46 protein-coding genes are annotated in these 56,226 nt (G+C 60.1%); 22 read left to right on the top strand and 24 right to left on the bottom strand.

Annotation, left to right across the window (positions count from 1 at the left end; translation table 11 throughout):
* The first annotated feature begins 163 nt into the window (after positions 1 to 163).
* Entirely contained in the window at positions 164 to 1,048 is an 885-nt protein-coding gene (locus PMI18_RS01035; protein WP_007907577.1) for an acyltransferase, read from the top strand.
* A gap of 1 nt (position 1,049) precedes the next feature.
* Here the strand turns inward: PMI18_RS01035 and PMI18_RS01040 are convergent, their stop codons facing one another.
* From PMI18_RS01040 to PMI18_RS01080, 9 genes are all read right to left on the bottom strand, one after another.
* Positions 1,050 to 1,667, bottom strand: coding sequence for a DUF2780 domain-containing protein (locus PMI18_RS01040; protein WP_007907575.1), 618 nt, complete (start codon positions 1,665 to 1,667; stop codon positions 1,050 to 1,052).
* A 240-nt stretch (positions 1,668 to 1,907) separates the two neighbouring features.
* Positions 1,908 to 3,107 carry a formaldehyde dehydrogenase, glutathione-independent gene (fdhA, locus tag PMI18_RS01045; RefSeq protein ID WP_007907573.1) on the bottom strand — a complete coding sequence of 400 codons (1,200 nt, stop codon included), beginning with the start codon at positions 3,105 to 3,107 and terminating at the stop codon, positions 1,908 to 1,910.
* Positions 3,108 to 3,285: 178 nt separating this feature from the next.
* Positions 3,286 to 4,143, bottom strand: a complete 858-nt coding sequence (gene purU, locus PMI18_RS01050; RefSeq protein ID WP_007907570.1) for a formyltetrahydrofolate deformylase — start codon at positions 4,141 to 4,143, stop codon at positions 3,286 to 3,288.
* A gap of 180 nt (positions 4,144 to 4,323) precedes the next feature.
* Positions 4,324 to 4,956 carry a sarcosine oxidase subunit gamma gene (locus tag PMI18_RS01055; RefSeq protein WP_007907568.1) on the bottom strand — a complete coding sequence of 211 codons (633 nt, stop codon included), beginning with the start codon at positions 4,954 to 4,956 and terminating at the stop codon, positions 4,324 to 4,326.
* Between the two features lie 129 nt (positions 4,957 to 5,085).
* Positions 5,086 to 8,103: a sarcosine oxidase subunit alpha gene (locus PMI18_RS01060; protein ID WP_007907566.1), complete on the bottom strand. Its 3,018-nt coding sequence runs from the start codon at positions 8,101 to 8,103 to the stop codon at positions 5,086 to 5,088.
* Positions 8,100 to 8,429 carry a sarcosine oxidase subunit delta gene (locus tag PMI18_RS01065; RefSeq protein ID WP_007907563.1) on the bottom strand — a complete coding sequence of 110 codons (330 nt, stop codon included), beginning with the start codon at positions 8,427 to 8,429 and terminating at the stop codon, positions 8,100 to 8,102. The genes PMI18_RS01060 and PMI18_RS01065 overlap by 4 nt, the downstream gene beginning before the upstream one ends.
* A 14-nt stretch (positions 8,430 to 8,443) precedes the next feature.
* Positions 8,444 to 9,694, bottom strand: a complete 1,251-nt coding sequence (locus PMI18_RS01070) for a sarcosine oxidase subunit beta (protein ID WP_007907561.1) — start codon at positions 9,692 to 9,694, stop codon at positions 8,444 to 8,446.
* Positions 9,695 to 9,717: 23 nt separating this feature from the next.
* On the bottom strand, positions 9,718 to 10,971 hold the full coding sequence (gene glyA / locus PMI18_RS01075; RefSeq protein WP_007907559.1) for a serine hydroxymethyltransferase: 1,254 nt from the start codon (positions 10,969 to 10,971) through the stop codon (positions 9,718 to 9,720).
* A gap of 304 nt (positions 10,972 to 11,275) precedes the next feature.
* On the bottom strand, positions 11,276 to 11,992 hold the full coding sequence (locus PMI18_RS01080; RefSeq protein WP_007907558.1) for a TraX family protein: 717 nt from the start codon (positions 11,990 to 11,992) through the stop codon (positions 11,276 to 11,278).
* A 131-nt stretch (positions 11,993 to 12,123) separates the two neighbouring features.
* Here PMI18_RS01080 and PMI18_RS01085 point away from each other — a divergent pair, with 131 nt between their 5' ends.
* The 3 genes from PMI18_RS01085 (at position 12,124) to PMI18_RS01095 (ending at position 15,015) form a co-directional block, all read left to right on the top strand.
* Positions 12,124 to 13,164, top strand: a complete 1,041-nt coding sequence (locus tag PMI18_RS01085; RefSeq protein ID WP_007907557.1) for a threonine aldolase family protein — start codon at positions 12,124 to 12,126, stop codon at positions 13,162 to 13,164.
* Positions 13,165 to 13,409: 245 nt separating this feature from the next.
* Entirely contained in the window at positions 13,410 to 13,943 is a 534-nt protein-coding gene (locus PMI18_RS01090) for an REP-associated tyrosine transposase (protein ID WP_007907556.1), read from the top strand.
* A 247-nt stretch (positions 13,944 to 14,190) separates the two neighbouring features.
* Positions 14,191 to 15,015: an SDR family oxidoreductase gene (locus PMI18_RS01095; protein WP_007907555.1), complete on the top strand. Its 825-nt coding sequence runs from the start codon at positions 14,191 to 14,193 to the stop codon at positions 15,013 to 15,015.
* Positions 15,016 to 15,120: 105 nt separating this feature from the next.
* Here PMI18_RS01095 and gbcB read toward each other — a convergent pair whose 3' ends face one another.
* Positions 15,121 to 16,221 carry a glycine-betaine demethylase subunit GbcB gene (gbcB, locus tag PMI18_RS01100; RefSeq protein ID WP_007907554.1) on the bottom strand — a complete coding sequence of 367 codons (1,101 nt, stop codon included), beginning with the start codon at positions 16,219 to 16,221 and terminating at the stop codon, positions 15,121 to 15,123.
* Between the two features lie 281 nt (positions 16,222 to 16,502).
* Between gbcB and gbcA the strand changes: the two genes are divergently transcribed.
* Positions 16,503 to 17,798 (top strand): glycine-betaine demethylase subunit GbcA, encoded by a 1,296-nt coding sequence (gbcA, locus tag PMI18_RS01105; protein ID WP_007907553.1) that lies wholly within the window; start codon positions 16,503 to 16,505, stop codon positions 17,796 to 17,798.
* A gap of 108 nt (positions 17,799 to 17,906) precedes the next feature.
* Here gbcA and PMI18_RS01110 read toward each other — a convergent pair whose 3' ends face one another.
* The 3 genes from PMI18_RS01110 to PMI18_RS01120 all read right to left on the bottom strand — a co-directional run bounded on the left by PMI18_RS01110 (position 17,907) and on the right by PMI18_RS01120 (position 24,703).
* The gene (locus PMI18_RS01110) at positions 17,907 to 19,157 is read right to left on the bottom strand and encodes a metallophosphoesterase family protein (RefSeq protein ID WP_007907552.1); all 1,251 of its coding nucleotides are present in this window, start codon (positions 19,155 to 19,157) and stop codon (positions 17,907 to 17,909) included.
* Positions 19,158 to 19,183: 26 nt separating this feature from the next.
* Positions 19,184 to 21,052 (bottom strand): hypothetical protein, encoded by a 1,869-nt coding sequence (locus tag PMI18_RS01115; RefSeq protein ID WP_007907551.1) that lies wholly within the window; start codon positions 21,050 to 21,052, stop codon positions 19,184 to 19,186.
* 192 nt (positions 21,053 to 21,244) lie between these two features.
* Positions 21,245 to 24,703, bottom strand: coding sequence for a GMC oxidoreductase (locus PMI18_RS01120; protein WP_007907550.1), 3,459 nt, complete (start codon positions 24,701 to 24,703; stop codon positions 21,245 to 21,247).
* A 501-nt stretch (positions 24,704 to 25,204) separates the two neighbouring features.
* On the opposite strand from PMI18_RS01120, the gene PMI18_RS31150 reads away from it, so the two are divergent.
* The gene (locus PMI18_RS31150; protein ID WP_157221692.1) at positions 25,205 to 25,435 is read left to right on the top strand and encodes a hypothetical protein; all 231 of its coding nucleotides are present in this window, start codon (positions 25,205 to 25,207) and stop codon (positions 25,433 to 25,435) included.
* A gap of 334 nt (positions 25,436 to 25,769) precedes the next feature.
* Here the strand turns inward: PMI18_RS31150 and PMI18_RS01125 are convergent, their stop codons facing one another.
* From PMI18_RS01125 to PMI18_RS01155, 7 genes are all read right to left on the bottom strand, one after another.
* A complete protein-coding gene (locus PMI18_RS01125; RefSeq protein ID WP_007907549.1) occupies positions 25,770 to 26,336 on the bottom strand; it encodes a GNAT family N-acetyltransferase in 567 nt (188 codons plus the stop codon).
* 99 nt (positions 26,337 to 26,435) lie between these two features.
* A complete protein-coding gene (gene etfB / locus PMI18_RS01130; RefSeq protein WP_007907548.1) occupies positions 26,436 to 27,212 on the bottom strand; it encodes an electron transfer flavoprotein subunit beta in 777 nt (258 codons plus the stop codon).
* 15 nt (positions 27,213 to 27,227) lie between these two features.
* A complete protein-coding gene (etfA, locus tag PMI18_RS01135; protein ID WP_007907547.1) occupies positions 27,228 to 28,448 on the bottom strand; it encodes an electron transfer flavoprotein subunit alpha in 1,221 nt (406 codons plus the stop codon).
* On the bottom strand, positions 28,448 to 30,397 hold the full coding sequence (dgcB, locus tag PMI18_RS01140; RefSeq protein WP_007907546.1) for a dimethylglycine demethylation protein DgcB: 1,950 nt from the start codon (positions 30,395 to 30,397) through the stop codon (positions 28,448 to 28,450). The genes etfA and dgcB overlap by 1 nt, the downstream gene beginning before the upstream one ends.
* Before the next feature lie 172 nt (positions 30,398 to 30,569).
* Positions 30,570 to 32,630: a dimethylglycine demethylation protein DgcA gene (gene dgcA, locus PMI18_RS01145; protein ID WP_007907545.1), complete on the bottom strand. Its 2,061-nt coding sequence runs from the start codon at positions 32,628 to 32,630 to the stop codon at positions 30,570 to 30,572.
* Between the two features lie 15 nt (positions 32,631 to 32,645).
* Positions 32,646 to 33,176 (bottom strand): DUF5943 domain-containing protein, encoded by a 531-nt coding sequence (locus PMI18_RS01150; RefSeq protein ID WP_007907543.1) that lies wholly within the window; start codon positions 33,174 to 33,176, stop codon positions 32,646 to 32,648.
* 78 nt (positions 33,177 to 33,254) lie between these two features.
* A complete protein-coding gene (locus PMI18_RS01155; RefSeq protein WP_007907542.1) occupies positions 33,255 to 34,232 on the bottom strand; it encodes a dipeptidase in 978 nt (325 codons plus the stop codon).
* 236 nt (positions 34,233 to 34,468) lie between these two features.
* Here PMI18_RS01155 and PMI18_RS01160 point away from each other — a divergent pair, with 236 nt between their 5' ends.
* The 4 genes from PMI18_RS01160 (at position 34,469) to PMI18_RS01175 (ending at position 36,093) form a co-directional block, all read left to right on the top strand.
* Positions 34,469 to 34,870 carry a lysozyme inhibitor LprI family protein gene (locus PMI18_RS01160; protein ID WP_007907541.1) on the top strand — a complete coding sequence of 134 codons (402 nt, stop codon included), beginning with the start codon at positions 34,469 to 34,471 and terminating at the stop codon, positions 34,868 to 34,870.
* Between the two features lie 212 nt (positions 34,871 to 35,082).
* The gene (locus PMI18_RS01165) at positions 35,083 to 35,337 is read left to right on the top strand and encodes a type II toxin-antitoxin system RelE family toxin (RefSeq protein ID WP_007907540.1); all 255 of its coding nucleotides are present in this window, start codon (positions 35,083 to 35,085) and stop codon (positions 35,335 to 35,337) included.
* A complete protein-coding gene (locus tag PMI18_RS01170) occupies positions 35,321 to 35,644 on the top strand; it encodes a helix-turn-helix domain-containing protein (RefSeq protein ID WP_007907539.1) in 324 nt (107 codons plus the stop codon). Before PMI18_RS01165 ends, PMI18_RS01170 begins: the two co-directional genes overlap by 17 nt.
* A 32-nt stretch (positions 35,645 to 35,676) precedes the next feature.
* Positions 35,677 to 36,093 (top strand): DUF3010 family protein, encoded by a 417-nt coding sequence (locus PMI18_RS01175; protein WP_007907538.1) that lies wholly within the window; start codon positions 35,677 to 35,679, stop codon positions 36,091 to 36,093.
* A gap of 118 nt (positions 36,094 to 36,211) precedes the next feature.
* On the opposite strand, the gene PMI18_RS01180 is transcribed toward PMI18_RS01175, so the two are convergent.
* Positions 36,212 to 37,159, bottom strand: a complete 948-nt coding sequence (locus PMI18_RS01180) for a GlxA family transcriptional regulator (RefSeq protein WP_007907537.1) — start codon at positions 37,157 to 37,159, stop codon at positions 36,212 to 36,214.
* 223 nt (positions 37,160 to 37,382) lie between these two features.
* On the opposite strand from PMI18_RS01180, the gene PMI18_RS01185 reads away from it, so the two are divergent.
* The 6 genes from PMI18_RS01185 (at position 37,383) to PMI18_RS01210 (ending at position 42,843) form a co-directional block, all read left to right on the top strand.
* A complete protein-coding gene (locus PMI18_RS01185; protein WP_007907536.1) occupies positions 37,383 to 38,327 on the top strand; it encodes a choline ABC transporter substrate-binding protein in 945 nt (314 codons plus the stop codon).
* Between the two features lie 99 nt (positions 38,328 to 38,426).
* Positions 38,427 to 39,314 carry a 3-keto-5-aminohexanoate cleavage protein gene (locus PMI18_RS01190; protein WP_007907535.1) on the top strand — a complete coding sequence of 296 codons (888 nt, stop codon included), beginning with the start codon at positions 38,427 to 38,429 and terminating at the stop codon, positions 39,312 to 39,314.
* Positions 39,315 to 39,456: 142 nt separating this feature from the next.
* A complete protein-coding gene (locus tag PMI18_RS01195; RefSeq protein WP_007907534.1) occupies positions 39,457 to 40,422 on the top strand; it encodes an L-carnitine dehydrogenase in 966 nt (321 codons plus the stop codon).
* Between the two features lie 129 nt (positions 40,423 to 40,551).
* Positions 40,552 to 41,028: a thioesterase family protein gene (locus PMI18_RS01200; RefSeq protein WP_007907533.1), complete on the top strand. Its 477-nt coding sequence runs from the start codon at positions 40,552 to 40,554 to the stop codon at positions 41,026 to 41,028.
* 13 nt (positions 41,029 to 41,041) lie between these two features.
* A complete protein-coding gene (locus PMI18_RS01205) occupies positions 41,042 to 42,205 on the top strand; it encodes a gamma-butyrobetaine dioxygenase (RefSeq protein ID WP_007907530.1) in 1,164 nt (387 codons plus the stop codon).
* A 374-nt stretch (positions 42,206 to 42,579) separates the two neighbouring features.
* A complete protein-coding gene (locus PMI18_RS01210; RefSeq protein ID WP_007907528.1) occupies positions 42,580 to 42,843 on the top strand; it encodes a hypothetical protein in 264 nt (87 codons plus the stop codon).
* A gap of 169 nt (positions 42,844 to 43,012) precedes the next feature.
* Here PMI18_RS01210 and PMI18_RS01215 read toward each other — a convergent pair whose 3' ends face one another.
* Complete coding sequence (locus tag PMI18_RS01215; protein WP_007907526.1) at positions 43,013 to 44,116, bottom strand: GlxA family transcriptional regulator; 1,104 nt, start codon at positions 44,114 to 44,116, stop codon at positions 43,013 to 43,015.
* A gap of 526 nt (positions 44,117 to 44,642) precedes the next feature.
* A complete protein-coding gene (locus PMI18_RS01220) occupies positions 44,643 to 46,019 on the bottom strand; it encodes an L-serine ammonia-lyase (protein WP_007907524.1) in 1,377 nt (458 codons plus the stop codon).
* 437 nt (positions 46,020 to 46,456) lie between these two features.
* Here PMI18_RS01220 and PMI18_RS01225 point away from each other — a divergent pair, with 437 nt between their 5' ends.
* The 3 genes from PMI18_RS01225 to choV all read left to right on the top strand — a co-directional run bounded on the left by PMI18_RS01225 (position 46,457) and on the right by choV (position 49,505).
* Positions 46,457 to 47,407, top strand: a complete 951-nt coding sequence (locus tag PMI18_RS01225) for a choline ABC transporter substrate-binding protein (RefSeq protein WP_007907523.1) — start codon at positions 46,457 to 46,459, stop codon at positions 47,405 to 47,407.
* Between the two features lie 77 nt (positions 47,408 to 47,484).
* Positions 47,485 to 48,330, top strand: a complete 846-nt coding sequence (choW, locus tag PMI18_RS01230) for a choline ABC transporter permease subunit (RefSeq protein WP_007907521.1) — start codon at positions 47,485 to 47,487, stop codon at positions 48,328 to 48,330.
* A complete protein-coding gene (choV, locus tag PMI18_RS01235; protein ID WP_007907519.1) occupies positions 48,327 to 49,505 on the top strand; it encodes a choline ABC transporter ATP-binding protein in 1,179 nt (392 codons plus the stop codon). Before choW ends, choV begins: the two co-directional genes overlap by 4 nt.
* A 254-nt stretch (positions 49,506 to 49,759) precedes the next feature.
* On the opposite strand, the gene PMI18_RS01240 is transcribed toward choV, so the two are convergent.
* On the bottom strand, positions 49,760 to 51,709 hold the full coding sequence (locus tag PMI18_RS01240) for a BCCT family transporter (protein WP_229768770.1): 1,950 nt from the start codon (positions 51,707 to 51,709) through the stop codon (positions 49,760 to 49,762).
* A gap of 380 nt (positions 51,710 to 52,089) precedes the next feature.
* Here PMI18_RS01240 and betI point away from each other — a divergent pair, with 380 nt between their 5' ends.
* The 3 genes from betI (at position 52,090) to betA (ending at position 56,184) form a co-directional block, all read left to right on the top strand.
* Positions 52,090 to 52,683: a transcriptional regulator BetI gene (betI, locus tag PMI18_RS01245; protein ID WP_007907514.1), complete on the top strand. Its 594-nt coding sequence runs from the start codon at positions 52,090 to 52,092 to the stop codon at positions 52,681 to 52,683.
* Positions 52,684 to 52,790: 107 nt separating this feature from the next.
* Positions 52,791 to 54,263 carry a betaine-aldehyde dehydrogenase gene (betB, locus tag PMI18_RS01250; protein WP_007907492.1) on the top strand — a complete coding sequence of 491 codons (1,473 nt, stop codon included), beginning with the start codon at positions 52,791 to 52,793 and terminating at the stop codon, positions 54,261 to 54,263.
* A 217-nt stretch (positions 54,264 to 54,480) separates the two neighbouring features.
* Positions 54,481 to 56,184: a choline dehydrogenase gene (gene betA, locus PMI18_RS01255; RefSeq protein ID WP_007907490.1), complete on the top strand. Its 1,704-nt coding sequence runs from the start codon at positions 54,481 to 54,483 to the stop codon at positions 56,182 to 56,184.
* Positions 56,185 to 56,226 lie beyond the last annotated feature (42 nt).

Raw genomic sequence — 56,226 nt, 5'->3', positions numbered from 1 at the left:
GGGACGCGGAGCGTCCCGGGCTGCATTCCCACGCGGAGCGTGGGAACGATCGCTATGTCAGTCCAACATACCGCCGCAAACGTGAAACATTCGTCACCATCGATTTGGCCTGCCGTACGAAGCTGCTTATCATGGCGCGCCCAAACGCTTTCAAGAGTTACTTATGCGCCGCCTGCTCACCGGCTGTTTCGTTACCCTGCTGTTGTTGCTTAACACTCTGGTGCTGTTCGGGCCTTTGATGGTGTTCGCCCTGCTGAAACTGCTTTTGCCCGGGCGCTTTCGCGATGATGCCTCGGCCGCGGTGATGTGGATTGCTGAAACCTGGGCCGAAATCGACAAACTGATCTTCAGACTGTGCATCCCCACCCGATGGGACATCCGCGGTGGTGATGATTTGCGCCGCGACACCTCGTATCTGGTGATCGGTAACCATCAATCCTGGGTCGACATCCCGGCGCTGATCCAGACGCTTAACCGGCGCACGCCGTTCTTCAAGTTTTTCCTCAAGAAAGAACTGATCTGGGTGCCGTTCCTGGGCCTGGCCTGGTGGGCGTTGGACTATCCGTTCATGAAGCGCTACACCAAGGCGTTTCTGGCAAAGAACCCGGAGCTGGCCGGCAAGGACCTGGAAATCACCAAAGAGGCCTGCGAGTTGTACAAGCGCCAACCGGTGACAGTGGTCAATTATCTGGAAGGCACTCGATACACCACAACGAAAAGCGCCCAGCAGCAGTCACCCTTCACCCACCTGCTCAAGCCCAAGGCTGGCGGCGTGGCTTTTGTGCTGGCGGCGATGGGCGAGCAGCTGGATGCCGTTCTCGATGTGACAGTGGTGTACCCGCAGCAGAAGATTCCGGGGTTCTGGGATTTGATCAGCGGCAACGTGCCCAGGGTCATCATCGACATCCAGACCCGCGAACTGGACCCGGCGCTGTGGCAAGGCGATTACGAAAATGATCCGGTGTTTCGCGAACACGTCCAGAACTGGGTCAACCAGCTCTGGATCGAGAAGGACCGGCGCATCAAGGCCCTGCGCGCCGAGGGCTGACTCAGCTACCTATGCCGGTGCCGATGCCGGTGCCCCAGATTCCGCCAAGGTTTTGCAGCAGCGAACCGGCGACGCCTTGCTGACCGAGGTATTGCAGGATCACCGGGGCAAACAGTCCGATCATGCCGGTGTCCATGCCCAGGGCACTGAACGCGTTGTTCAGGTCCTTGGTGTCCTTGACGTTACCCAGCAAACCATTGAGCAAAGGGTTCTTGTCGACACCACCGCCGAGCAGCCCACCCAATCCGCTCAAGCCACTGAGGGCGCTGTTGCCGGCGATCTGATCGAGGCCCGGCACATTTTTGCTCAGTTCGGTGAAGTCCTGGCCGCTGAGTTGGTTCCTGGCCAGCCCCAGCATCGCACCGGCACCACCCATGGCCTGTTCCGGCGTGACATTGAGCTGAGACCCCAGGGAAGTGAGCAAACCGGCAGCCTTGGGTAGCGCCGCCACGGCGTCGTCATTCTCGTCGCTCTCATCGTCCTCGTTACCCTGCATCGCCGTAACCGCATTGGCCGCATCGCTGAGGCTGAACTGTGCAAAGGCCGGGCTCGCGGCCAGCGTCGTCAACGAAGCAACAGCCATGAGCGATGCCAGCGCAAAACCGCGTGAAACGTTCATCCAGACATCCTCTTGTGCCATGAGAACCACCCGGCAGGGCAGCAAAACTGCCGATTTGACCGGGCATCTGCTGGCATGTTCCCCCCCGGTCGTGGAACCCCGAATCCATACGATGAATGGCACGCCCGCTCCCGCCGAACAGGCTGTGAACAACCCGGCAGAACCTGAAAGCGCAGGCTGCGGTGCTCCATAAAAAAGGGCGACATCACTGTCGCCCCTTTTTCCGTCTTGCTCCCAGCCTTACGCCGCGCTGAACATCTTGTGCGGATCGATCACAAACTTCTTCGGCACGCCCGCATCGAACTCGCCATAACCACGTGGCGCGTCATCCAGGCTGATGACTTCAACACCCACGATGTCAGCAATCTTGATGCGGTCCCACATGATCGCCTGCATCAGTTGGCGGTTGTACTTCATCACTGGCGTCTGGCCGGTGTGGAAGCTGTGGGATTTGGCCCAGCCCAGACCGAAGCGAATGCTCAGGCTGCCCATTTTCGCGGCGGCATCCACCGCACCCGGGTCTTCAGTGACGTAGAGACCGGGGATACCGATTTTGCCCGCCACGCGAACCACGCCCATCAGCGAGTTGAGCACGGTGGCCGGAGCCTCGTGCTTCACGCCGGCATGGCCGTGACCGCGAGCTTCGAAGCCTACGGCATCGACGGCGCAGTCCACTTCCGGCTCGCCCAACAGTGCAGCGATTTGTTCATGCAGTGGGGTGTCTGTCGACAGGTCGGCGATTTCGAAACCCTGAGCCTTGGCATGGGCCAGGCGGATCGGGTTGACGTCACCGATGATCACCACCGCAGCACCCAGCAGACGAGCGGAAGCGGCAGCTGCCAGGCCAACCGGACCGGCGCCGGCGATGTACACGGTGCTGCCAGGGCCAACGCCGGCAGTCACTGCGCCGTGGTAACCAGTGGGCAGGATGTCGGAGAGACAGGTCAGGTCACGGATTTTTTCCATGGCCCGGTCGCGATCTGGAAGTTTCAGCAGGTTGAAGTCGGCATACGGCACAAACGCGTATTCGGCTTGGCCACCGGTCCAGTCACCCATGTCGACGTAACCATAGGCACCGCCCGGACGCGCCGGGTTAACGCTCAGGCAGACGCCAGTATGTTGCTCTTTGCACGAACGGCAACGGCCACAGGCAACGTTGAAAGGAACCGACACCAAGTCGCCGATCTGCAGGTTTTCGACACCGCTGCCCTTCTCGATCACTTCACCCGTGATCTCGTGGCCCAGCACCAGACCGGTCTGAGCGGTGGTACGCCCGCGCACCATGTGCTGATCGGAACCACAGATGTTGGTGGACACTACGCGCAGGATGACGCCGTGCTCGATCTTCCTGCCGCGCGGGTCCTGCATTTTGGGATAGTCGATTTTCTGTACTTCGACCTTGCCAGCGCCGAGATACACCACACCACGATTACCAGACATGCTTTCACCTCGCTGTTGTTTTTATGTAGCGGTCGCGTCGCCATGGATCGGCGGCGCGTTGATTGCTCGGGTACAGACGCCAATTGTTGTGTTGCCTGTAATGGCCCTATCGCTAGCAGGCTAGCTCCCACAAGGGTACGCATTTCAATGTGGGAGCTAGCCTGCTAGCGATGGCGATCTACAGAACGACGGTGCGATTGGCGTTCAAAAACACTCGCCTTTCAATGTGATAACCAACCGCCCGGGCCAGGGTCAGCCCTTCAATATCCCGCCCCTTGGCGATCAAATCTTCCGGGTAATGACTGTGGTCCACGGCCTCCACGCCCTGGGCGATGATCGGGCCTTCGTCCAGGTCGTTGTTGATGTAATGCGCCGTGGCGCCGACCAGTTTCACGCCCTTGTTGTAGGCCTGGTGATAGGGCTTGGCGCCCTTGAAACCCGGCAGCAGGGAGTGGTGGATATTGATCGCCTTGCCATCGAGTTTGCGGCACAGCTCTGGCGACAGAACCTGCATGTAGCGCGCAAGAATCACCAACTCGGCGCCAGACTCTTCGACCACCTGCCAGACCTGACGCTCCTGGGACGGTTTGTCGTTCGGGTCCAGGGGAAAGTGGTAGTACGGAATCTGGTGCCAGTCGGCCAACGGCTTGAGGTCCGGGTGGTTGGAAACCACGGCGACCACGTCCATCGACAACTGGCCGATGCGCTGGCGATAGAGCAAGTCGTTGAGGCAGTGATCGGCCTTGGACACCATGATCACCACTTTCGGCCGGTGATGCGGCGGGGTCAGTTCGAAGACCATCCCGAAGGCGTCACCCCGTTCCGCCAGACCTGCGCGAAAGGCTTGTTCGTCGAAGCCGTCGGGCTGACGGAATTCCACGCGAATGAAGAAACGGCCCGAGAGCCGGTCATCAAAGGAATGGTGCTCGGTGACGTAGCAGCCCTGCTCGAACAGAAAGCGGGTCACCGCATCCACGGTGCCGAGGACGCTGGGGCAGTCGGCGGTCAGAATCCATGTGTCTGGTGCGCGGCTCATAGTGCGGTGACTCCTGTTCGAAAATACCTACGCGACTGCGAAGACCTGTGGCGAGGGAGCTTGCTCCCGCTGGGTTGCGAAGCAACCCCTTTTTCAGCAACTGCATTCCTGCAGAAGGAACGCGGACTCAGGTTTTACGACTGCTGCGCAGCCGAGCGGGAGCAAGCTCCCTCGCCACAATTACGCCTGGACGCTAAGGCCGTATTCGGCGGCAGCATCCTGTAACCACAACCACCAGTAATCCGAGAAGCTGCGACGAATCAGCAGTTCCCAGGTGTCTTCGGCGGTGTGGCGGATCATCAATTGCGACTTGGCGAACACCGTGCCGACAGCCTTGCCCACCGGGAAGCTGTTGGGGTGCACGTCGTAGCTGGTGGATTTCATCAGCACCTGACGTACGTTCGGGCCGCTGAGCTCGAGGATCTGCTGGCCGCCGCTGACGTTGACGATCTGGATGTGCAGGTCGCCCAGTGCTTCACGCAGCTTTTTCTCGGCAGCGAATTCTTCACCGGTCGGCACGATCAGCAGCCATTCATCCGGCCCCATCCATTGCAGGCTGGTTTCGCCTTTGATCACCACGGTCAGCGCGGCGGGCAGTTCCAGGCCGAGGGCCTTGTGCACGCCGGCGGCGAACGCGGCATCGTGACCATCGCCACGGATGGTCAGGTGACCGAGGAGTTTTTTCTCACGCACGATCACGCCGGCGTTCTTGCGACCCTTGCCCACCAGGCTGGCGAGGTCGGCATGATGCAGCGACGACTCGGCCTTGGCCCCGGTGGTTGGGCGTTGTTGGTAAACATTGGCTGCGGTCATAAAGCACCTTTCTTTTGTTGATCGTTCCCACGCTCTGCGTGGGAATGCCGCCATGGACGCTCTGCGTCCGCTCTTGGGACGCGGAGCGTCCCGGGATGCATTCCCACGCAGAGCGTGGGAACGATCGACTTACACGTTCTGGCGATCGCCTTTCGGATCGAAGAACACCGAAGAAACGATTTCCGCCTCGATCACGCTGCCGTCGGCCAGCGGGGCGAACACCCGCTCACCCATGCGCTTCAAGCCGCCCTTGACCACACCCATGGCAAACGAATAGCCCAGGGAGTTGTGCAGGTAACTGGAAGTCACGTGACCGACCATGGTCATCGGGATGGTTTGCTTGGTGTTGAACACCAGTTGCGCCCCTTCCGGCAGCCACTTGGTCGGATCGATCGGCTTCAGACCGACCAATTGCTTGCGCTGATCACGCACGCAGTCTTCGCGGTTCATGCCACGCCAGCCGATCCACGAGAACGGTTTGGTGCGACCGACACACCAGCCCATGTTCAGGTCGTCCGGGGTCATCGAGCTGTCAGTGTCCTGACCGACGATGATGAAGCCCTTCTCTGCCCGCAGAACGTGCATGGTTTCGGTGCCGTACGGGGTCAGGTTGTACTGCTTGCCGGCCTCGACGATTTTTTCCAGCACGCCCATGGCGTAGTCGGCCTGCACGTTGACTTCGTACGACAGCTCACCGGTAAACGAAATCCGGAACACCCGCGCCGGCACACCACCGACCAGACCTTCTTTCCAGGTCATGAACGGGAAGGCTTCGTTGCTCAGGTCGATGTCGGTGACTTCGCTGAGCAGCTTGCGGCTGTTCGGCCCCGACAGGGTCATGGTCGCCCAGTGGTCAGTGACCGAAGTGAAGTACACCTTCAGCTCTGGCCATTCGGTCTGGTGGTAGATTTCCAGCCATTGCAGCACGCGTGCAGCGCCGCCGGTGGTGGTGGTCATCACGAAATGGTTGTCGGCCAGGCATGCAGTCACGCCGTCGTCGAACACCATGCCGTCTTCTTTACACATCAGGCCGTAACGGGCCTTGCCCACGTCGAGCTTGGTCCAGGCGTTGGTGTAGATGCGGTTGAGGAACTCACGCGAATCCGGGCCCTGGATGTCGATTTTGCCCAGGGTCGAAGCGTCCAGCAGGCCGACGCTGTCGCGCACCGCTTTGCATTCGCGTTTTACCGCGGCGTGCAGGTCTTCACCGTTTTTCGGGAAGTACCATGGACGTTTCCACTGACCGACGTCTTCGAATTCAGCACCGTTCTTCACATGCCAGTGATGCAGCGCGGTGAAACGAACCGGCTCGAAGATGTGCCCACAGTGACGACCGGCCACGGCGCCGAAAGTCACCGGCGTGTAGTTCGGGCGGAACATGGTGGTGCCCATCTGCGGGATGGTCACGTTCAGCGAACGGGCAGCAATGGCCAGACCGTTGACGTTGCCGAGCTTGCCCTGATCGGTGCCGAAGCCCAGTGCGGTGTAACGCTTGACGTGCTCGACCGACTCGAAGCCTTCGCGGGTCGCCAGTTCGATGGCGGCAGCGGTGACGTCGTTCTGCAGGTCGACGAATTGCTTCGGCGCACGGGCAGTGGCTTTTTCATGAGGCACCTGGAACAGCGCCAAAGTCGGCTCTTCCAGACGGCTCAGGGCTTTAGGCAGTACGCCTTCGACCTTGCCGAAACCGGCTTCGCTGGCAGCGCGAGCACCGCCTTCAAAACCATCGGCCAACGAATCGCCGAGGCTGTAGACGCCATTGATGCCACCGACGCACACGCGTTTCTGCGGTGCTTCGCCCGGTACGAAACCGAGGATGTCTTCACGCCAGATCGGCTTGCCACCCAAGTGCGACGCCAAGTGAACCACCGGGCTATAACCGCCGGAACTGGCAACCAGGTCGCAATCGAGCCACTCGCCCGGGCTGGTCACGGTGTGTGCTTTTACATCAATCGCGGCAACGCGAGCGGCGGTGACGTGCTTACTGCCACGGGCCTCGATCACGGCGCTGCCGGTCAGGATGCGGATGCCTTTGGCGCGAGCCTCTTCCACCAGCGCACCACGCGGGTTGCTGCGGGCGTCGGCGATCGCGACCACTTGCAGGCTGGCGTCGAGCCAATCCAGCGCTACGCGGTAAGCGTGGTCGTTGTTGGTCGACAGCACGAGTTTTTTGCCCGGTGCTACGCCGTAACGACGAACATAAGTCGACACAGCACCGGCGAGCATGTTGCCCGGCACGTCGTTGTTGCCATAAACCAGTGGACGCTCGTGAGTACCGGTCGCCAGCACTACACGCTTGGCGCGAACCCGGTGGATGCGCTGACGCACCTGGCCAATCGGGGCACGGTCGCCGAGGTGATCGGTGAGGCGCTCGTGAATGGTCAGGAAGTTATGGTCGTGGTAACCGTTGACTGTGGCGCGCGGCAACAGCAGCACGTCCGGGGTGTTTTTCAGTTCCGCGATGACGCTGGCGACCCACTCGGTGGCAGGCTTGCCGTCGAGGCTTTCGCGAGAATCAAGCAGGCTGCCGCCGAACTCTTCCTGCTCATCGGCCAGGATCACGCGCGCACCGCTGCGGGCAGCCGCCAGTGCAGCCGCCAGACCCGCAGGGCCAGCGCCAACGATCAGCACGTCGCAGTGCTGGTTCATGTAGTCGTAGGTGTCCGGATCGTTCTCGGTCGGCGAGCGGCCGAGGCCGGCAGCCTTACGAATGTACTTCTCGTAGGTCATCCAGAACGATTGCGGGTACATGAAGGTTTTGTAGTAGAAGCCCGGCGGCATCAGCTTGCCGCCGACCTTGCCGAGAATCCCCATCATGTCGTTGTTCACGCTCGGCCAGCCGTTGGTGCTGGTGGCGACCAGGCCTTGATACAGCGCTTGTTGCGTGGCGCGTACGTTCGGGATCTGCGTGGCTTCGGTTGCACCGATCTGCAGCACGGCGTTCGGCTCTTCGGCACCGGCGGCGAAGATGCCGCGTGGACGCGAGTACTTGAAGCTGCGGCCGATGATGTCGACACCGTTGGCCAGCAGGGCTGCAGCCAGGGAATCGCCTTCAAAGCCTTTGTAGACCTGGCCGTTGAAGGTGAAGCTCAGCACTTTGTTGCGGTCGATGCGTCCGCCGTTGGACAGGCGATTGATCTGGCTCATACCTTCTCTCCCAGAGCCGTGGCGGCCGCTTTCGGGCTGTCGGTCTTGTCGGTGAACTGCGGCTTGGTGCCGATCTTGTAGGTTTCGAGAATCTCGTAGGTCACGGTGTCACGGGTGACGTTGAAGTACTGACGGCAACCGGCGACGTGATCCCACAGTTCGTGGTGCAGACCGCGAGGGTTGTCGCGGAAGAACATGTAGTCGCCCCACTCCTCGTCGGTGCAGCTGTTCGGGTCCAGTGGACGCGGGATGTGCGCCTGGCCGGATGCATGGAATTCCTCTTCGGAGCGCAGTTCGCCACAGTGAGGACAGAAGATATGCAACATAGGGATTTCTCCTGTTAGTGGGCGACTGCTGCAGCGCCGTGTTCGTCGATCAACGCACCGCTATGGAAACGGTCGATGGAGAAAGGTGCAGCCAATGGGTGCATTTCACCCTTGGCCAGACTCGCGGCAAACACGTTGCCCGAGCCAGGTGTTGCCTTGAAGCCACCGGTGCCCCAACCGCAGTTGAAGAACATGTTCGGTACCGGGGTTTTCGAGATGATCGGGCACGCGTCCGGCGTGGTGTCGACGATGCCGCCCCACTGACGGTTCATGCGTACGCGCGACAGCACCGGGAACATCTCGACGATGGCCTGAATGGTGTGCTCGATCACCGGGTACGAACCACGCTGGCCGTAGCCGTTGTAGCCGTCGATACCGGCGCCGATCACCAGGTCGCCCTTGTCGGACTGGCTGATGTAACCGTGTACGGCGTTGGACATGATCACGCTGTCGATAATCGGCTTGATCGGCTCGGACACCAGCGCTTGCAGCGGGTGCGATTCGATCGGCAGACGGAAACCGGCGAGTTTGGCCATGTGCCCGGAGTTACCGGCAGTCACCACACCGACGCGTTTGGCGCCGATGAAGCCCTTGTTGGTTTCAACACCGATGCACACGCCGTTTTCCTTGCGGAAACCGATCACTTCGGTCTGCTGGATCAGGTCCACGCCCAAGGCGTCGGCGGCACGGGCAAAGCCCCAGGCCACGGCATCGTGACGGGCCACGCCGCCGCGACGCTGGACGGTTGCGCCCATCACCGGGTAGCGAGTGTTCTTGGAGCAGTCGAGGTACGGAATCTCGTCGGCTACCTGTTTGGCATCGAGCAGTTCGCCGTCCACGCCGTTGAGGCGGTTGGCGCTGACCCGACGCTCGGAATCACGAATGTCTTGAAGCGTGTGGCACAGGTTGTAAACGCCACGCTGGGAGAACATCACGTTGTAGTTCAGGTCCTGGGACAGGCCTTCCCACAATTTCATCGCGTGTTCGTACAGGTGCGCCGACTCGTCCCACAGGTAGTTGGAGCGAACGATGGTGGTGTTGCGCGCGGTGTTACCGCCGCCCAGCCAGCCTTTCTCGACCACGGCCACGTTGGTGATGCCGTGCTCCTTGGCCAAGTAGTAGGCGGTCGCCAGACCATGCCCGCCACCGCCGACGATGACCACGTCATAGACCTTTTTCGGGGTCGGCGTGCGCCACATCTTCTGCCAGTTTTCATGATGGCTGAGGGAGTGTTTGAAGAGGCCGAAGCCCGAATAGCGTTGCATAGTCATTTACTCCAAAACCGCGCTCAGCGATAAACCGGGAAGTCCGCGCACAGGGCTGCCACTTGCTGCGCAACATTGGCCTCGACATCGGCGTCGCCGAGGTTGTCGAGGATGTCGCAGATCCAGCCGGCCAGTTCAACGCACTGGGTAACCTTGAAGCCGCGAGTGGTCACCGCCGGGGTGCCGATACGCAGGCCGGAGGTCACGAACGGCGACTGTGGATCGTTCGGGACAGCGTTCTTGTTAACAGTGATATGGGCGCGACCGAGTGCTGCGTCCGCCTCTTTACCGGTGAGGCCCTGACGGATCAGGCTGACCAGGAACAGGTGGTTATCGGTACCGCCGGACACTACATCGTAGCCGCGTTTGATAAATACGCCGGCCATGGCCTGGGCGTTGTCGATCACTTGTTGCTGGTAAGCCTTGAAGCCAGGCTCCAGCGCTTCCTTGAAGCACACGGCTTTACCGGCGATGACGTGCATCAGCGGGCCGCCCTGAGCGCCGGGGAACACGGCAGCGTTGAGCTTCTTCTCGATTTCTTCGTTGGACTTGGCCAGGATCAGGCCACCACGCGGACCGCGCAGGGTCTTGTGGGTGGTGGTGGTGACCACGTCAGCGTACGGCAGAGGGTTGGGGTACAGGCCGGCAGCGACCAGACCGGCAACGTGAGCCATGTCGACGAACAGCAGCGCACCGACCTTGTCGGCAATCTGCCGGAAGCGCGGGAAGTCCAGGGTCTTGGAGTAGGCAGAAAAGCCGGCGACGATCATCTTCGGCTTGCACTCGACGGCCAGGCGCTCGACTTCGTCGTAATCGATCAGGCCGGTCTTGGTGTCGATGCCGTACTGCACGGCGTTGTACAGCTTGCCCGAGGACGACACTTTGGCGCCGTGAGTCAGGTGGCCGCCGTGGGCCAGGCTCATGCCCAGGATGGTGTCGCCGGCTTGCAGCAGAGCCAGGTACACGGCGCTGTTGGCCGAAGAGCCGGAGTGCGGCTGAACGTTGGCATAGTCGGCACCAAACAATTGCTTGGCGCGCTCGATGGCCAAGGCTTCGACCTTGTCGACGTGCTCGCAGCCACCGTAGTAGCGCTTGCCCGGATAGCCTTCAGCGTATTTGTTGGTCAGGCCGCTGCCTTGCGCTTCCATCACGCGCTTGCTGGTGTAGTTCTCGGACGCGATCAGCTCGATGTGATCTTCCTGGCGTTGCTCCTCGGCATTCATCGCCGCCAGCAGTGCATCGTCGTAACCTTTGATCTGGTCTTGCTTGCTGAACATCGCGTCTCTCCCAGCGGCATCTATGCGCCATTCGTCTCGGTAAGGCACTGGCGTTACGGCAGTGCCCTTTGGAAGCGATGGTATGACCGGCGCAGACAGGTCAAATGCCTATGGACGCCACGCAAAGGTGCGTTTACGACATGGCGAGAAATGGCATGCCGAACACAATCCTTGAAGCAGCCAGGATCCCCTGTGGGAGCGGGCTTGCTCGCGAATGCGGTTTGTCATCCGACACTGATGTTGACTGGCCCGGCGCATTCGCGAGCAAGCCCGCTCCCACAAGGTTTTGCGAGAAGCTCAGGGGTCAGGCGATGAGTTGGCGCAAGGCCAGAAGCAAGAGGAAATGCGCGGGATAGAGCGCATACGCCCAACGGCGCATCGGCGGTGGCTGGATGCCTTGGGCATGTCGCAATAGCAGCAGGCCCAACAGTGGCGCAATCAGACAAGCGGCAATGCCGAGGATGGCTGCACTGCTGTGAAGTCGCGCGGCGTAATACAGCACTTGCCATTGATTGGCCGCCAGGCAGACCAGCCCCGGCAGCAGACTGAGATACCAGGGGCGGTTAATCACCAGCAACATCGCCAGCGGCAACAGCACGCCGAAGAATCCGAACATCAGTCGTTCCGGGAACAGCGCCGCCAGCAACAAGGCACCCGCCGCCAATAGCCGCGGCTGAAGCAGCCTGTGCTGCCAGCCACGGGCGACCAACAAACCCAGAACCAACGTGGGCAACACGTTTAAGGTGTTGTGATCAGGAATGTACATACGGTAGGGGATTTCGCTTACAGCGCTAAACAGCAACAACCAACCCAGGTAACGCCACTGGCCATCGGTGGTTACTGCGCGAGCCCGCGACAGGTTTGCCGCCATCGCCAGACAAAACCACGGGAACGCCAATCTACCCGGGACATACAGAATATCGACGGAATAACCGACATATCGCAGGTGATCGAGCACCATGCTCAGCAGCGCCAGCCACTTGAGCAGATCCAGCGCCCCATCCCGTTGAGTCATGTGCATAATTGCCCGTCAACCGTGTATTTTTCTGACAGCAACATCCCGTGTGCTCCCCGGACGATCTTCGGTAAAGTGCGCACCATCATTGACCACGATGCTCTTCACCATAAGAGCCTCGACCACGGAAGCCGGCCATGACCGATAAGAGCCAACAATTCGCCAGCGACAACTATTCCGGTATCTGCCCTGAAGCCTGGGCTGCCATGGAACAGGCCAACCACGGCCACCAGCGCGCTTATGGCGACGATGAGTGGACCGCACGCGCATCTGATCAATTCCGCAAACTGTTCGAAACCGACTGCGAAGTGTTCTTCGCCTTCAACGGCACCGCCGCCAACTCGCTGGCCCTGTCGTCGCTGTGCCAGAGTTACCACAGCGTGATCTGCTCGGAAACCGCCCACGTCGAAACCGACGAATGCGGCGCGCCGGAGTTTTTCTCCAACGGTTCCAAGCTGCTCATCGCCCGCACCGAAAACGGCAAGCTGACGCCGGAGTCGATCCGCGAAATCGCCCTCAAGCGCCAGGACATCCACTACCCCAAACCCCGCGTAGTGACCCTGACCCAGGCCACCGAAGTCGGCAGCGTGTACACCCCGCAAGAAATCCGCGCCATCAGCGTCACCTGCAAAGAGCTGGGCCTGAACCTGCACATGGACGGCGCACGCTTCTCCAATGCTTGCGCATTTCTTGGCTGCTCACCGGCAGACCTGACCTGGAAGGCCGGGGTCGATGTCTTGTGCTTCGGCGGCACGAAAAACGGCATGGCGGTGGGCGAAGCGATCCTGTTCTTCAACCACAAACTGGCCGAAGATTTCGACTACCGCTGCAAACAGGCCGGGCAACTGGCGTCGAAGATGCGCTTCCTCTCGGCGCCGTGGGTCGGGATCCTGGAAAACGACGCCTGGCTCAAATACGCCCGCCACGCCAACCACTGCGCGCAGCTGCTGGCCGAACTGGTGAGCGATATTCCTGGCGTGGAACTGATGTTCCCGGTGCAGGCCAACGGCGTGTTCCTGCAACTGTCGGAACCGGCAATCGCCGCGCTGACCGCCAAGGGCTGGCGCTTCTACACCTTCATCGGCAACGGCGGCGCACGCTTCATGTGCTCGTGGGACACCGAAGAAGAGCGTGTGCGCGAATTGGCGGCGGATATTCGACACGTGATGTCGGCCTGATTGTACTGATCGTTCCCACGCTCTGCGTGGGAATGCCTCTTGGGACGCTCCGCGTTCCTGCCTCAACGCCGACGCAATGCCCAATACCGCAGTGACGCAGAGCGTCACGGGCTGCATTCCCACGCAGAGCGTGGGAACGATCACGGTGGCGCATCGCAATTTCTTACTCACTGCGCGGCGCTGTCCTCTAGCCCCCTCACGCAACCCCGCTCACCCTAGTCATTCCCCCGCAAAGGAATGCATCCATGGGCCGAAGCCGCTACACCATCACCGAACCTGACAAACCCCATTTCCTGACCTGCACAATCATGGAATGGCTCCCACTGTTTATCCGCCCCTACATTATCGATCACCTGCTCAATTGCTGGCGCTATCAACAAACCTACCAAGGTCTAAAGCTGTATGGTTACGTCGTCCTGGAAAACCATTTGCATTTCGTTGCCGAAGCTCCAGACCTGAGCAAATGCCTCCGCCAGTTCAAATCCTTCACCGCCCGCCAAATCATCGACGATCTGCAAAACAAAGGCGCAGAGCGCGCGTTGCAGCGCCTGCGTTTCAGCAAATGCGCCCATAAGAAAGATCGGGTTTATCAGTTGTGGCAGGAAGGTTCACACGCAGAGATGGTGTACAGCGAAACGGTGATGCGCCAAAAGCTGGATTACATCCACTACAACCCGGTTAAGCGTGGGTACGTAGATCTGCCGGAGCATTGGCGCTACTCCAGTGCGAGGAATTATGCAGGGATGGAGGGGCTGATCGAGATACAGCGTTGGTATTGAGGCTCATAGCACCCCCAACCTGATCGTTCCCACGCTCCGCGTGGGAATGCAGCCCGTGACGCTCTGCGTCACAACAGTGCTCGGCATTGCATCGGCGCTGAGACAGGAACGCGGAGCGTCCCGAGAGGCATTCCCACGCGGAGCGTGGGAACGATCGCCGTGAGTGCGAGGAACAAGTGTCTTTTGGTCTACATTGACTGGCGAGCTGTTTCGATCCGCTCAGATAACAACAATCAGGAGCGTACGCATGTCACTACAAGGCAAAACCCTGTTCATCACCGGCGCCAGCCGTGGCATTGGGCGTGAGATTGCGCTGCGGGCAGCAAAGGACGGGGCCAACATCGTGATTGCCGCCAAAAGCGCCACCCCTCACCCCAAACTGCCAGGCACCATCTTCAGCGTGGCGGCGGAAGTCGAAGCCGCGGGCGGCAAGGCGCTGGCCTTGCAGGTGGATGTGCGCGATGAAGTTGCCGTGCGCCAGGCCATGGCCGACGCCAGCGCACATTTCGGCGGCATCGATGCGCTGATCAACAATGCCGGAGCGATCAAGCTGACCGGGGTGCAACACATCGAACTCAAGCGCTTCGACCTGATGCACCAGATCAACACCCGCGCCGTGCTGCTGTGCAGTCAGGCTGCCCTGCCCTATCTGAAAAAAACTGGCGGCCACATCCTCAACCTGTCACCACCGCTGAACCTGGCCACCAGGTGGTTCGCCCAGTACAGCCCGTACACGGTGACCAAGTACGGCATGAGTATGCTGACCCTGGGCATGAGCGAGGAATTCGCCTCCTACGGCATCAGCGTCAATTCTCTGTGGCCGCAGACCATGATCGCCACTGCCGCCATCGAGTTTCAGCTGGGGTCGCGCGAGTCGTTCAAACATGCGCGCACGCCTGCGATTATGGCGGATGCGGCTTACGCGATTCTGAGCAGCAGTGGTCGCAGCATCACCGGGCGGTTGCTGATTGATGAGGAGATTTTGCGGGAGCATGGCGTGACCGAATTCGATCATTACCGCTTTGAGCCCGGCACCAAAGACAAGCTGATGCCAGACCTGTTTGTGGACTGAAATACCAACCATTGTGGGAGCGGGCTTGCTCGCGAAAGCGGTGTGTCAGGCAACATCAATGTTGACTGTGCCGCCGCCTTCGCGAGCAAGCCCGCTCCCACAGGTTCAAAACTCGATCCGCACGTCGCCCTTCGGCACGCTGCAGCACGACAGGATGAACCCTTCGGCCTCGTCTTCCTCGGTAATCCCGCCGTTGTGGTCCATTTCGACCTCGCCCCCCAGCTTCATCACCTTGCAGGTCCCGCAAATCCCCATCCCGCAGGCTTTCGGGATCAGCAAGCCAAGCTTGGCCGCCGCCGCATGCACGGTCTCCCCTGGCGCAACGCGAATGCTCTTGCCGGAAGCGGTGAATTCCACCTGATGCAGATCCGCCGCGTCGACTTCCGGAGCGTCCGCCGCTTGTTCGGCTTGCTCCACCGCGTCGGCACGGGCTTCCGGCGGCGTCGCGCCGAAGGATTCCTCGTGATAACGCTTCATGTCGAAACCCGCCGTCTCAAGCATGCGCTTGACCGCGTTCATGTACGGGGTCGGACCGCAGCAGAAGACTTCACGGTCGAGGAAGTCCGGCGCCATCAATTCGAGCATCTTGTGGTTCAGGTAACCGCGATAACCGGCCCACGGCTCGCCCAGACCGTGCTTCTCGCAAATCAGGTGCAGGCTGAAGTTGTCGATCCGCGACGCCATGTGTTCCAGCTCGCGGTGGTAAATGATGTCTTTGGGCGAACGGGCGCTGTGGATAAACACCATGTCGACATTGCCGTTGGTGTCATAGAACCAACGAGCCATGGACATGCACGGTGTAATACCGACGCCGCCGCTGAGGTAGAGCACTTTCGGCGCGGGGAAGTCCATGGCGTTGAACAACCCGACCGGCCCGTGCACCGCCAGCTCCTGGCCTTCATGCAGGGTGTCGTGCAGCCAGTTGGACACCTTGCCGCCCGGCACGCGCTTGATGGTCACCGAAAAGCTGTACGGCACCGACGGCGAGCTGGAAATGGTGTAGGAGCGCATGATCGGCACGCCGTCGATTTCCAGCTCCAGGGTGACGAACTGCCCGGGCTTGAAGAAGAACAGGATCGGCTGGTCGGCCATAAAGCAGAAGGTGCGCACATCCCAGGTTTCCTGGATGACTTTGACGCAACGGACAATGTGTCGACCATTGGCCCAGGTCTGGGTGGTTACCGGATTCAGGAAGCTGTTGGACATGCTGTTCTCCACCGCCGATGGTCGGCCTTATGTTGGCGATTCTGCGTAACGTGCGAACCACCCATTTACCTATCTGCGACATTCACATACTTATCGCGACCAGCCCGCATCTACCGGGGGTTGCGCGTCGGGAACAGATTGGGCCATGTCGCCCATGGATAAGGTTCTGGCGAGCGCCGGCCCCACACTCGCTCCATACCAAGACACAACCTTTACACCTTGCGTAGCAAACCTGATCAGCCACTTTCGCGGCCACGCAGATGGCCTTGAGGAAACACACGATGGACGTCACCGCAAAAATCAGCCTGGGCGATCCGCTGGAACCCGCACGCAAGGCCACCGCGCAGATGCTGCAAGAGCGCGAGCGCACTTTCTCGCTGCCGCAGCCGTTTTACTCTGACGAGCGGCTGTTTGATATCGACATGCAGGAAATCTTCCAGAAAGAGTGGTTGATCGCCGGCATGACCTGCGAGATCCCGACCAAGGGCAACTACCTGACCCTGCAAGTCGGCAAGAACCCGATCATCGTGATTCGTGGTGCCGACGGCGTGGTCCATGCGTTCCACAACGTCTGCCGTCACCGTGGTTCACGGCTGTGCACCAGCGAAAAAGGCAAAGTCGCCAAACTGGTCTGCCACTACCACCAGTGGACCTACGAGCTGGACGGTCGCCTGTTGTTCGCCGGTACCGAAATGGGCGCCGACTTCGACATGAAGCAGTACGGCCTCAAACCGGTGAATGTGAAAACCGCTGGCGGTTACATCTTCATCAGCCTGTCGGAGAACCCGCCGGCCATTGATGACTTCCTGTCGACGCTGAACCATTACATGGAACCGTACGACATGGAGAACACCAAGGTGGCGATTACCACCACCTTGATGGAGAAAGCCAACTGGAAACTGGTGCTGGAAAACAACCGCGAGTGCTACCACTGCAACGCGTCGCACCCGGAACTGTTGAAAACCCTGCTGGAATGGGACGACGTCACCGACCCGCGTGCCGACCAGGCCTTCAAGGACCACGTCGCTGCCTCCGCCGCTGCCTGGGAAGCCGAGAAGATCCCTTACGCCCACGCCAGTTTCGGCCTGCGTAACCGCATCGTGCGCATGCCGCTGCTCAAGGGCACCGTGTCGATGACCATGGACGGCAAACAGGGCTGCGCCAAACTCATGGGCCGCATCAAGAACCCGGACCTGGGTTCGATGCGCATCCTGCACCTGCCACACTCGTGGAACCACTGCATGGGCGACCACATCATCGTGTTCACCGTGTGGCCGATCAGCGCTCAGGAAACCATGGTCACCACCAAGTGGATCGTGCACAAGGACGCGGTCGAAGGCGTGGACTACGACGTGGAGCGCATGCGCCAGGTCTGGGATGCGACCAACGACCAGGACCGTCGCCTGGCCGAAGAAAACCAGCGCGGGATCAACTCCACCGCGTACCAGCCAGGGCCTTACTCCAAGACCTATGAGTTTGGCGTGGTGAACTTTGTGGATTGGTACAGCGAGCGGTTGCTGAACAACCTTGGGGCCGAGCCTGCGCCGTACCTCAAAGGGGTTCCGGTTCAAGGCTAAGAGCAAAAGCATCGCGAGCAGGCTCGCTCCCACACTGGATCTATGTGCACTGAAGATCCCTTGTGGGAGCGAGCCTGCTCGCGATGACGGCCTATCCGTCACCCCAAATCAACGGGCTGACGAAGACCACCGCACCGACCCATCCTCGCCAATAAACGTCTCTTCGATGTTCTCCCCCACCAGCCGCACTTTCACATAACCGTTCAACACCCGATCCGGGTACGCCTCATCCCGCGCATTTTGCGTTTCCGACCACAACACCCGCGAATGCCCGTTCAGCTCACTGGCATTGCCGTAGGGAATCGCCCCATGCCCGGCGCAGCGTGCATGCAACCCGCCTTGAGCGGCGTAGCAGATGCCGTTGTGCAAATGCCCCCAATACCAATAATCCGGCTCGCGGCCCAAGGCATCGCACACCGGTTGATACAGCGCCGTCTTGTTGTGCCCGGTAATGTCGAAACCCTGGTGATGACTGAGCACCATGATCTTCTTGCGCTGGGGCAAGTCTTTCATCCAGTCGATCTGCTGCTTGTTCAGTGCACCGTCCATGTACAGGTTGATCGCATCCGAGGCGTAAGCCGTGTCGAGCCCGATCACCAGCCAGTCATCGTTGTACAACGCAAAATAACTGGTGCCCTGCTGCGCCGGGAAACGCTTGGCCAGTTCCTTGAAGTAGCCATGGGCGCCGCTGTACATCTCGTGATTGGAGTTGAGGGTGAACGAGCCGTGCTTGCCCATGGGCCAGCCGACCATGTCGACGTCCTCCTGAGAGCGGGTGCCCGCGTAGTACACGTCCCCCAGGTGAATGGTGAAATCGGCCTGGGCCAGTTGCATCTGGTTGGCGACTGAGACCGCCGGGGCGTGGCTATCGAACGGCCCGGTGCCCCAGTCGCCGGCGATGGCCAGGGTCACGTCACTGTCCATGCGCATCAACGCCGGGGTGGTGGCGAACGGCGCGTGATGCCGCAGGTTCTCGATCCACTTGAGCAATGCCTCGCTCCACAACAGATCCAGCAGCTCCCATTTGCGACAACCGAGCAGGCTGCCGTCCTTGAGCACGCGGGTTTGCAGCTCGTCTACCGATTGCGGCAAGGGGCTGGCGTTACCGATGTGCAGGATCGACAAGCCATGGGCCAACTCCCACGGCACACTCGGCTGATCGTCCGGCATATCGCCGTGCTTGAGCACGTATTGCGCCTGATCGTGCCCCCGCTGCAGCAGCGCGACGATAGCCTCGAACTCCTCCGGCTCAAGCTCGCTGACGAGCTTTTTCCAGGCCATTTCCAAACGGGTGAACAAGCCATGTACGCGTAGCTTGACCTTGTCGTACTCGTGTTCCCAATGACTGACCAATGACATGTCGCTTTCCTCCATCCGTAGTGGAATCACAGGGTTTTCATGAACTCGATGAGCGCCCGCTTATCGAGTTCCGACAGCTGCGTGCCGTACAGGTGGCCGCCGTTGTGGTTGCCCTCCAGACGGGTGTCGTATTTGAAGTCCGCCGAGGCCTTCATCTGCTGGCCACTGGTGACGAAGCCGACCTTGTCCTGGTCGTACACATCAGAGCCGGTGAAGAACACCAGCGGCCTCTTTTCCGGTGGTTGCAGCAAGTCCCACAGGGTCGGTACCGAACCGTTGTGCAAGTACGGCGCGCGCAACCAGACGCCGTCGGTGGGCGTGTTGCTGTAGCTCTGGGTCTTGCGATAGGCGCCAAAGTCGAACGGCGATTTCTTGAAGCCATGGAAAGCCGTCACTAAACCATTGGTGAACGAGTTCAGCCGATGGGGATCGGTGCCCAGTTCATCAATGCTGGTGGTGACCTGACCGGTGTCGGTGCGGCCGAAATCATGGCAACCGGCGCAGTTGTTTTCCCAGACCGGTCTGCCCCGCGCGACTTTGGCCTGATCCAGCGCGAACGGCCATGCCGGCGCCTTGTGGCCCAGCAACCAGTTGGTCACCCGGTTGAAACTGTCCGGCAACACTGACTCCGGCGTCGCACCCACGGCCATGGCCGCCGCGTAGTTGCGCTCATGGATGTCGTTGTTGTTGCCGTCCCAGTGCAGGTACAGCGACTCCCGAGGCTTCTGATTCCAGACTTGCGGCAAGTCGACGGTGCCGATGGTCGAGTCATCCGGGAAGCCGAACACCACCATTTTCGTCGGGTTGAAGGTGTCGGTGCGCCCCGGCCCTTGCGGTGCGCGCAGGCGTTGCCAGGCATAGGCCTGCTTCTGCTTGACCAGCGCGCTCGTGGCCATCGGAATGATCACGTAGCGGTTGTACAACCGCTCGAAGAACCCGAGCTGGAACTTGCTGTTGATCGCCGTCATCACCGCGTCGGGGGTGAATTTCGGGTCGCTGGCGCAATTGTAGGCGAACCACTGGAAGGCCTGCAGTTGCAGGGTATTGGCCGGCGCAGTGGCCACCGGGATGGCGACGTCGCTGGTATTGGCCCGGTAGGAACCGGTGTGGCACAGGGCGCAGTTGGGCTCCACGGTCGGGTAGCCAATCTGCCGCTTGGCCATGCCGATCGGCAGGTCCTTGCCGTTCTCGTAGAGGAAACCGAAGACTTCGTAACCGCCGAGTTTCGGCAGCTTATCCGGGCACATCTGCGGCAATACGGCGAACAGATAATAGGGAATCCGCGCTTCGATGCCCAGGCCGATGGCGCCGTACTTGTAGTGATCCTCATCGGAGGCGTATTGCTCTGCCGGCACCACTCGCAGCATCTGGTACCAGGTTTCGTAGCCGATAAATCCCAGCGCCAGCACCACGACCAGCGTGGCGACTTTGTAGCTGTGCCGCTGCCAGCGTCGCGCCCACGCTGCGCGCCACTCAAGCCAGCCGTCGCGAAGCAACGCCAGGGGCCGATTGGCCGGCGCGCTGCCCAGGTACAGCAGAATCCCGAGGATCAGGAACATGCTCAGATCGCCCAGCAGCATCGGCACGAATACCTGAGCCTGGTTGCTGGTGTTGATCAGGTAGATCCAGAACGCCACGGCGACCAGTCGCGACAACACGCACAGCCACGAATGCACGACGTATTTTGGCGCGTTGAAGCCTGATGGCATGTAGAACAGGCTGATCCCCACCAGCAGCATGCCGGCGTTTTCCAGCCATGGATCGGAGAGCTGCGGTGGCATCCCGAGCATCGAGGTCAGCAACGCCGGCGCGAACAGCGCCGGAATCGCGAAGACCATGTTCATCACGATGCCTATCCAGATGAAGCGTTGAAACCAGCGGATGTAACTGTCCATGGCATCCATTTCCTTGTAGTCGCCAATCCCAAGTCAGCACACGGCTTTTGTGGCGAGGGAGCTTGCTCCCGCTCGGCTGCGAAGCAGTCGTAAATCCAGAAAACGCAGTGCATCTGATAGATCGCGTCTTTAGGCTTTGGGGCTGCTTCGCAGCCCAGCGGGAGCAAGCTCCCTCGCCACAGGTAAGCGGTGTCAACCGAGTGCGGTTTTCTCCAGGTGTTGCAGGATGATCGGGTACACATCGAGCACCGCATTCTTGCCGAACATGCAGTCGATATGCCCGTAACCCGGCACCACATGCCGGCTGTAGCGCTCCGGTCCATGGGCTTTGCACACGCGCTCATAAGTCTTGAGCGTGCTTTCCGGCAGGTAGCATTGGTTGTCTTCGCCGCTGATGAAGCAAATCGGCATGGTCAGCCGGTCGAAGTGCGGCATGTAGACGTCCTGGCCCTTGAAGTCCACCAGATGGCCTTTGCGCAGGATCAACGCCAAGTGCTCGAAGGTCTGCATGTTCGATTCGCCGAACAGCTCATGCAGGTTGTCATGCAAGGTCTCGTTGAGCGTGTCGTGGCGGTACAGCGACGCGTACATGAAGGTGATGCGATGGCATACCGGGTTGGTGCAGTAGCCCTGGGCCTCGATGCGGGCGTAGACGTTGAGGGCCTTGTCGTAGAGTTTGTTGAACCAGCTCTCCTTGTTGTCGGCATACGCGGTCAGGGATTTGATGCCAATGGCGTCGAGCATCCCCGGAAGGTGCAGACCGGCCTTGAGCCCCGTTGCCGTGGCGACCACCGTATCCGCGGCGATCTGCGAACACACCACCGAACGCACGCCCTGCAACCCGGCCAGCAGCGACATGAAGAAAGTCGTCGCCCCGTAGCAATGCACCACGCATTGCACATCCGCCGCCTTGGTTGCCTGCTGGATCTGCGCGATGGCAGCCTTGAAGTCGTACTGCGCAATCTGATCGCCGTTCCATTCGTGCTTGCTGGCCGGTATCAGAATGCTGACCCGGAAATCCAGCAGCCAGACGTCGTACTCGTGCTTGCACAAGAACTCCAGCAGGTTAGTCTGGATGGTGTCGGTGGAGAAAATATTCGAGCCCACGCCCAAGCCATGCACCAGCATCACCGGCCCTTTGCTGCCTCCCTGATAGCGGGTCAGGCGTAGCTGGACGCTGTCTTCGGTCTGGAAGAACTGCACGCTCGGCGTCGGCGCATCCAGCGGGCGTTTCTGCCGCGGCGGTGCATCGGGGTTGAAGTAGATGTCACCAGCGAACACCCCGCCGTAGCTCTCCCACAAGATGCCGGCGAAGAACTTGCCGAACCGCGCCAACCCTTCGATGCGCTCGCGTTCGTTGCGCGCGTTAAGCACCTTCATGGTGGTCATCTGCTTGGCGAAATCGGCCGGTTGAATGTGCATCACACCCGAGCCAATCACCTCACCGGTTTTGTCCGGCCCGCGATACAGCGTCACGTAGAGGGTGCTGGTGTCGTGCCAGACGTTCAGCACGCCATTGTCTTCGGGCACGGTCTTGAACGCGCTGAAGTAATAATCGCTGCCGTCCTCGGCGGTCAGTTTCATGTCGTAATTCATGTGCCGCACGCCGACCTGTTCCTGATATTCCTCGAACAGGTTGAACACGCCATTGCTGGCGGTCAGCGGTTCCGGCGACAGACCCGGCGCATTGAGCGTGCCGACCAGCGTCGCCGCGTGCTCCGGCTCCTTGATCATGCGGTTGAGGTCGTTGGCGGTGATGGTCAGGGTGAACTCGATCGGCGAGTTCTCCGACTCGCCGCGTTTGGCCGCCGCTTCGTAGAGCTTGAGATCGGTGCCTTGAGGCTGAGTGAAGTCCTTGGAGAAATAGCCCTTCATGGTTTCGGTGAACTGCACGCCGAGGGTCGGTGGCGCCACCTGTTTGCGCGGTGCCGAGGGCAGCGTGTAGTCGATGTGCCAGCCGCGATCGGCCGCCAGCAGGCCCATGTTGCGCTCGCTCACGGCGGAGATGGTCAGCAGCGGATTGACCGCCAGGGAAGTTGGAATCACCGCGCCGTCGGCCACGTACAACCCGGCATAGACATTGGTGCCACTGGCGCTGCTGAATACCTGCCCCTTGTGGTTGACCACGCCCTGCTCCGCGTCCTCGCCCATCACGCAACCGCCCAATGGGTGAACGGAAACGATGCTGTGTTTGAGCAGCTCGGTCCAGATCGGGTTCTCGACCCAGATCCCGCCCAACGCCTTGGTGCTCTGGTGCAGCCGCTCGTTGCCGAGTTTGACGTTTTCCTGCTCGCCGACGCCCGGCCAGTCGATGCGCAGTTGATCCTTGCTGTCGAGCACCATGCGACCCTTGCCGTCGTCGTGGCTCATGATCAGGTAGGTCTGCATGTTGTGCAGGGCGCCGTGATACGGGCCACGCAGGAAGCTCTCGGCTTCACGCTCGGCATACTTGAGCTTGCCGGTGAAACTGTCATCGGTGGGTTTGCCGATCAACCCGGCGAACGCGGCCATGCTCGGCACCATCGGCCGGCCTAGCGCGCCGGGGATCGAGCCTTCTTCGATGACCATGCGGCTGCGCCAGTCGCCTTCGGTGCGCATGTCGATGATCGAGGTGATGCACGGGCCGACCGGTTTCATTTCATTGGCCGGATGCGCGCCAAAACCGATGCCGTTGATCGCTTGGTCGCAGTTATGGCCAAAACCGAGAATGTCACCGTTGCCGCTCATGTTCTCGCCAAGCTGATTGGACGTCGCCAGACCTTTGTCCCGGGAGCGCAGGAGGATTTCGGTGGAGCCCAGCGTGCCCGCCGACACCACGACAATGTCAGCCTTGACGAACAGCGTCGGCGCGGAGAATTTCTCGCGGCCACTGTCCAGGTATTGGAAGTGCACGATCCAACCGTCGCCGTCGGCGTCGCGCTCCAGATGCCGCACCTCGGCCTGGCAGAAAATCTCTGCGCCGTGGTTCCAGGCATCCGGCAGGTAATTCATCAGCGTGGTGTTCTTGGCCTTGTTGTTACAGCCCGACACGCAGTCGCCGCAGTGGTTGCACGGTAATTGCTCGACACCGACGTGGTTGAGGTTGTTCGGCAGTTTGTCGAAGGTCACGTTGATCGGCGGCTTGTAGAAGTGCGCGCCTTGCTTGAGGTAGTCGGCGGACTTCTGGTTAGCCTCGAGTTTGGGCAAGGTCGGAGCAGTTTTCGGGTAGGGATTGGGCTTGAGCATCTCCCGGGCCCGGGCGTAACCGTCCTTGAGCAAGGTGTCGCGATGCTCACGTACCGCCAGCGGCCACCGCGGATCGTCAAACACACCGGGCTCCGGCTCCAGCGCGACGTTGGCGTTGATCAAGGATGTGCCGCCCAGGCCACAACCGACCACCACGTTTTGCTGGGCGTTGACGTGCAGGTCGAACAGCCCGGTGCGCGAACCGATGTGCCCGTCCGGGTCATGGACTTGCAGCTCTTCGGTGGCCGCCAGCATCGTATTGGGGTATTCGCCGGGCTGGATTTCCCGGCCCCGCTCCAGCAGGCACACCCGCTTGCCGGCCCGGGACAGGCGCGACGCCGCGATCCCGCCACCGTAGCCGGAGCCGATGACGATCACGTCGTAATGTTCCTTGATGTCGCTGATGGGCGTGGCAATCCGTGTCATGACTCATTTCCTCTCAGGCAGATGGGCAACTCTGTGGTTGCCTGCAATCGATAGATGAACGAACACCTGGTCACCGGGCACGGTCGGGCCTCAATGGCAGCTGCGTTTTGGCATGGATAAAAGGCTCAGGCGCTATAGGCGAGCGCGCTGATTGGCGGCGCGACGATGAATTCGTTTACGCAGCAAGGAGGCAGGTTTTGGAACACAGGTCATGCAGGGGCTTGGGTGCGAGCGATATCGCTGGCTATCCATCACGCGTTCTCCCTGAACCAGATGTGGATAAGAGACGGCTGTCCTTATGCCGTGAAAGTGAAGACAGGCGACAGATCGAAGTCAAGGCAGTGCCTTAGACCTGTATGAAATCTGATCTATCGCGTTCGGGCCTATACAGACCGTGGCTTGCAGGGTTCAGCGAACAAGTTATCCACATCTCCACCCACAGCTATTGGGGACAACTGTGGATGACGCGCCAAATATATTCACAAAAAACCAAGAAAAACCGTGACTTATCCAGAAGCAGAGTTTTATGCAAGCGTTGATCGTTTTTTGATCAGAAGTCTGCAGGGCACGGTTTATATGACGTGCAGAGGATGGCGAACACCTTATCCACAGAAGCACCAACAGACTTTGGGGGCAACTTTGCAGGCTCTGTGGAAAACTGCTGAAAGCCGTGAGAATTCGGGGTTTGCGGAAGGATTAACGAGGGAAAAGCGCGAATTGAACATTATTTGATCAACTCACTGAAAGCCTCGGTTTATATAGCCTGTAGCGGACAGCGAACATCTTATCCACAGAAGCGCCAACAGAGATTGGGGGCAAGTATCGACGTGTGAGCGACGTTACTCTGTGGAAAAAGCTCGAAAAAACCGTGGGTTAGGCTGGTTGTTTTTTGTACGGAGGGCTGCAGGGCTTGATTGGCATGGGGTGTAGCGAGGGGCGAACATGTTATCCACAGAAGCGCTAACAGGGATTGTGGGTAAATGCGCAATCCCAGGTCAGGCAACATCGATGGTGAATGTCAGTCCGTCATCGCGAGCAGGCTCGCTCCCACAGGTGTTCGATGTCCTTACGGCCGATACATCAAATAAGCCTCACCCGTAACCCGAATCATTGGGTGGGGCGTGATCTGGCAGGTATCGACGATCCGGAAGCCATGACGCTCATAAAACCGCCGGGCGCCGGTGTTCGCCGCATAGTCGATCAAGCTCAAGCCGTTGAGCCCCAACCGGTTGGCACGGTCGTAGGCATAGGCGAGGAACTGTTTGCCCAAGCCCTGATTGCGCCAGCCCTCGTGCAGGGCCAGGCTCGAAATATAGAGGGTGTCGGGGATTTCCATGGTGGCATAGGGTGCCAGGACCGGGTCGGTCACGGGAGCGGCCTGGGGATCGTGGCGCATCACGTAGCTGTGCAGCATGCCGATGACCTCTCCCTCGGCCTGCGCGATCAGGCAGTTCTGATAGGAGAAATCGACATCTTCACGGGCGTAACGAGCGGCACCCACTTCCAGCAGATCCTGCCCGGGCTCCGCCAGCTGGCTCCAGATGTAATCCGAAGCGCCCTCTGACGAAATCTGGAACAAACGGGCAATCTCGCGCGCATCCGTGCGCAAAGCCGGACGAAATTCAACAGCCATTGATGTGACTCCACAGAATACGAGCGACCTTTTTAGCGTGCAGGTTGATGCGTCACAACCGGCCAGGCCAACGGTTTTATGACCGGTTGTTGCACTCGCTCAACCCTGACGGACCACGCCTTCTTCAATCAGCAACTTGAGGATGGCTTCTGCGCCCGCCTGCGCGCTCACGCCCTTGAGCACCTGACCACCGCCGCCACTGGCCTTGGCCGTTGCGGCCTTCATGCGGTCGGCACCGCTCTTGGCCTTGATCACTTTCAAGCGCTTGGGCCGTGGTTTGGCCGGTTGCAGCGTGGCCACCGCCAGCAGTTCATCGTCGATCACCTCGACTTCATCCGCCTGCAACACCCCGCGCCGCGCCGGACCGTAGGCACTCTGCCGAGGCTTGGGCGCTGCGTTATCCACAGTCGCCAGAAACGGCAGGCGTACTTTCAAGCGCCTACGCTGCCCGCGAGGCAAGGCCTGCAGTACCAGCGCCGAACCACCGTCGATGGATTCAACCTGCGCCAAACCCACCACCAGCGGCCAGCCAAGGCTTTCGGCCAACAGGAACGGCAGCATGCCCGAGCCTTCACCGGTTTCCGCCTGGCTGCCGGTCAGTACTACCTGAGCCCCGGCATCGCGCAGATAAGCGGTCAGCGCTGGCAGCGCGTCAGCACCGACCGGTTGCTCCAGCACGTGCAACTGTTCCAGGCCCATGCCCAGATAAGCGCGCAGTGCCGGTTCCGCGACGTCACCGGCATGCAGCACTTGCAGGTTATCCCCAGCCAGTTGCAGGCCCAGTTCAACTGCTCGTGCATCCTGCTCGGCACGGCGTGGCCGGCCGGAGGTCGGGTGGGCGCCGATGGACACCAGGCTAATGATTTTCGTGCTCATAACCCTTTCCTTCCCTTAAGCCGCATCGCGCTTGGCGTCGTTGCGGTAAGCCTCTACCGCATCGATCAAGGCTTGAAGAATCTCGGCGCTCTCACCGATCACCGACAGGTCGGCCCGTTTGATCATGTCGCACCCCGGGTCGAGGTTGATCGCCACCACCTTGTCGCAGGCACCGATGCCTTGCAGGTGCTGGATCGCCCCGGAAATACCCACCGCCACGTAAACCCGTGCCGTGACCCAAGTACCGGACGCACCGACCTGACGGTCGCGGGCCATGAAGCCGTCGTCCACCGCCACGCGCGATGCACCTTCGGTCGCACCCAACGCCTCGGCCGTCCTGTGGAAAAGTCCCCAGTCCTTGACCCCGTTGCCGCCGGAGAAGATGAACTCCGCTTCGGCCATCGGAATCGCCGCCGGGTCCACCGCCACCGCGCCCAGATCTTCGATCCGCGACAGGCTGCGGGCGACTGCTGTGGATAACTCCACTGGCAAGGCTTCGTGACGGGTTTCGCTGACCGGTTCGGCGCATTCGGCAGCCGCCAGAATCAAGCGGGCGGCCGGACGTGCAAGATCCTGCAAACCAGCACCGGCGCGGCCGATGCACTCCTGATCCTTGACCTGCCAGACCCGCGTGGCCGGGCGTTCGCCCAGTGCGGCGGCAAAGCGTCGACCCAGTTCGCCACCACTGCTGCGGCTGTCCGGCAGCAACCAGTGACGCGGGTTGAACTGGTTATCCACAGCCCGCAGGCCCTGGACGCGTTGCTCCGGTGCATAACCGCTGAACTCGTCGCCTTCCAGTACCAGCAAGCGGTCAACGCCCGCCGTGGCGAAGGCGTTTTCCTTGTGCTCGCCGAAGATCACGGCCAGTACCGCGCCGTCCTTGCCGGCCAACTGATGAGCCAGGCCGAGCAAGTCGCGGTCGTGGCTGCTCAAGCGACCGCCGACCATGTCCGGCACCACGCTGATGTAGAACGCAGGTTGCGGCACTTGATGCAGCGGCAATTGCACTTCAACCGCGGCCGAGCGTTTGGTCGCCCCGCCCTGCTGAGCGCCGCTGCGGTCGATTCGCTTGATGCCGTTGGGGCCGATAAAACCGATCCCGTGAGGGTTCTTGCGGATGACACCGTTAGGCCCCATCCAGCTGTGTTGCGCCGGTTGCATGGCCGCGTGCAGCGGGTGCAGACGGTTGCGGGCGATCCATTCGGCGCGTGGGTCGCGGCGGATAATGTCGCTCATCAATGCACCTCCGCAGGTTCACGTTTGGCCGGTGCCGAAGGCTTTCCCGGCGCGGCGTCTTCGAGCAGGGCGTCGGCCACCAGTTCGGCGATGTCCTTGATTAGTGGACGCGGTTCGACCACGCCTTCGAGCATCGCGGTGCACTGTGGGCAACCCACGGCCACCAGTTCGGCACCGGTTTCGCGGATGTCTTCCATGCGCATGTCGGGGATCCGCTGCTTGCCCGGAATGTCGGTAATCGGTGCACCGCCACCGCCGCCGCAGCAGCGTGAACGGAAACCGGAGCGTTGCATTTCCTTGATCTCGATGCCCAGGGCGCGCAGTACTTCACGCGGCGCCTCGTATTCGCCGTTGTAGCGACCGAGGTAGCACGGGTCGTGATAGGTCACGCTGCTGCCTTTGTGCTGGCCGAGGTTCAGGGCGCCTTCGCCAATGATCTCCGCCATGTAGGTGCTGTGGTGCTGCACGAGGTAGTTGCCGTCGAAGGCGCCGTACTCGTTTTTCAGCACATGGAAGCTGTGCGGGTCGCAGGTGACGATGCGGTTGAAGCTGTACTTGGCTAGGGTCTGGATGTTGCGCTTGGCCAACAGCTGGAATGTCGCTTCGTCGCCCAGGCGTCGTGCCACGTCACCGCTGTCACGCTCTTCAAGCCCAAGTACCGCGAAGTCGACCTTGGCCGCTTTCAGCACTTTGACGAAGGCACGCAGGGTGCGCTGGTTGCGCATGTCGAAGGCACCGTCACCGACCCAGAACAGCACGTCGGTGGATTTCTTCTCGCTGAGCAGGTTCAGGTTCAAATCCGCCGCCCAGTTCATCCGCCCACCCGGCGCGAAGCCGCCAGGGTTATCGGTGGCGATCAGGTTTTCCAAAACTTCGGCACCCTTGTTCGGGGTCGCGCCTTTTTCCAGAGTCAGATGGCGACGCATGTCGACGATGGCGTCGACGTGCTCGATCATCATCGGGCATTCCTCGACGCAGGCACGGCAAGTGGTGCAAGACCACAGGGTTTCAGCGTCCACCAGACCGTTGACGATCGGTTGATGCGGATTGCCACCGTGTTCGCCAATGGCTTTGCCCGGATAAGGGCTACCAGCGAACTTGGCGTCAGTACCGCCAGCCAAACCAACGACCATGTCCTGAATCAGCTTTTTCGGGTTCAGCGGCTGACCCGCAGCGAAGGCCGGGCACGCCGCTTCGCATTTACCGCACTGCACGCAGGCGTCGAAGCCGAGCAGTTGGTTCCAGGTGAAATCCTTGGGTTTTTCCACACCGAGCGGCGCGTTCGGGTCATTCAGATCCAGCGGCTTCAAACCGGTGGAACGACCGCCGCCAAAGCGTTCGGCGCGACGGTGCCAGGCCAGGTGCAGGGCACCGGCGAAGGCGTGCTTCATCGGCCCGCCCCAGGTCATGCCGAAGAACAGTTCGCTAACGCCCCACAGCACACCGACGCCGAGGATCGCAGCGACCATCCAGCCACCGAAGTTTTCCGGAAGGATGCCGGCGACCGGCAGGGTCAGCAGGAAGAACGATGCCGAGAACGCCATCAGGCTTTTCGGCAGGCGCATCCACGGGCCTTTGGACAAGCGGGCCGGTGGGTTGCGACGGCGCAGGAACATAAAGATCGCGCCAACAAACATCACCGCCGACATCAGCAGCAGTGCATAACCGAGGATGCGGTTATGCAGGCCAAAACCATGCACCAGAATCGCCAGCACAATGGACGCCACCGCACCACCGGCCGTGGCAACGTGGGTGTTGGCAATATATTTGTCCCGCGCGACGACGTGGTGCAAATCGACCATGTAGCGTTTGGGCATGGCGAACAGACCGCCGATCAGGTCGACTTTCGACGCCCGGCCCTGACGCCACATAGCCACCCGCCGCAACGCGCCCAGGACAGCCAGGCCCAAGGCAGCGAACAACAGGATTGGAAGAAGGGTGTTCAACATGTGGAGCTCCCAAAGACCGCAGGGTCTTGCAGGCCAAACTACCTGGATGCCTTGCTCGAATCCCTGTAGGAGCGAGGCTTGCCCGCGAAGGCGATGGATCAGCCAACATCAATGTTGAATGTCAGTCGGCCTTCGCGGGCAAGCCTCGCTCCTACAGGTTATCCACAAGCTCTTAGAAATCCTTGCACAACCGCAACGCGTCATAGATCGCCGCGTGGGTGTTGCGCTGGGCCACGCAGTCGCCGATACGGAACAGCAAGTAGCCGTCGCCCGCCTGACTCAGCGAAGGTTGCGGCTTGATCGCGAACAGGGCTTCGATGTCCATCTGGCCTTTGTTGCGCGAGCCTTCCTTCATGGCGTAGTAGATTTCTTCGTCCGGACGCACGCCGTTTTCGACGACGACCTGGTCCACCACCCGCTCCTCTTTGGCGCCGGTGTATTCGTTTTCCAGCACCGCCACCAGCTTGTCGCCTTCGCGGTAGACCTTCTCCAGCATCATGTCGCCGGTCATGATCACTTCTTTGGGGTACATGCTGCGGTAGTAAGTCGGGAACGACGTACCGCCGATGGCCACGCCCGGTTTGATGTCGTCGGTGACGATCTCGACCTGGCTGCCCTTGTCGGCGAGGAAGTCCGCCGTCGACATCCCGGTGAACTCGCAAATGGTGTCGTAGACCAGCACGTTCTTGCCCGGTGCAACCTTGCCGTCGAGGATGTCCCAGCTGCTGACCACCAGGCCTTCAGCCGCGCCCCAGTGTTCGTTCTGTTCCAGGAACGGATGGCCGCCGACAGCGAGTACCACCACGTCCGGACGCAGGTCGAGAATGGTCGCTGCATCCGCCGCCACGCCCAGGCGCAGATCGACTTTCAAACGCGCCAGTTCCAGCTGGAACCAGCGAGTGATGCCAGCGATCTGGTCCCGCTGCGGAGCTTTCGACGCGGTAGTGATCTGCCCGCCGATGAATTCTTTCTTCTCGAACAGGGTCACGTCGTGGCCACGTTCGGCCGACACGCGAGCCGCTTCCATCCCGGCAGGACCTGCACCGACCACCACGACTTTGCGCTTCACACCGGTCGATTTCTCGATGATGTGCGGCACGCCCATGTATTCACGGGAGGTTGCGGCGTTCTGGATGCACAAGACGTCCAGGCCCTGGTACTGACGGTCGATGCAGTAGTTGGCGCCGACGCATTGTTTGATCTGGTCGACCTGGCCCATCTTGATCTTCGCGATCAAATGCGGGTCGGCGATGTGGGCGCGGGTCATGCCGACCATGTCGACGTAGCCGCCTTCCAGAATACGGGTCGCCTGGTTCGGATCCTTGATGTTCTGCGCGTGCAAAACCGGAGCCTTCACCACTTCTTTGATACCGGCGGCCAAATGCAGGAATGGCTCCGGTGGATAACTCATGTTCGGGATAACGTTGGCCAAGGTGTTGTGGGTGTCGCAACCCGAGCCCACGACGCCGATGAAGTCGATCATGCCGGTGTCGTCGTAGTACTTGGCGATCTGTTTCATGTCCTCGTGGGACAAGCCATCCGGGTGGAATTCGTCACCGCACAGACGAATGCCGACGCAGAAATCCGGACCGACTTCCTTGCGCACAGCCTTGATCACTTCCAGGCCGAAACGCATGCGGTTTTCGAAGCTGCCGCCCCATTCGTCGGTACGCTTGTTGACCCGCGGGCTCCAGAACTGGTCGATCATGTGCTGGTGCACGGCAGACAGCTCGACGCCGTCCAGGCCACCGGCCTTGGCCCGTGCGGCTGCGCTTGCGTAGTTGCCGATTACCCGCCAGATTTCTTCCGGTTCGATGGTTTTGCAGGTCGCGCGGTGCACCGGTTCACGGATGCCCGATGGCGACAACAGGGTTGGCCAATGCTCGCCGTCCCAGCGCGAACGTCGGCCCATGTGGGTAATCTGGATCATGATCTTGGCGCCATGCTTGTGCATGGCATCGGCCAGGTTCTGGAAGTGCGGAATGATCCGGTCGTCGGCCAGGTTGACCGACTTCCACCAGCCTTGCGGGCTGTCGATGGCCACACTGGAGGAACCGCCGCAAATCGCCAGGCCGATCCCGCCCTTGGCTTTCTCTTCGTAATACTTGACATACCGGTCGGTGGTCATGCCGCCGTCGGTGGCATAGACCTCGGCGTGCGCGGTGCTGAGCACGCGGTTGCGGATGGTCAGTTTGCCGATTTGAATCGGTTGAAACATTGCTTCGAAAGCCATGGCGGGTTCCTCGACTTACAACGGCTTGACGGTGAACAAACCGTCGTCGTGGCCTTCTTCGGAGCCACCGTAAACCTGTTCTGCAACGGTGCGGATCGAGCTGCCACGGGCCTGAAGAATCTGGTCCATGGCGCCGGCGAACCAGCCAGTGAACATGTAGTCGACCTTGCGCCCGACCTTGCCGTACACGTAGACAAATGCGGAGTGTTCGAGCTTGACGCTGGCGGTGCCTTTGTCGAGGTCGATGTCCTGGATCTTGAACAGGCCCCAGCCGCGTTGCGACAGACGCTTCATGTAGTGCTCGAACACTGCAACGCCTTCCAGGCCATGGCATTCAGCTTCTTTTTCACACCAGTGCCAGGCGGACTTGTAGCCGGCCTTGTAGAGGATTTCAGCGTAGGCGTCGGCACCCAGCACTTCCTCGATGCCCATGTGGTTGTTGACGAAGAAGTGACGCGGTACGTACAGCATTGGCAGGGCGTCAGAGGTCCAGACACCGGTTTCGCTGTCGACTTCGATTGGCAATTGCGGGGCGATCTTGGCCATGGAAACTTAACTCCAGAAAATTCGTTGTGTTGCCCCCGGCACGGACGGCCGGGGGAAAGGATTCAGAAATGCGGTGGCTTATTCGCCCCAGACGTCCTTGAGGACATTCACCCAGTTCTCGCCCATGATCTTGCGCACCACACGCTCGGAATGGCCGCGTTTGAGCAGGGTCTCGGTCAGGTTCGGGAACTCGCCCACGGTGCGGATGCCCAGCGGGTTGATGATCTTGCCGAAGCTGGTCAGACGGCGGGCGTAGCCCTTGTCATGGGTCAGGTATTCGAAGAAATCCTGGCCATGGCCCTGGGTGAAGTCGGTGCCGATGCCGATGGCGTCTTCGCCGACGATGTTCATGGTGTATTCGATCGCTTCGGCGTAGTCGTCGATGGTCGAATCGATGCCCTTGGCCAGGAACGGCGCGAACATGGTCACACCGACGAAACCGCCGTGATCGGCGATGAACTTCAGTTCTTCATCGGACTTGTTGCGCGGGTGTACTTTCAGACCCGACGGCAGGCAATGGGAGTAGCAGACCGGCTTCTTGGATTCGAGGATGACTTCTTCGGAGGTCTTTGAACCGACGTGGGACAGGTCGCACATGACGCCGACACGGTTCATTTCAGCGACGATTTCACGACCGAAACCCGACAGGCCGCCGTCGCGCTCGTAGCAACCGGTACCGACCAGATTCTGGGTGTTGTAGCACATCTGCACGATACCGACGCCGAGCTGCTTGAAGACCTCGACATAGCCGATCTGGTCTTCAAACGCGTGAGCATTCTGGAAGCCAAAGAGGATGCCGGTCTTGCCCTGTTCCTTGGCCTTGCGGATATCGGCGGTGGTGCGCACCGGAATCACCAGGTCGCTGTTCTCGCGGATCAGCTTCTGGCTGGCGGCGATGTTGTTGACAGTGGCCTGGAAGCCCTCCCACACCGACACGGTGCAGTTGGCCGCGGTCAGACCGCCCTTGCGCATGTCTTCAAACAGCTCGCGGTTCCATTTGGCAATAATCAGCCCGTCGATAACGATGCTGTCGGCGTGCAATTCGGCTGGGCTCATCAGGCTGTCCCCTATTAGCGATTCATGCGCCGAATCGTGTGCCGGCGCTTTGGGGCCAGCATATGCCTCGGTGCAGGGGTAGCCGGGTGCAAAAACGACAGGGGGTTTGCCGAAAGCGTCAATCCGCGACAAAGGGTCGTCAACAGGCGTCATTGCCTACCTATCCAAGGCCGCCCGCTTGGGCCAGAATTCGCCGCATCACTAGGTGTAATCACTGAATTAAGGGCGGCGACGCAATGAAATCGATCTTCCTGGCTTTGGCACTGATGGCAACTGGCGTACACGCAGCTGAAGAGGCCGACGACAACCCTTGCGACGCTGTCGAAAACGAGATCCAGACCCTGGAATGCTCGGCCTACAGCAGAACCACCGCCGAACAGCTGCTGAGCGACAACTTTCAGAGCCTGACCGAGCGCATGCAAACGCTTTACGGCAACAACAAGGCGCAACTGACCGACATCACCGCCAAAATCAAGACCGCGCAACAGCAATGGCTGAAAACCCGGGATGCCGATTGCGCAGTGGACGCATTTCCGGCGACCAGCGGTAGCAAAGCGTTCACCATTGCGCAGAATGATTGCATAGCGCGCATGAGTGACGAGCGGTCGGAGTTTTTGGAGTCGATTGGGCAGGAGTGATCCTGAATCGTCCGTCGAAAGCTGGTAGCCCTACCAGCTTTTACCTTCAATCAAGACCTTTCCCACAGGTTTCACCGAGCAAACCTACAACTCCCACTGGGTAAGGGTTAAAGCAGCTATTTTCGAGCAACATCCCGACAAATTTCGTTTGTTGGCCACCTGAAAAATATAAGTAAAGATTCGCAAAATCTTATAAAAGACTTATATTCTCCATGAACAGCATTCACTGGACTCGAAAGGCCGTTAAGCAGCTCTTGAAATTGCATTCCGTTCATCAGATCCAGGTTCATGATGCCATCACGGCGCTAGCTGGCATGCCTGATGTAGGCAACGTCAAAGCACTGATCGGTCATGACTACGCCTATCGACTGCGAGTCGGTAGTTATCGGGTTATGTTCGACTGGGATGGCGCGATCAAAGTGGTCAGTATTCAAGAGGTCAAAAAACGCGATGAACGCACCTACTGAGATTCAAATCATCAACGACGCGGAGGGAAAACCGGCGTTCGTGGTCATTCCCTACGCGCAGTATGTGGCGCAGAAGATCGAGCCCGATCTGATCCCCCACGAAGTGGTCAGTCGCATCGTCGATGGCGCGACGCCCATTCGCGCCTGGCGCGAACACCTGAACCTTACGCAGGATGAAGTTGCCAAGCGCATGGGCATTTCCCAACCGGCTTTCGCCCAGCAAGAAACGGTCTCCAAGCCCCGCAAGGCAACCCGTGAAAAAATTGCCGCAGCTTTTGGCATCACCGCCAACCAACTAGAGTTGTAAGCTGAACGCCAGCATCAGGAAAAGGGATTGAAATGAAAATCTGCGGCATCGAAATCAAAGGCAGCGAAGCGATCATCGCCGTGGCCTCCCTCGACGGCCAGGCGCTCAGTCACGTCGCCCTCGCCACCAAGAAAATCGCCCTCGATGAGGACGACGAAGCCGCCAACGTCAAAGTCTTCGCCGCTCAGGTGGCGTCGTTTGTTCGTGAGAACTCCATCGACCGGATCGCGATCAAGAAACGCAGCAAGAAAGGCGAGTTCGCCGGTGGGCCGACTACGTTCAAGATTGAGGGGATTTTCCAGCTGCTGGAAAATTGCGAGGTGACACTGCTGTCGCCGCAGACAATCAATGCGCAGAATAAAAAGTTCGATTTTGCATTGCCGGAGACGCTGAACAAATATCAGCATGAGGCGTACAAGGCGGCGTGCTCGGTCTTGATGAAGAAGTAAAAACAACCACATCTCTGTAGGAGCGAGGCTTGCCCGCGAAGAGGCCGGTACATTCGAAATCACTGTTGCCTGACACGACGCTTTCGCGGGCAAGCCTCGCTCCTACAGGAGGGCGATTTCAGGCCTTCTGGCTTTGCCGGCGGTCTTCACGCGGGCAGCGCTCGAATCTTGCCCGATAACTGCGGGTGAAATACGACGGCGATTCAAACCCGCACGCGATGCTCACTTCCAACACACTCATGTTCGTCTGACGCAGCAACTGCCGCGCCTTCTCCAGCCTTAACCGCAAGTAGAAATTGCTCGGTGTGTCGTTCAGGTGCAGGCGAAACAGGCGTTCCAGCTGGCGCCGGGTCACTTTGATCGATTCCGCCAGCGCCAGTGTACTCAGCGGCGGTTCGCTGTGCTGCTCCATCTCCCCGATCACCTGCACCAGTTTCTTGTTGCTGATGCCATAACGCGTGGCGACTTCCATGCGCTGGTGGTCTTTGCGCGGACGGATGCGCCCGAGTACGAATTGTTCGCTGACCTGGATCGCCAGTTCCGGGCCGTGGGCCTGGCCGATGAGGTCGAGCATCAGGTCGATGGAAGCCGTGCCGCCTGCGGAGGTGATGCGTCGGCGGTCGATCTCGAACAGCTCCTGAGTGACGCTCAGCTGTGGATAAGACTCCTTGAAGGCGTCGATGGCTTCCCAGTGCAAGGTCAGGCGATGGCCATCGAGCAGACCGGCTTCAGCGAGGATGAAGCTGCCGGTGTCGATGGCGCCGAGGGTCACGCCTTCGATATCCAAACGACGCAACCAGTGCTCCAGTGCCGGAGTGGCGAACTTCAGCGGCTCGAAACCGGCAACCACCAGCAAGGTCGCGCCTTTCTTCAGGGGTTCCAGCGCCACATCGGCATTGACCGACATGCCGTTACTGGCCAACACCGCCCCGCCATCGGCGCTCAACACATGCCAGCGGTACAGCTCGCCGCGAAAGCGATTGGCGACCCGCAGCGGCTCGATGGCCGAGATAAAACCGATCGCCGAAAAACCCGGCATCAACAAGAAGTAGAAATCCTGGGACATGGAGCGCACTCGCTTAGCAGGTAAAAAGAGGCCAGGTAACGAGAGGGCGGTTAGCGTGTTGACGTTGATACGCCACTTGCAACGAGCATTCAAGGGCGCAGGTCGCTGCAGTGCAAGAGCTGGTCGCCGCAGTGCGTTTTTACAGGGGCTTTGCTGCGTAACTTGGCATCACCGGCGCATCAGACACCGGAACCCACAATAACGACCTGCCGAGGAACCCGACATGAAACGACTGATCAGCAGCTGTGTTCTTGCACTCAGCGGTACCGCTTTCTTGAGCGCCAGCGTCATGGCGGCCGAACCCGCGTCGTGCCAGAACGTGCGCATGGGTGTAGTGAACTGGACCGACGTGATCGCTACCAGCGCCATGACCCAGGTGTTGCTCGATGGCCTCGGCTACAACACCAAGCAGACCAGCGCCTCCCAGCAAATCATCTTTGCCGGCATTCGCGACCAGCGTCTGGACTTGTTCCTGGGCTACTGGAACCCGCTGATGACCCAGACCATCACCCCGTTCGTCGATGCCAAGCAGGTCGAAGTGCTGGAAGCACCGAGCCTCAAGGATGCTCGCGCCACCCTCGCCGTGCCGACTTACCTCGCCGACAAAGGCCTGAAAACCTTTGCCGACATCGCCAAGTTTGAAAAGGAACTGGGCGGCAAAATCTACGGCATCGAGCCTGGCTCGGGCGCCAATACTCAGATCAAGGCGATGATCGCCAAGAACCAGTTTGGCCTGGGGAAGTTCCAGCTAGTCGAGTCCAGCGAAGCCGGCATGCTTGCGGCGGTGGATCGCGCCGTGCGGCGCAAGGAAGCTGTGGTGTTCTTCGGCTGGGCCCCGCACCCGATGAACGTCAACGTGCAAATGACCTACCTCACCGGCAGCGAAGACGCCCTCGGCCCGAACGAAGGCATGGCCACCGTCTGGACGGTCACCGCGCCGAAATACGCCGAGCAATGCCCGAACATCGGTCGTTTGCTGAGCAACCTGACCTACACCGCCGAAGACGAGAGCCGGATGATGCAGCCATTGCTCGATCACAAGGACGCTTTCGAATCGGCGAAGCAATGGCTGAAAGATCACCCGCAAGACAAGCAACGCTGGCTCGAAGGCGTGACCACCTTCGACGGCAAACCGGCTGCTGAAAACCTGAAACTGACCAGTAAATAAACCTGAAATGAATCACCGATTCGCAGCCCGTCCGGGCTGCGAACGGAATCGTCACGCCCTGAGCCTCACCTAAAAATCACGCCTGTAAGGAACCGCCTCATGAACCACGACGTCATCATCACCTGCGCACTCACCGGTGCTGGCGACACGACCGCCAGAAGCCCACACGTGCCGGTCACCCCGAAACAAATCGCCGCGGCCGCCGTGGAAGCCGCCAAGGCCGGCGCCACCGTGGTCCACTGCCACGTTCGCGACCCGCAAACCGGCAAGTTCAGCCGTGACGTGGCGCTGTACCGCGAAGTGATGGAGCGTATCCGCGAGGCCGACGTCGACATCATCGTCAACCTCACCGCCGGCATGGGCGGTGACCTGGAAATCGGCGCGGGCGAGAACCCGATGGAGTTCGGCCCGAACACCGACCTGGTCGGCCCGCTGACCCGTCTGGCCCACGTCGAAGAACTGTTGCCGGAAATCTGCACCCTGGATTGCGGCACCCTGAACTTCGGCGATGGCGACACCATTTACGTGTCCACCCCGGCGCAACTACGTGCTGGCGCCAAACGCATTCAAGAGCTGGGCGTTAAGCCTGAGCTGGAAATCTTCGACACCGGCCACCTGTGGTTCGCCAAGCAGATGATCAAGGAAGGCCTGCTGGATAACCCGTTGTTCCAGCTGTGCCTGGGTATCCCGTGGGGCGCGCCGGCCGACACCACCACCATGAAAGCCATGGTCGACAACCTGCCGGCCGACGCGGTCTGGGCCGGGTTTGGCATCGGTCGCATGCAAATGCCGATGGCGGCGCAAGCGGTGTTGCTGGGCGGCAACGTGCGGGTCGGTCTGGAAGACAATCTGTGGCTGGACAAGGGTGTTTTGGCGACCAACGGCCAACTGGTCGAGCGCGCCAGCGAAATCCTCAGCCGCCTCGGCGCCCGCGTTCTGACGCCGGCTGAAGGCCGGGCAAAAATGGGCCTGACCAAGCGCGGTTAACCCCCACACACAAAACCCTGTAGGAGCGAGGCTTGCCCGCGAAGGCGGTTTTCCTGCCGCGAGAGATGCGTTGGATGTACCGGCCTCTTCGCGGGCAAGCCTCGCTCCTACAGGGCTTACCGAAATTCTTTAGGACGTCGCCATGAGCTTTATCACTGATATCAAAACCTTCGCCGCTCTGGGCAGCGGTGTCATCGGCAGCGGCTGGGTGTCCCGCGCCCTCGCCCACGGCCTCGACGTAGTGGCCTGGGACCCGGCGCCCGGTGCCGAAGCGGCCCTGCGCAAGCGCGTCGCCAATGCCTGGGGCGCGCTGGAGAAGCAAGGCCTGGCACCCGGCGCGTCGCAAGATCGTCTGCGCTTTGTCGCCACTATCGAAGAATGCGTTCGCGACGCAGATTTCATTCAGGAAAGTGCTCCAGAACGACTGGATCTGAAACTGGAACTGCACAGCAAAATCAGCGCAGCGGCCAAGCCCAATGCACTGATCGGCTCCAGCACTTCGGGACTGCTGCCGAGCGAGTTTTACGAGAGTTCGACACACCCGGAACGCTGCGTGGTCGGGCATCCGTTCAACCCGGTTTACCTGCTGCCGTTGGTGGAAGTGGTCGGTGGCAAAAATACCGCGCCGCAAGCGGTGCAAGCGGCAATGAAAGTCTATGAATCCTTGGGTATGCGCCCGCTGCACGTGCGCAAGGAAGTACCCGGTTTTATCGCCGACCGTTTGCTCGAAGCGCTGTGGCGTGAGGCGCTGCACCTGGTCAACGACGGTGTGGCGACCACTGGCGAAATCGACGATGCGATTCGTTTTGGCGCGGGCCTGCGCTGGTCGTTCATGGGTACTTTCCTGACTTACACCCTGGCGGGTGGCGACGCAGGCATGCGGCACTTCATGGCGCAATTCGGGCCGGCGTTGCAGTTGCCCTGGACCTATCTGCCGGCACCGGAGCTGACCGACAAATTGATTGATGATGTGGTGGATGGCACCAGCGAGCAGTTGGGCAAGCACAGCATCTCGGCGCTGGAGCGCTATCGTGATGATTGCTTGCTGGCAGTGCTGGAGGCGGTGAAGACCACCAAAGAGAAGCATGGAATGGCGTTCGCAGACTAAACGCCCCCCCCTGTAGGAGCGAGGCTTGCCCGCGAAGAACGATTACACGGTGCATCAGGTAGACCGAGTTATCGTTCTTCGCGGGCAAGCCTCGCTCCTACAGGCCTCAACCATTTCGGATGTGACGTCATGCCCACCCTCACCACCTATCAAACCAAAATCATCCCCGACTGGGTCGACTACAACGGCCATCTGCGCGATGCCTTCTATCTGCTGATTTTCAGCTACGCCACCGACGCGCTGATGGATCGACTGGGCATGGACAGCAACAACCGCGAAGCCAGCGGCAATTCGTTGTTCACCCTCGAGCTGCACCTCAACTACCTGCACGAAGTGAAGCTCGATGCCGATGTCGAAGTGCACACCCAGATCATCGGCCATGACCGCAAACGCCTGCACCTCTACCACAGCCTGCATCTGGTGGGCGGTGACAAGGAGCTGGCGGGCAATGAACAAATGCTGCTGCACGTCGACCTGGCCGGGCCGCGATCCGCACCGTTCAGCGAAGAAACCTTGAGCAAGCTGCAAGCCATTGTCGCTGAGCAAGCCGACCTGCCCGCCCCCGCCTTCGTCGGCCGGGCAATCGCTTTACCGCCCGAAAAATAACAAGGAGCTCGCCATGAACACCGCCGCCGCTTTTGCCGATTTCCGCACCTACCCGTTGATCAGCGCGTTGACCGCCGTGGACACCCTGGCGGACCGCATTCAAGTGCAGTGGGCGGACGGTCGGGTCAGCCCTTTTCATCATCAATGGCTACGGGACAGCTGCCCGTGCCCGCAGTGCGTCTACACGGTGACCCGCGAGCAAGTGCTGGAAATCGTCGATGTCGCGGAAAATCTGATCCCCGACAGCGCTCGAATCGATGCCGAAGGTTGCCTGTGTGTCGATTGGCAGGACGGCCATCTCAGTCGCTTCGACCCGGGCTGGCTGCGAGCTCACGCCTATGACGACGAGTCCCGCGCCGAACGCCGGGCCGCCAAACCGAAAAGCAAGCTGTGGGACAGCCAGCTGAAGTTGCCGGTGTTCGACTATCAGGCGTTGATGGACGACAACGATGCCTTGCTGCAATGGCTGCTGGCCGTGCGCGACATCGGCCTGACCCAGGTTCGTGGCGTACCGACTGAGCCGGGCTCGCTGAAGCTGATCGCCCAGCGGATTTCGTTCATCCGCGAGAGCAATTTCGGCGTGCTGTTCAACGTGCAATCCAGGGCCGACGCCGACAGCAATGCCTACACCGCTTTCAACCTGCCGCTGCACAGCGATCTGCCCACTCGGGAGCTGCAACCGGGGCTGCAATTTCTGCATTGCCTGGTCAATGACGCCGACGGTGGCGAGAGCATTTTCGTCGACGGTTTTGCCATCGCCCAAGCCTTGCGCCAGGAAGATCCCGAAGCGTTTCAAGCCTTGTGTGAAATTCCCGTGGAGTTCCGCAACAAGGACCGCCACAGCGACTACCGTTGTCTGGCGCCGATCATCGCCCTGGATGCGTTCGGGCAGGTGTCGGAAATCCGCATGGCGAACTTTCTGCGCGGGCCGTTCGATGCTTGCGTCGAGCAGATGCCCAAGCTGTATCGCGCGTATCGACGCTTCATTGCGATGACCCGCGAGGCGCGCTTCCGGGTAATGACGCGGCTCAGCCCCGGCGAGCTGTGGTGCTTCGATAACCGCCGCACCCTTCATGCCCGCAATGCGTTTGACCCGGCAACAGGCGCCCGGCATTTCCAGGGGTGTTATGTTGACCGGGATGAGTTGTTGTCGCGGATTTTGGTGTTGCAACGGTAGACCGCGTCATCGTTCTTCGCGGGCAAGCCTCGCTCCTACAGGAATCACGCAAAACTCTGTAGGAGCGAGGCTTGCCCGCGAAAGCGTCAGCCCAATCAACACTTTCATCACTGATTCACAGGCAAAAAAAAACCCCGATCAAGCCGTGACAGGATCGGAGCTGAGGAGGGTACTGTTGAGGAGCTGTTGCGCGAGGGTGACCAAACCTTCGTGAAGCCAGCTGAATCCAGTGTGCCCATTCCCATGCATGGCAAGTTAGCCGAAAACGACATGTTCATAGCCAATGCGGCCATTGCGACAAATCGTCCTTGCCGCCATCCCCAGCCCCTACCAGAATCGAGCCACGACACCGTTCCCTGAAGAAGGATTGCGTCATGATGCACGCCGATTTGATTGACCAGGAAGACCTGTTGGGCCAGCTAAAATCGTTGGGCTTTCAAGTACCGAGCGGCTCCACAGCCGAGCAGGCTTGCGAGTGTGCGGTGCGAGGCTTGAACGATGAACGGGCGATGACGCTGCGCACTATGGTGAAGCAGATGTACACCAGCAGCGCGACCATCCTGCCGGCCGTGCGCCAGGCGATCGACAAGCAATTGCTGCCGGCGCTGGCGGCGTATCAGCAGAGCCGTAGCGCCTGACTTTCAGCACTGAGCGGCTTCTTGTGGCGAGGGAGCTTGCTCCCGCTCGACCGCGAAGCGGTCGCAAAACCAGCGAATGCGGATTGTCTGAACGACCGCATATACCGGTTTTGGGGCTGCTTCGCAGCCCAGCGGGAGCAAGCTCCCTCGCCACGAAAGTTTGCCTGGTCTACAGCCTTACACTGGCAAACGTCGACTCATTGCGCGCCTGACTCAACGCCGACAGCGGCCCGGACAATGGCGACAGTACCAGTGCTTGCGGCAGCGGCATCATTGCCACTTGTTGTGTGGTGTTGGAACCCACGCGCTCGTCGCGCGGCGGAATGCCGAAGTATTCGCGGTAGCACTTGGAGAAGTGCGGCGTAGACACGAAACCACATACCGACGCCACTTCGATGATCGACATCGGCGTTTGCTTGAGCAGTTGCCGAGCGCGGATCAGGCGCAGTTTCAGGTAGTAACGCGACGGCGAGCAGTGCAGGTATTTCTGGAACAACCGCTCCAGCTGACGACGCGACACGGCGACGTATACCGCCAATTCGTCGAGATCGATCGGTTCTTCGAGGTTGGCTTCCATCAGCGCGACGATTTCCTGCAACTTCGGCTGGTTGGTGCCGAGCATGTGCTTGAGCGGCACGCGCTGGTGATCCTGCTCGTTGCGGATGCGCTCGTAGACGAACATTTCCGAGATCGCGGCCGACAGTTCACGACCGTGATCGCGGCTGATCAGGTGCAGCATCATGTCCAGCGGTGCGGTTCCGCCGGAGCTGGTGAAACGGTTACGGTCGAGGGTGAACAGTCGGGTGCTCATGGCTACCCGCGGGAAAGCTTCCTGCATCGACGCCAGGCATTCCCAGTGCACGCTGCAATCGAAACCGTCCAGCAAGCCGGCGCACGCCAGAGCCCAGCTGCCGGTGCAGACCGCGCCAAGACGACGGGACTGACGCGCCTGGCTTTGCAGCCACGACACATGCTCGCGGGTCACGGTGCGCTGAATGCCGATACCGCCGCAGACGATGATGGTGTCCAGGGGAGGCGCTTTGTGCATGGAGGCGTCGGGGGTGATCTGCAGACCGTCACTGGCCCAGACCTGACCGCCATCGACGGTGAGTGTGGTCCAGCGATACAGCTCGCGGCCGGACAATTGGTTGGCCATGCGCAGAGGTTCTACTGCGGAGGCCAGAGAAATAAGCGTGAAATTGTCCAGCAGCAAAAAGCCGATGGATTGAGGCGCACGGTTCTGGGGTTGGGCCCCGGAGTTGAACGTCGTCATCGCGGTATCTCCTCACACAAAGCGGGTGATGGCCTCAGGCGGAGGCTCTTTTTATTGCCATCGTTCTCGCGTGGGAGACGGGCTTTGTAATGACAGAGCAATTGCCATGCCTAAACTTGAATGCGTGTTCAATAACTCCTGAAAACGACGTCGCGATGTGTCTAAATATGACGTGCAGAGACGGGAGGTTATAAGTGCCATCAAGGGCCGCAGCCCCTCTGCCCCGTTGCGTGTGAGCAAATCGGTAGCACTTGTGGGAACAGGGCTGCGACGCTCTACGGGAGAGTGTCACCGCAAGCACGGGTGACGGACGGTCAGGCTTGAACTGGATCCCTGACCGGGACAGACAGGCTTACCTGTTTGCGACGCGCTAAAAGGTGGCGCGTTTTGGTGCGAGTGTTCACTTGGTGCGCAGTTTTGACTGGTATGGCCCCTTCGCGAACAAGCCCGCTCCCACATTTAATCAGCGTCGTGCACAATGTGGGAGCGGGCTTGCTCGCGAAGCAGGCGACTCGGTATTACTGATTCAACACTCAACCGCGCTAACCGCTAACCCACCGCGCGATGTCTCTTTATATTTGTCGTGCATGTCGGCACCGGTATCACGCATGGTGCGGATCACCCGGTCCAGCGAGATAAAGTGCTGACCGTCGCCGCGCAGCGCCATCTGCGCCGCGTTGATCGCTTTCACCGCGGCAATCGCATTGCGCTCGATGCACGGCACTTGCACCAACCCGCCCACCGGGTCGCAGGTCAGGCCCAAGTTATGTTCCAGGCCGATTTCCGCTGCGTTGCACAGTTGCTCCGGTGTCGCACCGAGAATCTCCGCCAACCCGGCCGCCGCCATGGCGCAGGCTGAACCGACTTCACCCTGGCACCCGACCTCGGCACCGGAGATCGAGGCGTTCTTCTTGCACAGAATCCCCACCGCTGCGGCACTGAGGAAGTAATCGACCACGTTGGCGTCGGTCACGGCCTCGCTGAACTTCATGAAGTAGTGCAACACCGCCGGAATGATCCCCGCCGCGCCGTTGGTCGGCGCCGTAACCATGCGCCCGCCCGCAGCGTTTTCTTCGTTGACCGCCAGGGCGAACAAGTTCACCCACTCCATGGCGCTCAGGGTCGAACCGATCACGTTGGGCTTGTTCAACTCCTGCAGGCTGCGGTGCAATTTGGCCGCGCGACGACGCACATTCAGGCCACCGGGCAAGATGCCTTCGTGCTTGAGGCCTTGCTCCACGCAATCTTGCATCGCGCGCCAGAGCTTCATCAGGCCGGCGCGAATTTCCTCTTCGCTACGCCAGACTTTCTCGTTGGCCATCATCAACTCTGCAACGCGCAGGTTGTGCTGCTTGCAGAGACTGAGCAGCTCGACGGCACTGGAGAAGTCGTAAGGCAGCACGGTGCGATCCAGATCCACCACACCGCTGGAAGCCTGTGCCTCATCGACGACAAAACCGCCGCCGATGGAATAGTAGGTATCGCGATGCAGCTCGCCGTGATCGCCTTCGGCAACCAGGGTCATCGCATTGGGATGGAACGGCAGGTTCTCGTCGATCAGGCGCATGTCCCGGGCCCAGATGAACGGGACCGACAAGCGACCGTCGAGCAATAGCGTTTGGGTTTCGCGCAGAGCTTCTATGCGAATGCCGATTTGCGACGGATCGATCGCGTCCGGCCATTCACCCATCAACCCCATGATCACCGCGTTGTCGCTGCCGTGGCCGATGCCAGTGGCCGAAAGCGATCCATAAAGCTGAACTTCGACGCGACACACCTGCTCCAAAAGTCCCTGTTCTCGCAAACCTTGCACGAACAGCGCCGCGGCGCGCATAGGCCCCACGGTGTGCGAACTGGAAGGGCCGATGCCGATTTTGAACAAGTCGAAAACGCTGATAGCCATTACTGCTGAACTCCTGGATGTGCCTGCTCCAGGCGCAAAAGCGCCCAGTGACGGAGCTGCTACGCTCAAGCTGCAATCCGCCGAGATGGCCGCATCATCAGGCTTTTGTCATGTCGTTCAACGTCTCACACCGACGCACTCATGCTCGCTAGCGCCGCAAGCCGCTTACGCAGTGTTTTCGCCGTTTTTTTGCGGATCAGCGGGGCAAAACGGGCTGAAAAAAGCTGTAAACGACGTTACCGACACTGGATGCGACCATCCCTGTACTGGTTACGACGCACCCTGTAGGCGTCAGATTTTCACTGGTACATGATCGTATCGACTCGATTGCAAGGCGCCGTGGTAGAGCTGTCTCCAAAACGCCATCCAACCGCAACAGATAAGTGCGGTGGTCCAGTCGGAACACTGCCAAAAAAAACACCAAGGAGTCGCCCCTTATGAAAGGTTCCCCGTCGTTGTTGTTGGCCGCCATGCTGAGTCTGCCGTTTCTGGCTCAAGCCGCAGAACCGGCCCAATGCAGCACCGTAAACTTCTCCGATGTCGGCTGGACGGACATTACCGTCACTACCGCCACCACCAGCGTCGTTCTCGATGCCCTGGGCTACAAGACCAAGACCACGATGATTTCCGTGCCGGTGACCTACAAGTCCCTGGCCGACGGCAAGAACATGGACGTGTTCCTCGGCAACTGGATGCCGACCATGGAAAACGACATCAAGGCCTACCGCGATGCCGGCACCGTGGACACGCTGCGCGCTAATCTGGAAAACGCAAAATACACACTCGCCGTGCCCGAAGAGTTGTATAACAAAGGTCTGAAAGATTTCGCCGACATCGCCAAGTTCAAGAAAGAACTCGACGGCAAGATCTATGGCATCGAACCGGGTAACGACGGCAACCGCCTGATCCAGAGCATGATCGACAAGAACGCCTTCGGCCTGAAAGACGCCGGCTTCAAGGTGGTCGAGTCCAGCGAGGCAGGCATGCTCTCGCAAGTCGATCGCGCTCAGCGCCGCAACACCGCCGTGGTGTTCCTGGGCTGGGAACCGCACCCGATGAACACTCGATTCAAGATGAAGTACCTGACCGGCGGCGACGAATACTTCGGCCCGAACTTCGGCCAGGCGACCATCTACACCAACACCCGCAAGGGTTACGCACAGGAATGCAGCAACGTCGGTCAGTTGCTGAAAAACCTGGTGTTTACCCTCGACATGGAAAGCACGCTGATGGGCAACGTCCTGGACGACAAAATGAAGCCTGACGCGGCCGCCAAGGCCTGGCTGAAAAAGAATCCACAGGTGCTCGATACCTGGCTTGCTGGCGTGACCACCATTGACGGTAAACCTGGCCTGGAGGCCGTGAAAGCCAAGCTTGCGCAGCCTTGATTTAGGGAGCATCGCTTACGCCGGGCGAGTTCGCTCGCCCGGGCTGTTTATTTCCTTGCATGCGGACGTTCACTACCATGCTGATTGATCAGAAAATACCTTTAGGCCAGTACATCGCGGGCTTCGTTGAATGGTTGACGCAAAACGGCGCCAGCACCTTCGACGCAATCGCCGTGTCACTGGAAACGATGATCCACGGCGTGACTTTTGCGCTGACCTGGTTCAACCCGCTGGCATTGATCGGCCTCATAGCGCTACTGGCACACTTCATTCAACGCAAATGGGGCCTGACCGTTTTCGTCATTGCCTCCTTTCTGCTGATCCTCAATCTGGGGTACTGGCAGGAAACCATGGAAACCCTCGCCCAGGTGTTGTTCGCCACCCTGGTGTGCGTGCTGATCGGCGTGCCGTTGGGCATCGTCGCCGCGCACAAACCGATGTTCTACACAGTGATGCGGCCGGTGCTCGATCTGATGCAGACCGTGCCGACCTTCGTGTACCTCATTCCTACCCTGACCCTCTTCGGTCTGGGTGTGGTCCCGGGTCTGATCTCGACGGTGGTGTTCGCGATTGCCGCGCCCATCCGCCTGACCTACCTGGGTATCCGCGATGTTCCAGACGAACTGATGGACGCCGGCAAGGCCTTTGGCTGCTCGCGCCGTCAACTGCTCTCGCGAATTGAACTGCCCCACGCCATGCCAAGCATCGCGGCCGGTATCACCCAGTGCATCATGCTGTCGTTGTCGATGGTGGTGATTGCGGCACTGGTGGGCGCCGATGGCCTGGGCAAACCCGTGGTCAACGCACTGAACACTGCTGATATCGCCCTGGGCTTCGAAGCAGGCCTGGCGATCGTACTGCTGGCGATCATGCTCGACCGTATCTGCAAACAACCCGACGCTAAAGTAGGGGGTGACGCATGAGCATTATTCGCTTCGAAGACGTGGACGTGATCTTCTCCAAAGACCCGCGCGAGGCGCTCAAACTCCTCGACCAGGGCATGACCCGCAACGAGATTCTGAAAAAGACCGGGCAAATCGTCGGTGTCGAGAAGGCCAGCCTGGACATCGAAAAAGGTGAAATCTGCGTACTGATGGGCCTGTCCGGCTCCGGCAAGTCCAGCCTGCTGCGTTGCATCAACGGCCTCAACACCGTCAGCCGCGGCAAGTTGTTCGTCGAGCACGAAGGCAAGCAGATCGACATCGCCTCGTGCACGCCGGCGGAACTGAAAATGATGCGCACCAAGCGCATCGCGATGGTGTTCCAGAAGTTCGCCCTGATGCCTTGGCTGACGGTGCGCGAGAACATCAGCTTCGGTCTGGAAATGCAGGGCCGGCCGGAGAAGGAACGGAAAAAACTGGTCGATGAAAAACTCGAACTGGTAGGCCTGACCCAGTGGCGCAACAAGAAACCCGATGAACTCTCCGGTGGTATGCAACAGCGTGTGGGCCTGGCCCGCGCGCTGGCAATGGACGCCGACATTCTGCTGATGGACGAACCGTTCTCGGCCCTCGACCCGCTGATTCGCCAAGGTCTGCAAGACGAACTGCTGGAGCTGCAACGCAAACTGAGCAAGACCATCGTTTTCGTGAGTCACGACCTCGATGAAGCCCTGAAGCTCGGCAGCCGTATCGCCATCATGAAAGACGGCCGGATCATCCAGTACAGCAAACCGGAAGAAATCGTGCTGAACCCTGCGGACGATTACGTGCGCACCTTCGTCGCCCACACCAACCCGCTGAACGTATTGTGCGGTCGCAGCCTGATGCGCACCCTGGACAACTGCAAACGCATCAACGGTTCGGTGTGCCTGGATCCGGGCGGCGATTCGTGGCTGGACCTGGCCGAAGGCAACACCATCAAAGGCGCACGCCAGAACGGTTCGAGCCTGGACCTGCAGAACTGGATACCAGGGCAAGCGGTTGAAGGTTTGGGGCGTCGGCCAACATTGGTGGATTCCAACATCGGCATGCGCGATGCGTTGCAGATTCGTTACCAGACCGGCAACAAGCTGGTATTGCATGACAACAACAAGGTTGTCGGGATCCTTGGCGACAGCGAGCTGTATCACGCGCTGCTCGGCAAGAACCTGGGGTAAAAGCAGCAGACACAAAAACGCCGCGAGATGATCGCGGCGTTTTTGTTTGTGCAGATATCAGGCTTGGAATACCGACAACTGTGGCGAGGGAGCTTGCTCCCGCTGGGTTGCGAAGCAGCCCAAAACCCAGACACTGCGGTATTTCAGAGAAATCGCGTTGGCCGGATTCACGACTGCTGCGCAGCCGAACGGGAGCAAGCTCCCTCGCCACAATGGAGCTGCGGTGCATTCACTGCACCGCATCTCCTCAAACCTCAGCTATAAACCCGGCCAAGCAGTTGCCGATGGCTTTCAAACTGATCGAGCACGTCACGAGTGATCTGATCCTGAGTGAAGCCCATCAAGTCATAGTCCTGGCTGCCGTTGTGCAAATACACCTCGGCGCGGTAGTAACGTGCGCGCGGTTCATCGGCGCTTTCAGCAGACACCGTGTCACTCGCCGCCGCCAGATAACCATCCAGGCTCACTTCGTAGACAAAAGGGTTGCCCTCTTCCATCTCGATCCGCACGCCCATGCAGCGCTTGGCCTTGCCCAGCAACGTCTGCACATCCAGGCCCTGAGCACGCAATTGCACAGCCGCGTCTTCCAGTGCCGGGCTGACGCGCTTGTCCATGAAACGCTGAACGATCGACTGGTTCGGTTGCAGATCCAGCTGGGTCAGACGCTCGCTGAAACCACGACGACCACGCGCCGCCAGTTCCGCTTGCTCCTGTTCGATTTGCACGTCCTGGCGCATGGCCTTGTGCAAGCCAAACATGAAGAACACCAGCACCACCGAGAACGGCAGCCCCGCCAGCACCACCATGGTTTGCATGGCTTCGAAGTTACCGGCGAACAACAGACCGATGGTCACCAGGGTGATCACTGCCGACCAGAAAATCCGCAGCCAGTGCGGGGCGTCTTCGTCGACGTTGCCGCCCTTGCAGGAAAGGTTGGCCATCATCACCGCGCCGGAGTCCGCCGGGGTCAGGAACAGCACGAAACCGACAAAAATCGACACGCCGATCACGATCTTCGACGCCGGGTAATGCTCAAGCAACTGGTAGATCGCCATCGACGGCTGTTCCAGCGCCGTCTTCCCGAGCTCCACCGCACCATGGTTCATCACCAGGTCCAGGGCCGAGTTACCGAAGATCGACAGCCATGCCAGGGTGAAGCCCAGCGGAATCAGCAACACGCCGGCCACCAACTCACGCACCGTGCGACCACGGGAAATACGCGCGATGAACATGCCGACAAATGGGGCCCAGGAAATCCACCAGGCCCAGTAGAACAGAGTCCACAGGCCCAACCAGCGGTCGGACTTCTCACTGTCGCCTTCATACACATAGAGGTCGAACGTCTTCAGCACCACGCCGTTCAGGTAGTCGCCGATGTTCTGCACAAAGCCGTTAAGCAGGTGCAGGGTCGGGCCGAACAACAGCACGAAAATCAGCAGACCGCTAAACAACACGATGTTCAAGTTGGACAGGCGGCGAATGCCGTTTTCCACACCAGACACAGCGGCGATGGTCGCCACCGTGCTCATCACGATGATCACGATCAGCAGGTTGGTGTTGCTGTGCTCCATGCCGAACAGGTTTTCCAGCCCCGACGACACTTGCAGCGAACCGATCCCCAGGTTCGTCACCAGCCCCAGCAAGGTCACGAACATGCCGAAGCCGTCCACCGCATGACCGGCCGCGCCTTTGACCCAACGCTCGCCGACCAGCGGATACAGCGCCGACCGCAACGCCAGCGGCTGGTTATGACGGTAAGCGAAGTACGCCACGGCCAGGCCGACCAGTGCGTAGATCGCCCAGCCATGCAGGCCCCAATGCAGGAATGTCAGTTGCACCGCCTGACGGGCCGCAAGGTTGCTGCCAGCCACGCCTTCCGGCGGATTGAAATAGTGGTCCAGCGGCTCGGATGCACCGAAGTACAGCAAGGAAATGCCGATGCCCGACGAGAACAGCATCCCCGCCCAGGCGCCGTAGCTGAAATCAGGGGTATCGTCCTTGCTGCCCAGCTTGAGCTTGCCGTAGGACGAAAACGCCAGGCCAACCACAAAAACCAGGTAGGCGGCGATCACCACCATGTAGTACCAGCCGAAGCTGCGGGACAACCACGCTTGGGCAATGCCGAGCATTCTGCCGGCCTCTTGCGGGGCGATGATCAGAATGGCGGTCAACAGCAGAATCAACGCGGTAGAGGTGTAGAACACCCAACCGTTGACCGTCACCTTCTCGGGTGGGGTCTTTATTAGAGAGGCAGAACTCATGGCACAGATGCTCCAGGCAGTGCGAGAGAAGAACACAAGGCAACGCGTTACCCGACCAATCGGTTAGTTGGCAGCCGACCGGCGGGTGATATAAAGACACCCCGAAAAAAGCCCGAAACCCTTGGAACGCCTGTGCGTATAGGTTTCGAGCATTTTTGGATGTCGGTTTATCGCCATTTACACGTAGGAAAAATCTGTAAGCAGCGACGATTTGTCGCAGATCTTATTCTTTGTTGATTGAACGTTCAATCAAAACAAAATAGACTGGCCTTCAATCCGGTAGCCGTTTTTCGTCCACCGGAAGGCCTAAGGAGATGTGCAAGATGCCCAAGGTCGGTATGCAACCCATCCGCCGCCAGCAATTGATCGAAGCCACGCTACAGGCCGTCGATCAGGTCGGCATGGGGGACGCCAGCATTGCGCTGATCGCCCGTTTGGCCGGTGTCTCGAATGGCATCATCAGTCACTACTTTCAGGACAAGAACGGCCTGATCGCCGCCACGGCGCAGTATCTGATGAGTGTCCTCAGCGAGAACGTCACCGCGCGCCGTCAGGCGCTGGAGGACACCAGCCCACGGGCTCACCTTCAGGTGATTATCGAAGGCAACTTCGACGCCAGCCAGGTCAATGGCCCGGCAATGAAAACCTGGCTGGCCTTCTGGGCCACCAGCATGCACCACCCGTCATTGCACAGGTTGCAGCGGATCAACGATCACCGTCTGTATTCCAACCTGTGCTGCCAGTTCCGCCGTGTATTGCCGCTCGATGACGCGCGCAGTGCAGCCCGCGGCCTGGCAGCGCTCATCGACGGTTTGTGGTTGCGCGGCGCGCTGTCGGGAGATGCTTTCGACACCGGGCAGGCGCACCAGATCGCTTACGAATACATGGATTTCCAACTGGCCAAGCAGGTGAGTTAGAGCACACAGAACCGCTCAGCACCTGAACCGCTACCGACCGCGACGCCACTGCTACATGGCTCGCCCGGTGGTTAACGCCAACTAACTTATGCACTTGCGAGGACTTTATGGCCCGTTTCGAACTGCAAAAACTCTACATCGATGGCGGCTACAGTGACGCCAGCAGCGACGCCACTTTCGAAGCCATCAACCCGGCTAACGGTGAAGTCCTCGCAACCGTACAACGTGCGACCCAGTCAGACGTTGAGCGCGCTGTGGTCAGCGCCGAAAAGGGCCAGAAAATCTGGGCTGCAATGACTGCCATGGAGCGTTCGCGCATCCTGCGTCGTGCCGTCGACATCCTGCGCGAGCGCAACGATGAGCTGGCCGCTCTGGAAACCCTGGACACCGGCAAGGCGTACTCCGAAACCCGTTACGTCGACATCGTTACCGGCGCTGACGTGCTGGAGTACTACGCAGGCCTGGTGCCAGCCATCGAAGGCGAGCAGATTCCGCTGCGCACCACGTCGTTCGTCTACACCCGTCGCGAGCCGCTGGGCGTCGTGGCCGGTATCGGCGCGTGGAACTACCCGATCCAGATCGCCCTGTGGAAATCCGCACCGGCCCTGGCGGCGGGTAACGCGATGATCTTCAAGCCAAGCGAAGTCACTTCCCTGACTACCCTGAAACTGGCCGAGATCTATACCGAAGCTGGCCTGCCAGCCGGCGTGTTCAACGTGCTGACCGGCAGCGGCCGTGAAGTCGGCACCTGGCTGACCGAGCACCCACGCATCGAAAAAATTTCCTTCACCGGCGGCACCGACACCGGCAAGAAGGTCATGGCCAGCGCTTCCGCCTCGTCGCTGAAAGACGTGACCATGGAACTGGGCGGCAAATCCCCGCTGATCATCTTCGACGACGCCGACCTCGATCGCGCCGCCGACACCGCGATGATGGCCAACTTCTACAGCTCCGGTCAGGTCTGCACCAACGGCACTCGCGTGTTCGTACCGAGCCACCTGAAAGCTGCGTTCGAAGCCAAGATCGTTGAGCGCGTTGCCCGTATTCGCGTCGGCAACCCGGAAGACGAAAACACCAACTTCGGCCCGCTGGTCAGCTTCGCCCACATGGAAAGCGTGCTGGGTTACATCGCCAAAGGTAAGGAAGAAGGCGCCCGCCTGCTGTGCGGCGGCGATCGTCTGACCGACGGCGAATTCGCCAAAGGCGCGTTCGTGGCACCGACCGTGTTCACCGACTGCACCGACGAGATGACCATCGTTCGCGAAGAAATCTTCGGCCCGGTGATGAGCATCCTGAGCTACGAAACCGAAGAAGAAGTGATCCGTCGTGCCAACGACACCGAGTTCGGTTTGGCCGCTGGCGTTGTCACCAAAGACCTGAACCGCGCTCACCGTGTGATCCATCAACTGGAAGCCGGTATCTGCTGGATCAACGCCTGGGGCGAGTCCGACGCCAAGATGCCGGTCGGCGGCTACAAGCAGTCGGGCGTGGGTCGTGAGAACGGCATCAGCTCGCTGAACAACTTCACACGCATCAAATCGGTACAGGTCGAACTGGGCGATTACGCCTCGGTTTTCTGATCTGACGCACAACCTGAAACCGGGGCCTTTTGTGGCGAGGGAGCTTGCTCCCGCTGGGCTGCGAAGCGGCCCCAATTTCAGGCACCGCGCTCATTCAGACAGAACACGGTCGCGGATTTGCGACTGCTGCGCAGCCGAACGGGAGCAAGCTCCCTCGCCACAATGAGTGGTAGTTCGGCGACCGCGACCTGACCCAATACCAAAGAGGGTGCATTCAATGTCCCAAGAATTCGATTACATCATCATCGGTGCCGGCTCGGCCGGTAACACCCTGGCGACCCGTCTGACTGAAGACGAAGGCGTCACCGTCCTGCTGCTCGAAGCGGGTGGCCCGGACTACCGTCTGGATTTCCGCACGCAAATGCCAGCCGCCCTGGCGTTCCCGCTGCAAGGTCGTCGCTACAACTGGGCGTATGAAACCGATCCGGAGCCACACATGGACGGTCGCCGGATGGAATGCGGTCGCGGCAAAGGCCTGGGTGGTTCTTCGCTGATCAACGGCATGTGCTACATCCGTGGTAACGCCATGGACTACGACAACTGGTCGAAACTGCCCGGTCTGGAAGACTGGACATACCTCGACTGCCTGCCGTATTTCCGCAAGGCAGAAACCCGTGACATCGGCCCGAACGACTACCACGGTGGCGACGGTCCGGTCAGCGTGACCACGCCGAAAGCCGGCAACAACCCGCTGTTCCACGCGATGGTTGAAGCCGGCGTGCAAGCCGGTTACCCGCGCACCGAAGACCTCAATGGCTACCAGCAAGAAGGTTTCGGCCCGATGGACCGCACCGTGACGCCGAACGGCCGTCGCGCCAGCACCGCTCGCGGTTACCTGGACGTCGCCAAGAAGCGCTCGACCCTGACCATCGTTACCCACGCCCTGACCGACAAGATCCTGTTCGAAGGCAAGCGTGCGGTCGGCGTGCGTTACCTGATCGGCGCCGCTGAAGAGCGCGTTGAAGCCCGCGCCCGCAAGGAAGTGCTGCTGTGCTCCGGCGCCATCGCTTCGCCGCAGATTCTGCAACGCTCTGGCGTTGGCCCGGCCGAACTGCTGAAGAAACTCGACATCCCGGTGGTCCACGACCTGCCAGGCGTTGGTGAAAACCTGCAGGATCACCTTGAGCTGTACCTGCAATACGCCTGCACCCAACCGGTCTCGCTGTACCCCTCGTTGCTGCTGCACAACCAGCCGGCCATCGGTGCCGAGTGGCTGTTCAACGGCACCGGTATCGGCGCCAGCAACCAGTTCGAAGCCGGTGGTTTCATTCGCACCCGTCCGGAATTCGATTGGCCGAACATTCAGTACCACTTCCTGCCGGTGGCGATTAACTACAACGGCAGCAACGGTGTGAAAGAGCACGGTTTCCAGGCGCACATGGGCTCCATGCGTTCGCCAAGCCGTGGTCGCATCCAGGCCAAGTCCAAGGATCCGCGCGAGTACCCGAGCATCCTGTTCAACTACATGGCCACCGAGCAGGACTGGCAGGAATTTCGCGATGGCATCCGCCTGACCCGTGAAATCATGCAGCAGCCAGCACTGGACGCCTTCCGTGGTCGTGAAATCAGCCCGGGCATCGACGTGCAAACCGATGAACAGCTGGACAAGTTCATCCGCGAGCACGCTGAAACCGCGTTCCACCCGTCCTGCTCGTGCAAGATGGGCACCGACGAAATGGCCGTGGTCGATGGCGAAGGTCGTGTGCACGGCATGCAAGCCCTGCGCGTGGTCGATGCCTCGATCATGCCGATCATCACCACCGGCAACCTGAACGCACCAACGATCATGATGGCCGAGAAAATCGCCGACAAGATCCGCGGTCGCAAGCCGCTGCCACGTAGCAAGGCTGCCTACTTCGTGGCCGGCGATGCGCCGGTGCGTGGCAAGCCGTTGCGGGATGTGAGCCTGACCGCGCAGTAACACAGCTACACCGAGTCGCACCCATCGCGGCATAGGTATCTA

The organism is Pseudomonas sp. GM102 (assembly GCF_000282555.1).
Classification (GTDB): domain Bacteria; phylum Pseudomonadota; class Gammaproteobacteria; order Pseudomonadales; family Pseudomonadaceae; genus Aquipseudomonas.
Note: the sequence above shows the minus strand (reverse complement) of the source record. Positions and strands in the feature narration are given on the sequence as shown.

Coding starts and splice junctions, on each gene's coding strand:
- PMI18_RS01035 (WP_007907577.1), top strand. CDS start 164: ATGCGCCGCCTGCTCACCGGCTGTTTCGTTACCCTGCTGTTGTTGCTT.
- PMI18_RS01040 (WP_007907575.1), bottom strand. CDS start 1,667: ATGAACGTTTCACGCGGTTTTGCGCTGGCATCGCTCATGGCTGTTGCT.
- fdhA (WP_007907573.1), bottom strand. CDS start 3,107: ATGTCTGGTAATCGTGGTGTGGTGTATCTCGGCGCTGGCAAGGTCGAA.
- purU (WP_007907570.1), bottom strand. CDS start 4,143: ATGAGCCGCGCACCAGACACATGGATTCTGACCGCCGACTGCCCCAGC.
- PMI18_RS01055 (WP_007907568.1), bottom strand. CDS start 4,956: ATGACCGCAGCCAATGTTTACCAACAACGCCCAACCACCGGGGCCAAG.
- PMI18_RS01060 (WP_007907566.1), bottom strand. CDS start 8,103: ATGAGCCAGATCAATCGCCTGTCCAACGGCGGACGCATCGACCGCAAC.
- PMI18_RS01065 (WP_007907563.1), bottom strand. CDS start 8,429: ATGTTGCATATCTTCTGTCCTCACTGTGGCGAACTGCGCTCCGAAGAG.
- PMI18_RS01070 (WP_007907561.1), bottom strand. CDS start 9,694: ATGCAACGCTATTCGGGCTTCGGCCTCTTCAAACACTCCCTCAGCCAT.
- glyA (WP_007907559.1), bottom strand. CDS start 10,971: ATGTTCAGCAAGCAAGACCAGATCAAAGGTTACGACGATGCACTGCTG.
- PMI18_RS01080 (WP_007907558.1), bottom strand. CDS start 11,992: ATGCACATGACTCAACGGGATGGGGCGCTGGATCTGCTCAAGTGGCTG.
- PMI18_RS01085 (WP_007907557.1), top strand. CDS start 12,124: ATGACCGATAAGAGCCAACAATTCGCCAGCGACAACTATTCCGGTATC.
- PMI18_RS01090 (WP_007907556.1), top strand. CDS start 13,410: ATGGGCCGAAGCCGCTACACCATCACCGAACCTGACAAACCCCATTTC.
- PMI18_RS01095 (WP_007907555.1), top strand. CDS start 14,191: ATGTCACTACAAGGCAAAACCCTGTTCATCACCGGCGCCAGCCGTGGC.
- gbcB (WP_007907554.1), bottom strand. CDS start 16,221: ATGTCCAACAGCTTCCTGAATCCGGTAACCACCCAGACCTGGGCCAAT.
- gbcA (WP_007907553.1), top strand. CDS start 16,503: ATGGACGTCACCGCAAAAATCAGCCTGGGCGATCCGCTGGAACCCGCA.
- PMI18_RS01110 (WP_007907552.1), bottom strand. CDS start 19,157: ATGTCATTGGTCAGTCATTGGGAACACGAGTACGACAAGGTCAAGCTA.
- PMI18_RS01115 (WP_007907551.1), bottom strand. CDS start 21,052: ATGGACAGTTACATCCGCTGGTTTCAACGCTTCATCTGGATAGGCATC.
- PMI18_RS01120 (WP_007907550.1), bottom strand. CDS start 24,703: ATGACACGGATTGCCACGCCCATCAGCGACATCAAGGAACATTACGAC.
- PMI18_RS01125 (WP_007907549.1), bottom strand. CDS start 26,336: ATGGCTGTTGAATTTCGTCCGGCTTTGCGCACGGATGCGCGCGAGATT.
- etfB (WP_007907548.1), bottom strand. CDS start 27,212: ATGAGCACGAAAATCATTAGCCTGGTGTCCATCGGCGCCCACCCGACC.
- etfA (WP_007907547.1), bottom strand. CDS start 28,448: ATGAGCGACATTATCCGCCGCGACCCACGCGCCGAATGGATCGCCCGC.
- dgcB (WP_007907546.1), bottom strand. CDS start 30,397: ATGTTGAACACCCTTCTTCCAATCCTGTTGTTCGCTGCCTTGGGCCTG.
- dgcA (WP_007907545.1), bottom strand. CDS start 32,630: ATGGCTTTCGAAGCAATGTTTCAACCGATTCAAATCGGCAAACTGACC.
- PMI18_RS01150 (WP_007907543.1), bottom strand. CDS start 33,176: ATGGCCAAGATCGCCCCGCAATTGCCAATCGAAGTCGACAGCGAAACC.
- PMI18_RS01155 (WP_007907542.1), bottom strand. CDS start 34,232: ATGAGCCCAGCCGAATTGCACGCCGACAGCATCGTTATCGACGGGCTG.
- PMI18_RS01160 (WP_007907541.1), top strand. CDS start 34,469: ATGAAATCGATCTTCCTGGCTTTGGCACTGATGGCAACTGGCGTACAC.
- PMI18_RS01165 (WP_007907540.1), top strand. CDS start 35,083: ATGAACAGCATTCACTGGACTCGAAAGGCCGTTAAGCAGCTCTTGAAA.
- PMI18_RS01170 (WP_007907539.1), top strand. CDS start 35,321: ATGAACGCACCTACTGAGATTCAAATCATCAACGACGCGGAGGGAAAA.
- PMI18_RS01175 (WP_007907538.1), top strand. CDS start 35,677: ATGAAAATCTGCGGCATCGAAATCAAAGGCAGCGAAGCGATCATCGCC.
- PMI18_RS01180 (WP_007907537.1), bottom strand. CDS start 37,159: ATGTCCCAGGATTTCTACTTCTTGTTGATGCCGGGTTTTTCGGCGATC.
- PMI18_RS01185 (WP_007907536.1), top strand. CDS start 37,383: ATGAAACGACTGATCAGCAGCTGTGTTCTTGCACTCAGCGGTACCGCT.
- PMI18_RS01190 (WP_007907535.1), top strand. CDS start 38,427: ATGAACCACGACGTCATCATCACCTGCGCACTCACCGGTGCTGGCGAC.
- PMI18_RS01195 (WP_007907534.1), top strand. CDS start 39,457: ATGAGCTTTATCACTGATATCAAAACCTTCGCCGCTCTGGGCAGCGGT.
- PMI18_RS01200 (WP_007907533.1), top strand. CDS start 40,552: ATGCCCACCCTCACCACCTATCAAACCAAAATCATCCCCGACTGGGTC.
- PMI18_RS01205 (WP_007907530.1), top strand. CDS start 41,042: ATGAACACCGCCGCCGCTTTTGCCGATTTCCGCACCTACCCGTTGATC.
- PMI18_RS01210 (WP_007907528.1), top strand. CDS start 42,580: ATGATGCACGCCGATTTGATTGACCAGGAAGACCTGTTGGGCCAGCTA.
- PMI18_RS01215 (WP_007907526.1), bottom strand. CDS start 44,116: ATGACGACGTTCAACTCCGGGGCCCAACCCCAGAACCGTGCGCCTCAA.
- PMI18_RS01220 (WP_007907524.1), bottom strand. CDS start 46,019: ATGGCTATCAGCGTTTTCGACTTGTTCAAAATCGGCATCGGCCCTTCC.
- PMI18_RS01225 (WP_007907523.1), top strand. CDS start 46,457: ATGAAAGGTTCCCCGTCGTTGTTGTTGGCCGCCATGCTGAGTCTGCCG.
- choW (WP_007907521.1), top strand. CDS start 47,485: ATGCTGATTGATCAGAAAATACCTTTAGGCCAGTACATCGCGGGCTTC.
- choV (WP_007907519.1), top strand. CDS start 48,327: ATGAGCATTATTCGCTTCGAAGACGTGGACGTGATCTTCTCCAAAGAC.
- betI (WP_007907514.1), top strand. CDS start 52,090: ATGCCCAAGGTCGGTATGCAACCCATCCGCCGCCAGCAATTGATCGAA.
- betB (WP_007907492.1), top strand. CDS start 52,791: ATGGCCCGTTTCGAACTGCAAAAACTCTACATCGATGGCGGCTACAGT.
- betA (WP_007907490.1), top strand. CDS start 54,481: ATGTCCCAAGAATTCGATTACATCATCATCGGTGCCGGCTCGGCCGGT.